This window comes from Martinezella sp. CNPSo 3964, assembly GCF_057784375.1.
Genome location: NZ_JBXSOW010000004.1, coordinates 457225 through 514701, shown reverse-complemented (window position 1 = coordinate 514701; position 57477 = coordinate 457225). Strand labels below are relative to the sequence as shown.

Below are 57477 nucleotides of genomic sequence, written 5' to 3'. Positions count from 1 at the left end.
TCCTTTCCAGTCAGAGCGGTGGCGATTACGCCATCAGCCTCTTCGACATCGATCCGGAGCGCCTGAAAACATCTGAAATCGTTGCACGCAGGCTCTGCGAGGCGCTTCATCTCGACAAGGTGCGCGTCGAGGCGACGCTTGACCGCCGGCAAGCGTTGAAAGGTTCGGATTTCGTCATCCTGATGATGCAGGTTGGCGGCTACAAGCCGGCCACCGTGACGGATTTTGAAATCCCGAAACGGCATGGCCTCCGGCAGACCATCGCTGATACGCTCGGGATCGGCGGCATCTTCCGCGGACTGCGCACCATTCCCGTTCTCGAAGAAATCTGCCGCGACATGGAAGATGTGTGTCCCAACGCGCTCTTGATGCAATACGTCAACCCGATGGCGATCAATTGCTGGGCGATCAAGGAGATTGCGCCCAACATCCGCACCGTCGGGCTTTGCCACAGCGTGCAGCACACAGCCGCCCATCTCGCCGATTGCCTCGGCGAAGACGTCGCCGATATCAACTATCTCTCGGCCGGCATCAACCATGTCGCCTTCTTCCTCAAATATGAAAAGCTGCGAACCGATGGCAGTCGCGAGGATCTCTATCCGCGCCTGCGTGCCCTGGCAGAGGAAGGACGCATTCCCTCTGACGATCGCGTCCGTTTCGACGTTCTGAAAAGACTTGGCCACGTCGTCACGGAATCGAGCGAGCATTTCTCGGAATATACATCCTGGTACATCAAGGAGGGCCGTAGTGATCTGATCGAGCGACTCAATATTCCCCTGGATGAATATATCCGCCGCTGCGAGGTCCAGATTGCCGAGTGGCACGAGTTGCGCCACGACCTTGAAGGCGGCAAGCCGATCGATGTCTGCCGGAGCAACGAATATGCGGCCGGCATCATTCATGCGGCAGTCACCGGCCAGCCAGCGCTGATCTACGGAAATGTCCCCAACAACGGGCTGATCCAGAATCTGCCGAACGAATGCATCGTCGAAGTTCCTTGCCATGTCGATCACAACGGCATTCAGCCGATCCGCATCGGGCGGATACCTTCGCAGCTCGCATCCGTCATGCGCTTAAGCGTTTCCGTGCAGGAGCTGACGGTCGAGGCGGCACTGACGAAGAAACGGGATCGCATCTATCAGGCAGCCCTGTTCGATCCGCATACCGCAGCGGAGCTGTCACCCGATCAGATATGGGCGCTTGTTGACGATATGATCGAGCAACACGGCAGTCTTTTGCCCGCCTACCATTAGCCCCACCACGTCTTGAGCGACGATAATTCACCAGCGCGGTCTCTTCGAGAGAGGAGGCCGCGCGTTTGCTTTTTTGGCTCGATGGCGATCGCGAAATAGATCAAAAAAGATCAGAATTATGATTGACATTGATCTTATTGGATGGAAGTCTGAGCGAAATAGAAATGATTACGAAAGAGGAACCTTCATTGAGTCAGGCTGGAGGAGTCAAAGTCGATCGTCTCGACGCTATTCGTAGCCATCTGTATGCGAATGGATTTTCGACCATTCAGGCGCTCGCGGATGCCATCGGTGCTTCCTTGGCAACGGTGCGCAGGGACCTGCAGGTCCTCGAGCGGGAAGGCGCCATCGACCGCGTGCATGGCGGCGCCCGGATCGCCGAGGGATCGTCAGTGGAGCTTGCTTTTCAGGAGCGGGCCAAGCGGCATCTGTCGGCCAAGCGCGCGATCGCAACGGCTGCCTACGATTTGCTGGCGCCGCGCACGGCCATTTTTCTCGATGCTGGTACGACGGTTCTGCAGCTGGCACGGCTCATCCGTCTGAACCCGATGCCGCTGCGCATCTTTACGAACGGGCTGACAGTTGCGCAGGAATTCCTCAATATCCCCAATCTAGAAGTGGTGTTGCTCGGGGGACAATTGCGCAGCGAAAATGCTTCGCTCGTGGGGCCGCAGGCCGAAGCGATGCTCGAGAGCATCTGGTTCGATCAGCTCTTCCTCGGCGCAAGCGCCATCAGCCCGGACGGCGCGATCTATAGCGTCGACAGCGCCGAAGCGAGCCTCAATAGATGCATGCTCAGCCGGTCGGCGCACCGCTTCGTGCTCGCCGATTCCTCAAAATTCGGCACGATGGCGACCTATAAGGTCGCCCCCTTGAGTGCTGCCAAGGTGATTACCGATGGGGGTCTTTCCGCGCATTGGCGCAGCGAACTCGTTAATCTCGGCGTCGAGACGACGATCGCGGATCTCGGAGCGCCGGAATGAGCGACGACCTGATCCTCGGCATCGATGGCGGCGGCAGCAAGGTGCTGGTCGCTCTGGCGGAGCGAGCCGGCAACGTGCTGCTTATGTCGCGTAGCGGCGGCGTCAACCCGATGGACAATCCGAACTGGCGGCGCGAACTGGATCTTGCTCTGCGCCCCTTCCTGGAGCGGGAGCAGCCGGCGGCCGTCGCTGCAGCGCTGCCGGCCTATGGCGAAGTGGCACGCCTGTCGGAACAGCAGCTCGAGGCGATCGAGGCCAGCTTCCCCAAGGCGAAGCGGCATATTCTCAACGATGTCGATGCGGCTCATCTCGGCGCCTTCGCCGGAAAGCCTGGTATTCTGATCCTATCCGGCACGGGTTCGATGGCTTGGGCACGCAACAGCGCTGGCGCATCTGCGCGCGTCGGCGGATGGGGCGACGTCATCGGCGACGAGGGCAGCAGCTATTGGATCGGGCGGGCAGCTCTCAGCCTCGTCAGCCAGAGCCTCGACGGGCGGGCAGGTCCGACCGCGTTGGCGAAGGCCATGTTCGAATTTCTGAACCTCGACAGCATCGACCCGGTCAATGCGCTGGGAGGATGGGTGAGCGAACTCGAAAACCCTCGCGCCGAGATCGCTGCCCTGTCGATTCTCGTCGATCGCATTGCGCGCTCTGGTGACGGAGCAGCGAAACAACTGATCGAACAGGCCGCATCGGAACTGGCAAAGCATGCCGAAGCCATAGCGCCGCATTGCGATCCGGCCGCCGACTGGACCTATGCCGGCGGAACATTTGCAAGCCGCGCCCTGCTTGCCGCGCTCGAGCGGCGCGTCGGCCGCCCGGCCGTAAGCCCGAAGCTTCCTCCCATCGGCGGCGCCCTTCTGGCGGCTGCCCGCCTTCTCGACTGGCCGGTGGATGACGGCTGGATCACGCAAATCGCCGCAACGGCAAAGACCGCAGCGGTGCATTCAGGTGAAGCAGACCTCAATAACAAGGAAAGAAGGGAACATGCGTAAATTTACTTTGCCATTCGTCACTCTTGCGGCGCTCGTTGCCGCCGTTCCGGCTCTCGCTCAGGATGCAAAACCGCTTGCCGGACAATCGATCACGGTGCTGATGCCTTCGCCGCAGGCACCGAACATTCCCGGCGACTTCGAAGCCGAGACCGGCATTCACGTCAATATGCAGACACTCTCGTGGGACGATATCCGCCCGAAGCTCGTCACCTCGCTGATAGCAGGCACAGCACCGGCCGATGTCACCGAGTTCGACTGGTCATGGACGGGCCAGTTCAGCGCCGCGGACTGGTATCTGCCGCTCAACGACGTGATCGACGCCGATACGATCAAGGATATCGGTGTCTCCAAGATCTTCACGGTCAACGGCAATCTGCTCGGCGTGCCCTATACCAACGACTTCCGCGTCATGCTGATCAACAAGAAGCATTTCGCCGATGCGGGCATCACGACAATGCCGAAGACACTCGATGAGCTTGTCGCTGCCGCCAAGCAGATCAAGGAAAAAAAGATCGCGACCTATCCGATCGGCCTGCCGCTTTCGGCGACCGAAGGCGCGTCGACCAGCTGGTATCTGCTGACGAAAGCCTTTGGCGGCGAACTGTTCGACAAGGATTTCAAGCCGCTCTTCGTCTCGAAGGATTCGGCCGGCTACAAGGCGCTGGCCTTCGAATTGATGCTGCTGAAGGAAGGTCTCGTCGATCCCGCCTCCACCGGCCTCAAGGACAGCCAGATCAATGAGAGCATGTTTGCCCAGGGCGTCACCAGCATCATGATCTCGGGCGAGCCGGGCAGGATCGGTCAGATGAACGATCCGAAGCAATCGAAGGTCGCCGGCCAGGTCGAGGCGATCCTGGTGCCGACGGCTAGCGGCGAAACCCGCAGCTTCGGCCTTCCCGAAGCACTCGCGATCCCCCGCGTTTCGCAAAACAGGGAAGCCGCCATCGCCTTCGTCAAATGGTTCACCAGCAAGGAGTTCCAGAAGAAGAATGCGGCTAACGGCGCGTTGCCGACCCGCACCTCTGCACTGTCCGAGCTCAATTCCGCCGGCCAGCTGCTCAGCGGTGATACGCTTGTGGCGCAGTCGAAGACCGTCGAGCCGCTGTTCCCGCAGGGTACGCCTCCCTGGTATCCGGAATTCTCGAGCGCGGTGAACACGGCGATCAACAGCGCCGCGAAGGGCCAGGTCACCGTCGATCAGGCCATGCAGAACATCGCCGAAGCGGCAAAGCAGGCATCGGCGCAATGACAATCGCAGTCTCTGCCGGTGGCAGGAGCAGGCGTGGTGCCGGCGTCAAGGCCGACACCATGCTGGGTATCCTGCTTGTCTCGCCGATCCTGATCACGATGGCGGCCCTTGTCTTCTACCCGATCGGAAGAACGGTGTGGGACAGCCTGCACAGGGTCAATCCGATGCAGGCGGGAACGCCCTTTGTCGGGCTGGAAAACTACACGCGCATGCTCTCCGACGGGCAATTGGGCACGACCTGGGTCAATACGTTTCTCTACGTTGTGCTCGCAGTCGTGGCCGAGACGGTGTTCGGCGTGCTTGCCGCCGCCCTCATCAATCAGGTCAAGGTCGGCCGGCAATGGCTGCTCGCGGCCGTCGTCCTGCCCTGGGCGCTGCCCGGTGTCGTCAATGCCGTGATCTGGCTCTGGATCTACCAACCCGGCGCGGGATTGCTGAATGGCATTCTCTCGGCCATCGGGTTGCCATTCGAAAACCACGTCTGGTTCAACGATCGCACCAGCGCCATCATCGCAGTCACGGTGGTTCACGTCTGGCGGATGATGCCCCTGACCGTCGTCATCGTGCTGGCCGCCATGCAGAGCATTCCCGCTCATCTCTATGAGGCCGCGCGCATCGATGGTGCAACGCGCGCACAGATGTTCGCCCTTGTTACGCTTCCGCTGGTGCGCAGCGCCATTGCCGTTGCTATGACCAACGCGACCGTCAACGCTTTCAACCTCTTCGACGAGGCCTGGGTCTTGGCGGGTTCCAGCCTCGAGACGCGGCCGGTTCTCGTCCAGATCTATCTCGAGACCTTCCAGAACCTGCGCTTCTCCTATGGCATGGCCCTGTCTCTCGTGATCACGTTGGTCTCGCTGCTGGTCTCGCTCGTCTATGTCCTGCGCGTCTATCGCAACACCCGGTTTGACTGATGAAACAGAGCCTTTCCCATCGTTTGTTGATCTGGGCCGGTGTTGCGGCTCTCCTGATCTGGTCGCTCGGGCCGATCTACTGGACGCTCGCAAGCTCCATCACGCCGACCGAGGACTTTTCGGCACGACCCATCCATTTCTTTCCGCAGCATTTCACGCTGGATCACTTCTCGCGTCTCTTCGGCATCGATATTGCCAGGATCGGCGGAGTCCAGGTCTGGTCGCAGTTTCGCGCCGCGCTGATCAACAGCATCGTGACTTCGGTGGCTGCAACGCTTCTTTGCGTGGCGATATCGGCACTCGGCGCCTATGCCTTCACGCGGATCCAGTTTCCCGGCCGTGGCTTTCTGTTTGCCACCGTCGTCGCGACACTTGCAATTCCCGGTTATGCGGTACTCATTCCGCTTTATCGGATCATGATCAGCCTACATCTGGTCGATACCTATGTGGGCGTGGCGTTGATTTACGTTTCGGCTTACCTGCCCCTGTCGCTGTGGCTGTTGCGGAGCGTCTTCGAGGCGTTGCCGATCGCGCTTGAAGAGGCGGCACAGCTCGATGGCGCCGGCAGGCTCTACATCTTCTTCAACATTGTCCTGCCGCTCGCCGGTCCCGGCCTGACGGCAGCGGCAATTTTGACCTTTCTTGGCGCATGGGGGCAGTATCTCGTCCCGCTCATCTTCTCGCCGCAGGCGACGAAGCCCTTGACGGTGCTGATCCCGGAATTCGTCACCAAGAACTTCATCGACTATGGGCTGATCACGGCAAGCGGATCGATTGCCATCATCATTCCCGCCCTGGTCGTCATCTTTCTCAATCGATACCTCGTCAGCGGTCTGCTGGCCGGATCGGTCAAGTAAATCGGAGCTAGCATGAATACGACGGAAAAGGTGATCTTCGAGCAATTCCCCTATTGGGAAAAGGCGATTGGACTGGTCTCCGCCCCGCATGATGCCGAACTGACGGTTTTTCTGGGCTGCGGCACATCCTACAATCTCGCTTTGTCGCTCGCGGCTCACGCCAATCTTGCCGGCTATCCGGCGATTGCCGCGCCGGGTGCGGAATGGCTGAACCGGCCGGCCGCCTTCTGGCCGCGCTGGCAGAATGTCCATCTGGTGGCCCTTTCCCGCAGCGGCGAAACGACGGAAACCGTTGCTGCCGCCAAGACTAGCCGCAAAGCCGGCGTTTTCGTCACCGCCATCACGGTCGAGCCCGAAAGCTCGCTTGCCAAGAATTGCGACCGGCTAATCGAAGCGGCGACCCATGGCGATGAGGGCATCGTCATGACGGTCTCGGCGAGCCTGATGCTGCTTCTGGGCATGCAGATGGTCGGCGTGAAGATCCCGCCATCGATCGCCCAATCCGCACGCCGTCTCGCCGATCAGCTCGATGCGGCTCTTCCGAAGATCATCGAAGGTCGGTCGCATTTCGTTTTCCTCGGCAGCGGACCGCTCTACGGCATTGCCCTGGAAGGTGCGTTGAAGCTGATGGAAATGAGCCAGATCATCACCCAGGGCTTCCATCCGCTGGAATACCGGCACGGACCGATCAGCCTCGTCGATGGAAATACGGCGGTCGTCACGCTCTATAGCGCCGATCAGAAGGCTGCGGAAGCGCTGCTGGTCGAGGAGCTGCGGCAAAAGGGTGCGACCGTTATCGGCTTTGGCGGCCCCGGCGATCTGGAGCTGACCGTCGATTGCGATGCGGCAATTGTCGGTCTCTGCGTGTTACCGGCTCTGCAGATTCTTGGCGAACGGGCAGCGCAGTCGAAGGGTGTCGATACGGTGTCGCCCCGCCATCTGACCAAGGTCGTGATGCTCGGATGAACGCCGCCGTCGAACACAATCGCAGCATTGCGCTGAAGAAGCTTCTCGGTGACCGTGTCAAGACTATGCCGCGCGGGATCACATCGGTCTGCTCCGCGCATCCGCTCGTTATCGAGGCGGCACTGAGGCGTGCGGCCTTAGATGAGGCGGTCACGCTGATCGAAGCGACCTGCAATCAGGTCAATCAGGATGGTGGCTATACCGGAATGACGCCACGCGACTTCCGCCGTTTCGTCGAAGACATAGCCGCAGCTGTCGGCTTTCCTGTCGACCGCATCATCCTCGGCGGCGACCATCTTGGGCCGAACCCGTGGAGGAAGCTGCCCGCAGAGGAAGCGATGGCGAAGGCCGAGGCGATGATTGCGGCCTATGTCGAAGCAGGTTTCGAAAAGATCCATCTCGATACATCGATGGGCTGCGCCGGCGAGCCCGTAGCCTTGGCCGACGAGCTGACGGCGGAACGCGCCGCGCGGCTTGCACGCGTGGCGGAACAGGCTGCTCTTCGCTCCGGCCGCCGGCCGCCCGTTTATATTATCGGAACCGAGGTCCCGCCGCCGGGCGGCGCCACCCATGCCCTCGACGAGCTCGAGGTGACGCGACCCGAGGCGGCGATAAACACACTGGCAGTGCATCGTGCCGCCTTCGCCAAGGCCGGTGTCGAAGGCGCTCTGGAGCGGGTGATCGCCATCGTCGTTCAGCCAGGCGTCGAGTTCGGCAATGCCAATGTCGTCCTTTACAGACCGGATCGTGCGGATGGCTTGATTGGCGCTCTGGACCGAATGCCTGGCTTGCTCTTCGAGGCTCATTCAACGGACTATCAGCCCGCGGACGCACTTGCCGCCCTTGTGGAGGGCGGTTTCGCGATCCTCAAAGTCGGTCCGGGCCTGACCTTTGCCCTGCGAGAGGCGCTTTACGGCCTCGATGCCATCGCGTCGGTTCTCGCCGGAAGGGTTTTGTCCGATGCGATCCATGCGACCATGGACGCCGTCATGCTCGAAAATCCCGGTCACTGGAATTCCCATTATGGCGGCTCGGACGAGGAACAGCGCCTGCAGCGGCACTTCAGCTACAGCGACCGCATCCGTTATTATTGGCCGGACGAGAAGGCAGCAGCGGCAGTCGAGACCCTGCTTGCGCGCTTCGAGGGCGATATTCCGGAAACGCTCATCAGCCAGTATCTCGGCCGGGTCTATCCGGCAGTGGTCGCGAGGAAGGTTCTGCCTCGTGCGCGCGATCTCTGCATTGCGGCGATCGATGCGGCCCTGGAACCATATTCTGCAGCCACGATCGCATAATGGGTCGCCCGGCGTTGCCCGCCCCGGGTGGCCGACAAGGCGGCGATCAGACACACGCTTTTCTAATTGGAGATCATAATGGCGTCAGTCAGCGTGACAAATGTCCGCAAGAGCTACGGTCACTTCGAAGTTCTGCATGGGGTGGATATCGATATCGAGGACGGCGAATTCGTCATTCTCGTCGGCCCGTCGGGCTGCGGAAAATCGACCCTTCTTCGCATGATCGCCGGGCTTGAGGAGATCAGCGGTGGTGACGTCGCGATCGGCGGTCGGGTGGTCAATGATGTCGAACCCAAGAGCCGCGACATCGCCATGGTGTTCCAATCCTATGCGCTCTATCCGCATATGACCGTCGAGGCGAATATGGGTTTTTCTCTGCGGCTGGCCAAGGCGCCGAAGGAGGAGACCCGGCAGCGCGTGCGCGACGCGGCACAGATCCTCGGCCTCGAAAACCTGCTCGACCGCTATCCGCGCAATCTCTCCGGCGGCCAGCGCCAACGCGTCGCCATGGGCCGTGCGATCGTGCGCCAGCCTCAGGTGTTTCTCTTCGATGAACCACTATCCAACCTGGATGCAAAGCTGCGCGTACAGATGCGCTCCGAAATCAAGCTGCTGCATCAGCGCCTGCGCACGACCACGATCTACGTCACCCACGACCAGATCGAGGCCATGACGATGGCGGACCGGATCGTCGTCATGCGTGACGGCTATGTCGAGCAGATCGGCTCGCCGCTCGAACTGTATGACCGGCCCGCCAACCTCTTTGTTGCCGGTTTTATCGGTTCCCCGGGGATGAATCTCATCCGCGGCAAGATCAGCAGTGGCGGTCCGCTGGAATTCGTTGCTGATGGCGGAGCTCGCCTTCCGTTGCCGGCAGGGCTCGACGTCGCGCGCGGAGCAGAGATTGTCTACGGCATACGGCCCGAAAACATTGCCATAGGCGAGGGCGGCATCGATGCCGAAGTCGTCGTGGTCGAGCCGACCGGAGCAGAAACTCTTATCGTTTCTCGTATCGGGGTCGACGATCTTGTCATAGCGCTGCGCGAACGGGTCAGCGCGCGGGCCGGCGGCCGTCTTTCGTTGATACCTGATCTTGGAAGGCTGCATCTTTTCGACGGAGCTACCGGCCAGAGGCTTCGGTAAGCTTATTCGCCATTGCTTGCCTGGACCGCCGGCCTCGGCATCGAATTCGGTTTGTGCCGCAGCCTCCGAGGGCATGCGACACGATCGGTAGCGAGGAGACTCTTTGGTCTCAGTTGGCAGCCAGCCAGGCCTTAATCCCCGTGAGGCTATGAAAGTCATCGACTGCGCGTACCCTTACCGCAGGCAACGCAAGAGCTGTCATCTCCGCCAGAGCTCGGCCCGGTCCCAGCTCGAGGATCGTTGTTACGCCACGTTCAGCCAGAGCTTCGATCATATCAGCCCAATCGATCCTTTCGGCCAGTTGCCGCGCAAGCCCCCGGCGAGCGCGTTCCGGATCGACAACAAGCGTCGCACTGGTGGCAGTCATGAGGCGCAGCGCCGGGCGGTTCATGACTACCGAGGCAAGGGCTTTGTCAAACGGTGCCACCGCGCCGGCGAGCCGCGGTGTGTGGGAGGCGACATGCACCGCCATCGGCGCAGAGCGCACTGCGCCTTCTTCCAGTGCGGCGGTGCAGAGTGCATCGATCGATTGCCTGGCGCCGCCGATGATGAACAGGAGATCGGGGTTCACGATGGCGATGGCGCAGCCGAAACGATCGGCAAGCTCCTGCACCGCTGCCATTGGCAAACCACGCACATAGCCAAGCCCATCATCCGGCCCACCGACGGTGTCCATTTCCCGCGCCCGCTGATCGACCAGCTTCAAAGTGTCCATGGGCGACCAGATTCCAGCCACCCCCCACGCCGCCATTTCACCGACACTGTAGCCAGCCACCATCGTTTCGCTTGGCGCGCCGGCCGGGAAAAGGGCGCGAGCAATCGCAAGCGCGCGTGTTACGCACAGGATCTGACCTTCGCGGTTTGCATGCAACGCAGCTTCGGGTGCAGTCTGGCAGAATTCCGTTGGGTGCGTCCCAAGCACAGCGGCCGCGGTTTCGAAAATGAGCTGTGCTTCGGGTTCTGCCGCCAGCAGCCGGAACATTTCCCGGCTCTGGTGGCCTTGGCCCGAACACAGCAGCGTGAGGGTCACGATTCCAACACCTCGGTAAACAGCGCCATGGCAAGGAGATCGGCGCAACCGCCCGGGCTGAGATTGCGCGCCACGAATGCCTCGTGAATGGCCTTGGCATCCCATCGCCAGTTCGCGCGTGCGACCCCGCCATCAGCCAGGAAGGTGCGGGCCCTCTCACGCGCGAAATTCAACCCTTCTGGGCCGGCGCGATAAAGCAGATTGCTGTCGTCGACCACCGCGATCAGCGCCATGCACGCATGGACCCTTGCGGCTTCTTCGTCCCCCATGGCGAGGCGCCGTCCTTCGGCAAGCGCCGGGCGGGCAATATCGTAGACGGATGGCATGCCGGCGGCGGCCTCGGCCCGAGCGCCGCCAACATGGTAGCGTCGCGCCACGATGCCGCCGTGACTGTCCTGCTCTGGCGCCCTGCCGATGATGTCGCGTCCCCAACGCCATGCGACAAGGGCGCCGAGCGGCGCATGCCAGTCGCACGTCGCTGCCAAGCCGGCCGCCGCCGCCAGCAGGCCGAGGCCGAAAATGGCACCGCGATGGGTATTCACCCCTCCCGTCGCATCCCGCATTGCGCTTTCCGCTTCCATGCCGATTTGGCGCAGGCGATCCATGCCGACGTCCATGGCGCCCGCCTCGGCAAGCGCGACGAAGAATGGTTCCAGCGTCCGAGCGCTGAGACGGAGAAGATCGGCATCCATGTCGGCATGTGCGCCGTTGTCGATATGGCTGACCAATCCGGGCTTGGGCCAGGTCTCTACCTCCAGGATCAGCGCTCGTGCGGCATGCCGTCCGATCAGCAAGGGATCGCTATGCTTGACGGCGACAGGACTTAATTCGGCCAGCAATGGAAACGTCATGCAAAGAGCGCCTCCCGCGCAATCAGGGCCGATCCGGCGTGGGATTTAACCAGAAGTTCCGGGTTTCCCGATAGCCATTCGCGCCACTGGACGGCTGTGCCGCGAGGCGTGACCAATTCGGCATCGATACGCATTGGCGCGCGTTCTGCAATATCGTTCAGCAAAGCCGTCGCTCGCATCGCATCCGCGCTCGAGCGGCACTCGACCAGAAGATCGAGATCGGACGTATCGGTCAGATAGGAAAGGCCGGTCAGGTATTGCCAGGCAAGACTCCCGAAGCAGCGGCAAGAGAGGTCTGCCTCCAAGAGCGTGCCAATGGTTGGGCGCCATCGTGTCGGTGCCGCAGGCAGGACATCCCTCAGCAACGGCGGAGGTGCTGTCCGAATTACGGCAGCGGGCGGGCAGGCAAGCGCAAGGCGTTTGCGTCCCATGCCCGGAGGAAGGGGCAGCCCCAAGGGTACGACACCCATTGGGTCGCTGCAGATCCGACGCCGAAAAATTGCTGGTCGTCCCAGTGCCGCCCATGTCAGCAGATCGGGCTCCGTTTCGCTTTCGACTTGGCCACGCAGCAGCCTCGGCCATGCTTCGGAGCACACATAGGCCAGATCGTGGCGGCGGAGGGCAGCGACATCAACCATGGAGCAAAGCCAGCCGCTCGACTTCGGCCGCAATCGTGGCAGCCTTCGGCCGGCCGCCTCGATCGGCACCCAATTGTGCGCGCAGATCACGCGAAACGGGCTTGGCAAGAAGTGCTGCGAGTTGAGCGTTCAAAGGGACAGCTGGGTCCCAAACTTCCGCTATGGCTCCGGTCACAAGAAGATTATCGAGGCCCGGTGCGAAGACGGGCGTTGTCTCGGCTTTTTCTTTCAGCGTAGCGAGCGGCAGCTTGGTCACTCGGGCCATGGATGGCAGGTCCATGACTTCGGGCCAGGCGGTGGGCAGGGCCACCAGCGATCCGCAGGCTAGCGCAGTGGCAATGAAGGCGCCCGCTGCGCTGCCCCCATAGAGAAGGCCGACCGTGCGATGACCGGCCTGCTCCGCCTGCCACAAGGCCTTCGCCAGGTGCGCCAATGCCTCGCTGAGACCGAGGAGCTCGTCACGCCGGCTCATCCTTTGGCTGCCGGAGTCGACCAGGAACAGCAGAGGCGAGCTGTCTGGCCGCCGGGCGACTGAAAGGATATGCCCGGCCAGCGCTACCGCTTCGTCGACGCCCGGATAGGTCTTGTCGGCAATGCCGATCAGATCGATCCGGTTTTGCTGGTCCAACCGCCCCCAGCCGGTAACAAGCCCATCCGCCTGTGTGATCTCGTGGCCAGCGGGAAAGAGTGAGGACAGGATATCAGCGAGCTGCATCGGCGCTCTCCCGATGGATATTGGCTGTGGTGAGGAAAGTCCCGATGTCCCGCTCCGGTATCTGCCCAGGCTCTTCAATATGCAGCCGCGCCCATATCTCGGTGGCGTCATGGGCATCGCCAAAATGGCGCAATCGCTGTTCGAGCCGTGTCTGTTCGGCTTGTAGCACCGTCTCATCCAAAATGGCTTGCCGTTGCAGCGCGGCAATCGCACCGGCCCGGAAGGCGGCGATATCGTCCTCGACGAAGATATCAGTCCCGCCAATCAGGTAGCGATGCTTGCCGCCCATGGTTCGCCAGACGAGCGCCCGGTCGCGCGAGTCGAATTCTTCCACGCCCTTGTTCGTCTCGATGACCTCCGGCCCGGAAACGGATAAACGACCCTGCTCGGAGATGACGAGCGCCGAACAGCAGCCGGCAATCAGGCTGCCGCCGCCATAGCAGCCCGCCCGCCCGCCAAGAAGGCCGATGACGCGAACACCATCGGATCGCGCCTCCAGCACGGCGCGGATGATTTCGGAGATCGCCAGCTCGCCGGCATTGGCCTCCTGCAGGCGCACGCCACCCGTATCGAAGAGAATAACGACATCCCGCCGCAACCTGGCGGCGGCATGCAGCAGGCCCGTCAGCTTGGCGCCATGCACTTCGCCAATCGCACCGCCCATGAAGCGCCCTTCCTGGGCGGCCACCAGCACGGCGCGGCCGTCAATGCGGCCGGCACCGACGATGATGCCGTCATCGAACTGCCGAGGCAGATCGAAGAGCGCAAGGTGAGGGCTCGTCTCCCGTCGTTCCGGGCCTAGGAATTCGGTGAAGCTGTTGGCATCGAGCAGATGCAGCAACCGGCCGCGGGCAGATTCTTCATACCAGCTTCGGTGCAGCTTGTGAGGATCGTTCATTCCGGCTTCTCCATCAGCCGCACGCCCTGGGCCAGACGCAGCGCCACCATGTCAGGCCGTGCGCCGCCATCATTGATCGTGATGCGCAGACCGCCGGCAGCGGAGCGCGCCGCGAAATCCTCGGTGACCGCTGCCCAGAGCTCGGCGAAACCATGGGCGGGCGTGGCGATCTCGATGACGCAACGGTCGGGCGCCTCCAGTCGTTCAAGCAATACTTCGAGGTTGCCCGAAGCAACGACGCCCACCAGAGCCACGGCGCGGGTTCCGCCTGTCTGCGTCGATTTCAATTCATAGAGCAGATTTTCCATGGCATCGGCCTTACCAATTGCGGAACCGGGAAGGCGGCCTGTACAGGCCGCCGGAGGCAAGCATCAGATCCTTGATGGAATGCGCAACCAGCAGACTGCGATCGGCATCCAACGGATCGATTCCAAGATCTTCGGGACGCTGGATGACTTTGCGTTCGCGCAAATGCTCCACCATCTTGCGGTCCCGGGCGCGGCCGACCTCGGTGTAGCCGGCCACCCCCCGGATCGCCTGCTCCCGCTCTTGCCCGTCACGGCACAGCAGCAGATTGGCGATCCCTTCTTCCGTCACGATATGGGTCACGTCGTCACCGTAAACCATCACAGGAGCCAGTTCGAGCTGCAGCTTGTCGGCCAGATCCAGGGCCGCCAGTCGCTCGACGAACATCGGCACCATGCCATCGCCAAAGGTTTCGCCGATCTGAACGACCAGTTTGCGCCCGCGACGCAGGGCAGGGGTGGCTGCGGCGGGGTCGGCTTCCTGGCCCGCACGCAGCCATGCCTCGCTTGGATGGCGCCGACCCCGCGCGTCCGATCCCATATTGGGGGCGCCGCCGAAGCCGGCGACCCTGCTGCCGGTCACGGTCGAACTGTTGCCGGAAAGGTCGATCTGCAAGGTCGAGCCGATGAACATGTCGCAGGCATAGAGTCCGGCGGTCTGGCAAAAGGCGCGGTTGGAACGCAGCGAGCCGTCAGGCCCGGTGAAGAAAATGTCGGGACGAGCCCGCATATAGTCTTCCATGCCCACTTCGGACCCGAAGCAATGGATCTGTTGCACCCATCCGGCCTCGATGGCGGGGATCAGAGTGGGGTGGGGGTTCAGCGCCCAGTGCGTGCAGACCTTGCCCTTCAATCCCAACCGTTCGCCGTAGGTCGGCAGCAGCAGCTCGATGGCCGCGGTATTGAAGCCGATGCCATGGTTCAGACGGCGCACGCCATAGGGCGCGTACAATCCCTTGATGGCCAGCATCGCCGTCAGAATTTGCGTTTCGGTTATGGCCGCGGGGTCGCGCGTGAACAGCGGTTCCACATAGAAGGGGCGCTTGGCATCCACCACGAAATGAACCTGGTCGGCGGGAATGTCGACGCGCGGCACGCGATCGACGATCTCGCCCACCTGGGCGACGACCAGTCCCTTGCCGAAGCTCGTCGCTTCCACGACCGTTGGCGTGTCCTCCGTATTCGGCCCGGTGTAGAGATTTCCCTCCTTGTCGGCGCTGACCGCGGCAATGAGCGCTACCTGTGGTGTCAGATCGATAAAGTAGCGGGCGAAGAGTTCCAAATAGGTATGAACGGCACCTAGTTCGATCTGGCCACCGAACATCATACGTGCGATGCGGGCCGATTGCGGGCCGGAATAGGAAAAATCGAGCAGTCGGGCGACGCCGCTTTCGAAAATATCGAGATGCTCGGGCAAGACCACGCCCGACTGTACCATATGCAGGTCGTGTATCCTGGCGACATCGACCTTTGACAGCGCCTTGGCCAACAGGTCGGCCTGCTTCTGGTTGTCGCCCTCAAGGCAAACGCGGTCCCCAGGCTTCAGGATCGCTTCCAGGAAAGCGACGAGCCGTTGCGGGTCGACAAGCTTGCCGGCAGAGAAGTGCTGGCCGGCTTCAAGGCGCGCCAGCCTGTCGCGACCTTTCGTATTCCAATCATGCATCTGATTGCCCTTTGTATGCGCAAGAGCGTGTTTCTGGAAATATAATGTACACACAATTGCGAAAACTGCAACAACGTGTATTTTAAAATTGTCATGCGGTTTATCTGTATGCATTGGAGGAGGAAAAATGGTGTACTTGTATTTTTATCGAGGCGCATGCGGGGAGGGTCGCTCATGATGATCTCCGGTGTTGCAATGCTTGCCCTTTGTACCCTCCTGGGGAGTGTCCTCGGTGACCTCCTGGGGGTGGCGCTTGGCGTGAAGGCGAATGTCGGCGGTGTCGGCATTGCCATGATCCTGCTGATCTCCACGCGGCTTTGGTTGAATAGACGAGGCTTGTTGACGCTGCCGCTCAAACTCGGCGTTGAGTTCTGGGGAGCTCTGTACATTCCGATCGTCGTCGCCATGGCGGCGCAGCAAAACGTGCTGGTGGCTGCGCGCAGCGGCCCGCTGGTGCTGATCGCGGGCATCGCGACGGTCTTCGTTTGCTTCGCAACCGTCGCGCTGATGAGCCGTATCGGCGAGCGAGGCGAAACGATGGATGAAATCGAAGCAAAGGCCAGGGGCGAGCTTGCCGTCTCCGGCAACCCGGTCTGAGGGAGGCTGCCATGGAGATCCTGAAACACGACTTGACCGCCAACAGCCTGCTTACCGCGTTTGCGATCGTCGGATTGGTCATGTGGCTGTCGAATGCCATTTCGAAATATGTCCTTTTCGGTCGCGTCCACGGCTCGGCCATCGCAATCGTTCTGGGGCTCGCCGCCGCCTTTGCTGCTGGTCTTTGGACCGGAGGCGAGAAAGGGGTGGTGGATATTCCCATCCTCAGTGGCATCGGCCTGCTGGGCGGAGCCATGCTGCGCGACTTCGCCATCGTCGCCACGGCCTTCGAAGTGGATGTTGCGCAAGCTCGCAAGGCTGGTGCGGTCGGTGCGCTGGCCCTTGGTCTCGGTACGCTGCTGCCGTTCATTGTCGGCTCGTTGCTCGCCGTCGCTTTCGGTTACACGGATGCCGTATCCATAACGACGATCGGGGCTGGTGCCGTTACCTACATCGTGGGGCCTGTGACGGGCGCCGCTCTGGGCGCAAGCTCGGCCGTGATCGCACTGTCGATTGCGACCGGTGTTTTCAAGGCGGTTCTCGTCATGGTCGGAACACCGATCGTGGCCAAGGCGATCGGTCTCGACAATCCCCGCAGCGCCATGGTGTTCGGCGGCCTGATGGGAACCGTCAGCGGTGTGTCGGGCGGTTTGGCAGCGACCGATCGCCGTCTCGTTCCCTATGGCGCACTGACGGCAACGTTTCATACGGGGCTGGGCTGCCTCGTCGCACCTTCGATCCTTTACCTTGCCGTACGGGCACTTGCAGGGGGGTGAAACAATATGGGAAAGCCGATGATCAGTGCAGGAGAAGGCTCTCAAATGCCGCATCCTGCACAGGATCGCCAAGGACGATTTGGGTGGGATCGGCGATACCTCGACGTGCGCCGGTCCCCGCTTTCGTCGACGATTTGGCCGCCAACCGCCAGAGCAAGCCGGATGTGAGTTGATGCTTCATATCGATTGCTATCTGTCGAATTGGATGGTGTAAAACTGAATGATTGCCTGCCAAATCGGAAGCAAGGTTTGAAATGACAGAATTCGACGAAGCTGGATCGATTGGCCAGCGCATTAAACTGGTGCTGATGGATGAGATCTCCTCCGGCGCCATAAGGCCTGGCTCAAGTTTGGACGAAGCAACGCTCAGCAGCCGCTTTGGTGCTTCCCGCACGCCGGTGAGGGACGCTCTGCGTCAGCTGGAGGCGATCGGCCTGGTCGAGATTCGGCCGCGACGCGGTGCAACGGTCCTGCCGCTGACCTTGCCGCGGCTGATGGAGATGTTCGAAGTGACCGCAGAGATGGAATGCATGTGCGTCCGTCTGGCAACCCATCGGATAACAGGCGTGGAGCGCGCGGTTCTAACCGAAATTCACGAGCGTTCCGAACTCGCGGCGAAGGCGGACGACTTCGAACAGTATGACAAGCTCAACTTGTCCTTCCATGAATCATTGTATCGCAGCGCGCATAACGAGTTTCTGTTTGATGAATTGATGCGGCTGCGCGCAAGGCTCCTGCCATTCCGCAGGACTCAGCTGCGTCAACCGAAGCGATTGACAGCTTCATTCCTTGAGCACGAGGCGATCCTGCGAGCCATGATGCGCGGCGATGCAACGGAAGCGGCCCTGGTCATGCGCGAGCACATGCTGAATGCGGCGCTGGCATTGGCACGCTATATGGAAATCGGCGAGGGAGCCGAATGAATGCACAACGGTTCCATCGTCGCGTAAGCTGTCCGAACCTGATCGCCCGTCCTGCATCTGGGGCAAGTACGGGGATTGATCCCGCGGCGCCTAGCCGATCTTAGCGGTCTGTATGGCATCCGAACCACTTCCTAATCTGCTGTGGCTCGTCGGCTTTCGAGGTATTTCGAGCGTAATGGTAAGGCCGCTGGCAGCAGGCAGCGACGCAATCACCCGACCGCCATGGCGCTCGATCGCCTGCCGGGTAATGGCAAGGCCAAGGCCGTATCCGTCTCCTGTCACGGCATCGTTGCCGCGCGAAAAGGGTTGAAAGATGCGCTCCAGCTCGTCTCGCCTGACGCCCGGCCCCTGATCGGCGACGCGGATATTGAGGAGATCGTCCCTTATCTCGCAAAGCACGGCTATATGTGAGTGGACATCCGTGTATTTGACGGCGTTGCGCACGACGTTTTCCAGCGCCCTGTAGATCAATTCCCCCTCGACGTCAGCCGGGAACGAGCCGCCGATGCTGGTGGTGATCGAAACATCCCGCGCCTGCGCCTCGAATGCGGCGTCGCCCAGGATTTCGTTCAGGAGTTCGATGACATCGAGGGACTGGGTTTTCAACGGCATGCTTGAGGTGGCGGTCAGCCTGGCAAGCGTCAGAATTTCACCCACCAGCACATCAAGGCGCTCGACCTCGCGGTCCATGCGGTCCAGCATGACATCGAGTTTTGCCGGGCTTTGCCGCAGAACGCCCACGGCGGCTTGCAGGCGGGACAATGGCGAGCGCAATTCGTGCGACACATCATGAAACAGCTGCTGCTGCGCATTCTGAAGCTCCTGCAATCGCGCGGCGCTGGCATCGAAGTCGTGGGCGAGCGCCGTGACTTCGTCCGTTCGTCCGGCCATCTTGTCGCCGATGCGGAAGTCGAAGCGGCCATTTGCAAGCGCGCTCAGGCCGTTTCGCAGGTGCACGACAGGGCGGATGAGATATCGGGCGAGCGCACCTGCCGCAATCGTGCTCGAAATCAGGATCGTGAGCCATGGCAATATGGGAGCCAGATTTTCAAAGGTGAAACTCATCGGTGTCGCCGCGAAAATTCGGTAGCAATTTCCATCCTTTAAGATGGAACGCTCATCGGCCGCGTCCGCCTGCGGACATGTGTTGGCGTTCGAGGTCGTCGACAGGGAAAGGCCAACCGGTTGTGTTTCTTCGCTCGTGGATACGAAGCGTCTGGCGGCGTCTTCGCCGTCCTCGATCAGGATGTTCGCGGTAAGCTTGACGAGGAGCGTCCGCCGGTCCTGTTCCAGCTCATGTGCGAAGGGGACCGCCTGAATGAGCTTGACCGTGATAATGACGACGCCGACGGTTGCTGCAAGCGTCAGCCAGATAATCGTGAAGAACTTCCAGAAGAGTTTTGGCATGGTCAATCCACGAGCAGTTGATAGCCCAGGCCTCGCACCGACTGGATCCAGGATTGCCCGTCCTTTCGCAGACCAAGTTTCTGACGAACGCTGCTGATATGAACATCGATGCGGCGATCGAAGGGCGTAAGCGGCTTTCCGAACGCCTGCTTGGAAATGTCCTGCTTTGACACCAGCTGGCCGGCGTTGCGAGCAAGGACTTCCAGCAGGCCGAACTCCGTGCCGGTCAACTCCAGCGGCTCGCCGCACCATTCGGCGCTTCTTTTGCCCGGATGGATCACGAGCTGACCCGCTTTCACCGCATCAATCGAAGCACCCGCCGGCTGGTGCGTCCGGCGCAAGATCGCGCGCAGCCTCGCCGCAAGTTCGCCCGGCGAACAGGGCTTTGGAACATAGTCGTCGGCACCAAGGTTCAGACCGGATATTCTGTCGATGTCATCGCCTCTTGCCGTCAACATCAGCACAGGGATTTCACTGAGCTTGCGGATCCTTTGCAGAACCTCGATCCCGTTCATCCGGGGCATCATGATATCAAGGACGATGATGTCGACCGTATTTGCGGCCGCCGCAGCAATGGCCGCGCGCCCGTCCGTGTCGGTTGCGACGTCATATCCTTCCTCGGTGAGATATTCCTGCAAAAGCATCGTTAGCTCGACATCATCGTCGATGAGAAGAACCTTGCTCATTCACCCTGTCCACCATTCGTATCGGCAATGCATACAATATAAAGCTGAAGCTCAGGCCAAGTTTTACATAACTTAACACTCACTTGACCGCACTTAACATTCGCCCGGCTACTGATTGATACCGATGAGCTGTGATCGATTGCTCGATTGGAACAGCTCGCGCTCCTGTCAGGAACCGCAAGGAATGCATTGTTGAAAAAGCCGTCCGTCAGATTCGCAGCCGCGTTCTTCGCGGCTACGCTTCTCCTTTCCTTTCCCGTCCGAAATGCCGCGGCGGAACAGACCGCAGCGCCCGCTCTCACCGTTTCTCTGGCTGCGCCTGAGCTGCGGAGCTGGCCCGAAACCATCCCGGCGAGCGGCTGGCTGAAATCATGGCAGGACGCAATCATAGCCTCGGAAACGAGTGGCCTGCGCATCACGGAGGTTCTGGTCGATGTCGGTTCTGTGGTGAAGAAGGGGCAGACGCTCGTGCGGTTATCGCAGGACAGTGTTCTGGCCGAGCTTCGCAAACAGGAAGCTGCCGTTGCGACGGCCAAGGCTAGCCTTGCCAAAGCGACGGCCAATGCAGATCGGGCGCGACAACTTCGCACCTCCGGCGCCTTGTCCGCCGAGAAAATCACCGAATATTTCGCCGACGAGCAGACAGCAACCGCAAGTCTAGCATCCGAGGAGGCGGCACTCGACAGCGAAAAGATCAAGCTTGGGCAAACGACGATTACGGCCGTGGACGACGGCTTGATAACCTCGCGCTCAGCCGATCTGGGTGCGGTCGTCTCCACCGGTACCGAGCTGTTCCGCATGGTTCGCCAACAGCGTATCGAATGGCAGGCGGAAGTGTCGGCGCGCTATCTTCCAAACATTTCGGAAGGCTTGAAGGCCATCATCGACGGCCCTGACGGCCGCCGGATCGAGGGCAGGGTACGGCTGGTGGGGCCGTCGGTAAGTACGGATACCAGCCGCGCAATCATCTATGTCGCATTACCCGCAGACACGCAGCCGCGGATCGGATTCTACGTCACAGGCAACATAGAGCTGCGCACGACGCCGGCCATGACTGTTCCCGAAACGGCGATCGTTTTCCGGGATGGTCTTAGCTACGTTTTCACAGCCGGCGACGACAGCCGGGTGCGACGGATACGGGTGGAAACAGGTCGACGCAACAACGGCGAGGTCGAGATCGTGTCCGGCCTGGACCGGTCCGCAAAGGTCGTGACGTCCGGCGGCGCATTTCTGTCGGACAATGATCTTGTAAAGATTGCGGAGACGAACTGATGAATTTTTCCGCATGGTCCATTCGCAATCCCGTGCCGGCGATCTTGCTGTTCGTGATGCTTGGATTCGGTGGGCTCTGGGCGTTCAAACAGTTGGCGATCCAGAACTTCCCGGACATGGATCTTCCGACCATAAATATCTCCGCTACGCTCGACGGTGCCGCCCCGACGCAGCTCGAGACGGAAGTCGCCCGCACCATCGAGGACAGTCTTGCCACGCTGAGCTATCTCGATCACATCACGACGACGATCACCGATGGCACCGTGTCGATCAAGGTCTCCTTCAAACTGGACAAGGACAGCGAGGCGGCTCTCAACGAGGTTCGCAATGCCGTCGATAGCGTCAAGGCGGACCTGCCGGCGCAAATGGAGACGCCGAGCGTCACAAAGAGTACCGTCCAAAGCTCCGCGCTGGTCACCTATGCGGTCCGCTCGACCAATCTTAACGAGACCGAGTTGTCCTGGTTCATCGATAACGATCTGACCAAGGCGTTGCTGTCCGTGTCGGGTGTCGGTCAGGTCAACCGTATTGGCGGCGTCGATCGCGAGGTTCATGTTGATCTCGATGCTTCGACCATGGCATCGCTCGGGGTCACCGCCGCAACGGTGTCCTCGCAGCTCAAAGCCGTGCAGGCCGACACGTCGGGCGGTCTTGGAGAAATCGGGGAGACGCGGCAGACATTGCGTACCCTTGGAAACCTGCCGTCCGTCGAAGCGCTGCGGGCGCTCAGGATCCCGTTGGCAAACGGGCAGGCCGTGCGGCTCGACGATGTCGCATCGGTCGGGGACAGTTTCGCGTCTCGAACGTCGATGGCCTATCTCGATGGCAAACCGGTGGTGGCGGTTGAGATCAAGCGCTCGAAAGGCTTTTCAGACAGCGGGGTCGCCGCAGCTGTCGATGTGGCGATAAAGAAATTCGCTGCGGCTCATTCCAATGTGCAAATCGATCAGGCCTATAGCACGATCGGACCGATCATGGAGAACTACCATGGTTCGATGCATATGCTCTACGAGGGCGCCATCCTCGCAATCGTCGTTGTCTGGATCTTCCTTCGAGACTGGCGCGCGACAATTCTGTCGGCGGTGGCGCTGCCATTGTCGGTGATCCCGACATTTCTCGCCATGTATTTTGCCGGTTTCAGCCTCAACATCATCACGCTGCTTGCCCTGTCATTGGTAGTTGGCATCCTCGTGGATGATGCGATCGTCGAAATCGAGAACATTGCCCGCCACCTGCAGATGGGCAAGCGGCCGATCGATGCCGCGATGGAGGCGGCCAATGAAATTGGCCTTGCTGTCATTGCTACCACCTTTACGCTTGTTGCGGTCTTCCTGCCGACGGCGTTCATGGGCGGTATTCCGGGGCTTCTGTTCCGGCAGTTCGGAATTACCACTGCGGTCGCAGTCCTTGCCTCTCTCGTCGTTGCTCGCCTGCTGACACCTATGATGGCAGCCTATTTCATGAAGGCCTATCCGTCCGAGGAGAAGGATGGCCGCATCATGCGTAGCTATATGAGGATCGCGAAGGCTGCCCTGAATTACAGGAAGACCACAGTTGCGATAACGGTTGTCATCGTCGCGCTTTCACTTTCCACCATTCCCTTCCTGAAGTCCGGTTTCCTGCCGGCTTCGGACGACGCTCGCACGCAGATCACGCTCACGATGCAGCCCGGCTCCACCATCCAGCAGACCGCCGCGATGACCCGCAAGGCCGCCGATATCGTTGGCGAGCTGCCTGACGTCACGCATGTCTTCTCCTCGGTTGGTTCTTCATCTTCCGGTGGCGGGATCGACAGCAGTTCCACGAGTGATGTCGCTTCCTCGACGATCACGGTTGTCCTGGCAGCGATCTCCGAGCGGGATCGAAAGCAGTCGGAGATCGAAAACGACATTCGGCAGGCACTTTCGGTCCTTCCGGGAGTGCGTGTGGAGGTCGGCAGTGGTGGCAATGGCACCACGCTCGATATCACTCTTGCCGGTGATGACGCTGGCGTACTCGACAGCGCAAGCACGGCGCTGGAGGAGCAGCTTCGCACGCTTCGGGGGATTGGAGCGGTCACATCCACGGCGGCCAGACAAGCACCTGAAATCCAGATCACGCCCGATTTTGCGCGAGCCGCTGCGCTCGGCATAACGTCGAACGCTATCGCCAGCGCCGTGCGCGTGGCGACGAACGGGGAATATTCCTCCGATCTGCCAAAGCTCACCTTGCCGCAGCGTCAGATCCCGATTGTCGTGCGTTTCTCGCCGGAAACGCGCACCAATCTCGACGACATCAAGAATATGCGGGTGGTGGGAACGAATGGCAGCGTCGATCTCGGATCGATTGCCGATATCCGCATCGGTGGCAGCCCTTCGGAGATCGACCGCATCGACCGCATGCGCAATGTCACCGTTTCCGTCGAACTCAACGGCCGCATTCTCGGCGACATCAACCGCGAGGCGCAGGCATTGCCGGCGCTCCGGCACTTGCCGCAGGGCGTCACTCTGGTGGAGCAGGGGGAATTGCAGCGCAGCTCCGAACTGTTCCAGAGCTTCGGGCTTGCCATGGCGATCGGCGTGTTCTGCATCTATGCCGTCCTCGTCCTGCTGTTCCACGATTTTTTGCAGCCGCTCACGCTTCTGATGGCCTTGCCGCTCTCACTCGGAGGTGCGCTGTTGCCGCTCGTCGTGACAGGAACGAGCTTCTCGATGGCTGCTGTTATCGGGCTGCTCATGCTGATGGGCGTTGTGACGAAGAATTCCATCCTGCTTATCGAATATGCGATCATGTCGCGACAGCAAGGCATGTCCAGGTTCGACGCACTTATCGACGCATGTCACAAGCGTGCTCGGCCGATCGTCATGACCACCATTGCCATGGCGTCGGGCATGCTTCCCGTTGCCCTCAGCCTGACCGGGGGCGATTCAAGCTTCCGGCAGCCGATGGCCATCGTCGTGATCGGTGGCGTCACGATGTCGACCCTGCTTAGCCTCATCGTCATCCCTGTCATCTTTACCTTCGTCGATGACTTGGAAACCATGCTGAAACGGCTCCTGCGCCGGCTCGGCCTATCCCATGAAACTGCCGCAGAAACTCCCGCGCCCGCGGACCAGGGAGCCGTCGCATTCAGGTCCAACCATGCCCGGCGAGGGCATGGGCAGCGCTGACGGTTCTCTTTGGCAGCGACCTCGATAACCCGATCGGAGATAGGGGAGATTCATGAGTTTAACGATAGTCCCCGATATCCTGGTCGTTGATGCCGACTGCAAGATTCGCCACCTTCTGAGCGAACATCTCGGCGATCAGGGTTTTGGCGTCAGGACGGCAAGCAATCTGCATGGCTGCAGGGAGATTCTTGCTCGATGCCCTCCCGATCTCATCGTCTTGGAGGTCATGTTACCCGACGGATCGGGTCTCGACCTGTGCCGCGATCTGCAGAACCATCATCGTCGGGTTCCCGTCATTTTGTTGACCACGCTAAAGGAAGAAATCGATCGCATCCTCGGCCTCGAGATCGGCGCCGACGATTATCTCGGAAAGCCGTTCAATCCTCGCGAGTTGACGGCGCGGATCCGTGCTGTCTTGCGTCGTATGAACTTCAGGACGCCATCGGAATCTCAGGCGAAATGCTTTCGGTTTGCGGACATCATACTTGATCCACAGCGCAGCCGGGTAACGAGGAACAATGGCGAGTTGATCGCGCTGACCGGGGCCGAATTTGATCTTCTCAAGACATTTCTGGAGCGTGCCGGCCGATTGCTGTCTCGCGATCAACTCCTTGACCTGACGCAGAGGCGGGACCGCGATCCCGCCGATCGTTCGATCGATGTTCTCATCAGCCGGCTGCGACGCAAGCTTGGCGAAACAGCTGACGAGCCGATCTTCAGGACGATCCGCAATGGCGGTTATCAGCTCGCGGTCGCAGTGACCTCGGTCGAGACGGATTTTGAAACTGAAGCCGTGATGTGACGTGCCCATCATGGCGGCCGCCGTCATTGCCTTTCGAGCTGCTTCAGCTCTTTTCCCGAAGGGCATCGATGACGACGGAGAATGCGCGAAGATTCTGTCGGCGGCTGGGATAATAGAGGTAGTAGCCGGCAAATTTCGGACACCAGTCGTCCAGGACAAGCTGAAGCCGCCCCGCTTCCAGATGGTGCTCGACATAGCTTTCCGGAACGTAGGCAATACCGTGCCCGTCGAGGGCAGCCGATATCATCTCGCGGTCGGTGTTCAATGTAAGCTGACCTTCGACCCTGACCCGGATCTCCTCTCCGTCCTTCTCGAACTCCCAGGCGTAAAGACCGCCGATGCGGTCGAGGCGTCGGCGAATGCAGTTGTGACGCATCAACTCCTGTGGAGTCAGCGGTACGGATCGGATTCTAAAATATTCTGGCGAGCCGACCGCCACCAGCCTCCAGTCGGGGCCGATGCGTACTGCGATCATGTCCTTTTCGAGGCTTTCGCCAAGTCTGACGCCGGCATCGAACCCGTCCTCGACGATGTTACGGAAGCTGCCATCGACGCTGAGTTCAAACTTGATGTCAGGATAATCGGAAAGGATGGACGACAATTTCGGCCACACAACGCTTTCCATGGCGTGGTTGGAAAGAGTGATCTTGACGGTTCCGGCCGGTCGTTCCCGATAGACGGTCAAGGCTTCGATGTCCGCTTCGATTTCGGCAATGCGGGGCGACAGGGATTGTTGCAGGCGCTCGCCCGCTTCGGTCAGCCCGACGCTTCTCGTCGTGCGTGTCAGCAGGCGCATACCCAGACGTTCTTCAAGTTTCTTCACCGCATGGCTAAGCGTCGATTGGGATGTGCCCAGCTTAGCGGCCGCCTTCGTGAAGCTCCGCTCCTCGGCGACGGCCAGGAATACCAGCAGTTCGTTGAAATTTTCCCGTGCCATAGCCTTGTCCTACCCCAAATTCGCAGGACGTATTAATATCAATTTTCGATAGGTTCATGCAAATTACCCTATCTAATCCGATTTATGGAGCAATGCTATCTGATCTCCCAATCACGAAACAGTAGGCGCCACGAAACAGACAGGCGCAATGCGCCCGACGGGAGACGATGCCATGCTCGGAACAGTCCTTTACGCCCCCGGTGACATTCGTTGTGAAGAAGTTCCGGAACCGAAGATCCTCAAGCCGACCGATGCCATCATCAAGCTCTCGGCATCCTGTGTCTGCGGCTCCGATCTCTGGCCGTACCGCGGCATTCAGGCGGTGGCGGGGCCGCAGCATATGGGGCACGAATACTGCGGCGTCGTCGTGGAGGTCGGCAGTGAGGTGAAGACGATCCGGCCAGGCCAGTTCGTCGTCGGCTCGTTCTGCCTTTCGGACAACACCTGCCCGCACTGCCAGTTCGGCTTTCAGTCTTCGTGCGAACATCGCGAGTTCATGTCTGCGGCGCAGGCACCCTATGCACGGATTGCGCTTGCCGACGGAACCCTGGTTGCGACGGACACCATGCCATCGGATGATTTGATCCCGAGCCTTCTTGCGGCCTCGGATGTCCTGGGCACGGGCTGGTATGCGGCGGACGCGGCACGCGTTACTCCGGGATGCACGGCGGTCGTAGTCGGCGACGGCGCTGTCGGTCTCATGGGTGTGCTGTCCGCCAAGCAGATGGGTGCTGGGCGCATCATCGCCATGAGCCGCCACAAGCAACGCCAGGAGCTTGCCCTCGAATATGGCGCAACCGACATCGTCACCGAGCGCGGCGATGCGGGCGTGGCGAAGATCAAGGAGCTGACGGGAGGGATCGGAGCCGATTCTGTTCTTGAATGTGTCGGCACCCAGGAATCCATGCTGCAGGCGATCAATAGCGCCCGACCCGGCGGCTCGATCGGCTATGTCGGCGTTCCGCATGGCGTCGAACTCGACGGGCAGATGCTGTTCTTCCAGCAGAAGAACCTGCTCGGCGGCCCGGCTCCCGTGCGTCGCTTCCTCCCTCATCTCATCGATCTCATCATGACCCGTCAAATCAATCCCGGAAAGGTCTTCGATCTCGAAGTTCCGCTTGCCGATGTCGCAGATGGATACAAGGCCATGGACGAGCGCAGCGCCATCAAGACGCTGCTCAGGATGTGAGGAACAGGCCGTGACGAAGAGACAATTCATCGCTGCGGAGAGCGCCTCCGTCACCATCGAGAATATCCGCTGAACAGCTCGTTTTGAGCAATTTTGGACAATTGATATGGAAACCACCTATGACCGCGCCGTCGAGCGTGCGGCCAGCCCATGGGCTGCTGTCGTCTGCATGACGCTGATGACCTTCACCCTCGTCGCGTCTGAGTTTCTGCCCGTCAGCCTGCTGACCCCGATCGCCGACGAGCTCGGCATTACCGCGGGCCAGGCGGGCCAGGCGATTTCCGTATCCGGATTTTTCGCCGTGGTCACCAGCCTGTTCAGCAACACGCTGCTGTGGCGGCTGGATCGCCGGACGGTGGTCCTGTTCTACACGATCGTGATGGTGCTCTCGGGCCTGGCGATCACATTCGCGCCCAACTATCTCGTCTTCATGCTCGGTCGCGCGATGATCGGCATCGCGATCGGCGGCTTCTGGTCTCTATCCACCTCCATCGTCGCTCGCATCGCTGACGAACAGGATGTTCCGAAGGCGCTCGCCATGCTCCAGGGCGGAACTGCTCTGGCCACCGTCATCGCTCAGCCGCTGGGAAGCTTCCTCGGCGGATTGATAGGCTGGCGCGGTGCCTTCTTCATCGTCGTTCCGGTCGGCATCCTCGCTTTCGTCTGGCAGATTTTCGCCTTGCCGCGGATGCCCGGCGGTTCGAAGAATGCCGGGAGCGGCCCGCTCGGGCTGCTGCGAAACCGCACTTTTGCAATCAGCATGGCGGCCATGTCCTTCTTCTTCATGGGTCAGTTTGCACTGTCGACCTATCTTCGACCGGTCCTTGGAGACGTGACAGGGCTTGGTGTGAACGAACTCTCGGTCGTTCTTCTCGGCATCGGCCTGTTCGGCCTGCTGGGCACCTCCTTGATCGGTTTCCTGCTGCGAACGCATCTGGATGCCGTCCTCGCTTGGTTCCCTGCGGCGCTTGCCGCAATCGCTCTGCTGCTGATCCCGCTGGCACCCTCAGGGATCGCGATCGCCGCACTCCTCTGCCTGTTCGGGTTCTTTGTTACGCCCATTCCCGTGGCCTGGAACACCTGGATGACCCGCACCATCCCCGATAAGTTAGAGGCAGGCGGCGGACTGCTGGTGGCGCTGATCCAGGCGGCAATCACCGCCGGCGCTTTCACGGGCGGGATGCTGTTCGACGGCGTTGGCTGGTGGAGTCCGTTGGCCTACAGCGGTGTTCTGTTTCTGGCGGCTGCCGTCATTCCGTTCGTCGCAAGACGGATGGGCTGAATTGGGGTAGATGTCCAGGTCGGAGCCGGCGCCAAGCATTGGTGACCGGCCCTGCGATGCGCGGCTGGATCACAAGCTCGGCCAACAGGCCAGTCTTCCGTTTTTCAGGCCGCGCTCAATATCAGCTATGTCTGCAGGATATGCCTGCGGGTCAGCTCCTTAAGCATCTCGACGTCGCGCTTCCCTATTGCGTCGATCATCTGCTGGTGCTCGCGGCCGGACTGCTCGATGCGGGCTCGGGTCCGCCATTGCGACACCGGCGCCGACGAGGTGCGTTGGCGGATTTCGGTAATAAGCTCGACAAGCTCCTGATTTCCCGCAAGTACCAGCAGGTACCGATGAAAAGCCAGGTTGGCTTCATAGAGCTCAAGCATGGTGCCATTGAGTACCAGATCGTCGAAACGCGAAGCTAGCATACGCAAGCTGGCAATATCCGCATCGCCGGCATTGGCGACAATGCGGTCGCTGATCGCCACTTCGAGGATCACGCGGATGTCGCTCACCTCTTGCGCGCGGCGCCCGTCCTGCTCGTGTACGTGATAACCGCGATTGGGAATATGCTCGACAAGCCGCTTCTGCACGAGGCGGTCGAGCGCCCGCCGCACCTGCGGCCGGGTACAGTTGTAGCGCCGCTCGAGATCGATCTGTTTCAGCCATGTTCCCGGCGGCAGCCTGCCCGCAAGGATGTCCTGGAGAATGAGCTCGGTCACGTCGGGCGTCTCTCCCTCGTGTGATGGCGCCGCCGCTTCAGCTTCCAGCGAGTTCATGCAGCTCTCCCAGACCTTCCCAAGTTGGCGATGACTATCATAGGTCCGTATTTTTCAACAACGACGCTCGTTATCGCTGCCGAAAAAATATTCATGCTCATCTCTTGCGCATCCGTTCTTATTGGCACATAAATTGGTACCAATTTAGTATCCATTATATGAGGCGGTTGGCAAGTCCATGCAAAATTCCGATGCGGTCTGGGACATCGTCGAAAAGAAAAGCGCCGAGTTCTTTGCACTCAGCGATCGGATCTGGGACATTCCGGAAACGAACTACCTGGAATACCGATCTGCCGAAGAGCATGCCGAGATGCTTGAGCGCCAAGGGTTTCGCGTCGAGCGCGGCGTCGCCGGCCTGCCGACGGCCGTCATGGGCGAGGCGGGCGAAGACGGTCCTGTCATCGCGATCCTCGGCGAGTTCGACGCGTTGCCCGGATTGAGCCAGGAGGCAGGTGTTGCGGAAGAGCGGCCGCTGATAGACGGCGGTAATGGCCATGGCTGTGGCCATAACATGCTAGGCGCCGGCTCGATGCTCGCCGCGGCCGCGGTCAAGGATTTCCTCGCGGAAAATGGCCTCAAGGGCAGGGTGCGCTATTACGGTTGCCCGGCCGAGGAGGGTGGCTCCTCCAAGGGCTTCATGGTCCGTGCCGGCGTTTTCGACGATGTCGATATTGCGATTTCCTGGCATCCAGCGGCCTTTGCCGGCGTCAACAATCCTATCTCGCTTGCCTGCAACGAAATCAACTTTCACTTTTCCGGCCGTGCCTCGCATGCCTCGGCCACGCCCCATCTCGGCCGCAGCGCACTCGATGCGGTCGAGCTCATGAATGTCGGCGTCAACTATATGCGCGAACACATGCCGTCGACGGCGCGCATCCACTATGCGGTCACCGATACCGGCGGCGCGGCCCCGAATGTCGTGCAGGCGCGCGCCACCGTGCGCTATCTCGTTCGGGCACGCACCCTGCCGGAGCTTCTCTCGCTGGTCGCCCGTGTCAAGAAGGTTGCCGAGGGTGCGGCCCTGATGACGGAGACGAAGGTTCGCAGCGAGATCATCAGCGGCGACGCCAATCTCGTCGGCAATACACCGCTCGAGGAATGCATGTTCTCGCAGCTGGATCGGCTCGGACCGCCGGTGTTTGACGACGCAGATCGCGAGATGGCGCGGAAGTTCCAGCAGACGTTCAGTGCGGAGGATATTGCCGCTTCCTACGGCCGTTTTGCGTTGAAGCCGAAGAAGGGCCAGGCGCTTTGCGAGGAAATCTTTCCCTTGAATGCCGGCGACGGCACGCTGGTCGGTTCGACCGATGTCGGCACGGTCAGCTGGGTCGTCCCGACCGTGCAGATGCGCGGCGCCACCTATGCGATCGGCACGCCTGGCCACTCCTGGCAACTCGTCGCGCAGGGCAAGTTGCCCGTCGCTCACAAGGGCACCGAACATGCCGCCAAGGTGATGGCGAGCACGGCCGCCGAACTCATCCGCAATCCCGCGCTCATCGCCGCTGCCAAGGAAGATCACAGGGCACGCCTTGAAGGCACGCCCTTCGTCAATCCGATCCCGGACGATGTCCAGCCGCCGCTGCCGGAGAAGGTCAATGGCTGAGGCCGATCTGAGACCCGACCGCGCGCGTTTGATGGCGCATATCGGCGAATTCGCGCGCCGCGTAAAGCTGTCAGGAACGGCCGAGGAGCTGGAAAGCTTCCGCTATCTCCAGGCTGAGATGGATGGCTTTGGCTATCGCACGCAGCTTCTGTCGCACGACGCCTTCATCAGTCTGCCAGGTGCCGCCAGGGTCGGGATCGATGGCGAGAACCTTCGTTGCATCACGCATTCCATGTCGGTCTCGACATCAGTTGCGGGGGTAACCGGCAACCTCATCCATGTCGGCGAGGGAACCGAAGCTGACTTTGCAGGCACGGATGTTGCCGGCCAGATCGTCCTGGTCGATGGTATCGCGACGGAGGAAGTGGCCGCTCTTGCGAGCGCTTTCGGCGCTCTTGGCGAACTTCATATCAGCCCGAACGAGCATCTTTACGAGATGTGCGTCTCGCCGGTCTGGGGCAGTCCCTCGCAGCATACGCGCCACAGGCTGCCGACGACAGTCATCTGCTCGATCGTGAGGGATGATGGCGACCGGCTGCGTGAAAGGCTTGCACGCGGAGAAACCGTGGCCGCAACACTTTGCGCGGAAGTCGATACGGGCTGGCGCAAGACGCCGCTGCTCGTTGCCGACCTTCAGCCGAAGGGCGACGATGCGCCCTTCGTGCTGTTCTCCGGCCATCACGATACCTGGCATTTCGGGGTCATGGACAATGGCGGCGCCAACGCCACCATGCTGGAGGCGGCACGCCTCCTTGCTCTTCGCAGCAACGAGTGGCGTCGAGGCTTGCGCATATGCTTCTGGTCCGGTCATTCGCATGGCCGCTATTCCGGCTCTGCCTGGTATGCGGACGAGTATTTCGATGAGCTCGATCGTCGCTGCGCCGTCCATGTCAATGTCGATTCCACCGGCGGCGAGGGCGCGACCGTCCTCACCAATTCCGGCGTGATCGACGAGCTCAGGCCTTTGGCTGCAGATGTGATCGCACGCGTGACCGGGCAGAAGCATGCCGGCAGGCGTCATGGCCGGGCTGCCGATCAGTCTTTCTGGGGTGTCGGCATCCCCTCCATGTTCGGCAGCCTCAGCCATCAGCCGCCTGGCCCCGTCAAGATGCTGACGGCGCTCGGATGGTGGTGGCATACGCCGCACGACACCGTCGAGCACATCGATGCGGATAATCTCTGCCGCGACACGGAGATTGTTCTCGAGGTCCTCTGGCGGCTGCTGACCTCACCCGTCCTGCCGCTGGACTATACCGAATATGCCGCCTGCCTCGGCGACCAGATCGGACAATTGCAGGCAACGCTTGCCGACCGCCTCGATATCTCCGGCCTGTCCAAGGCGGTCGAAGACTTGCGCATCAACGCAAATTCGCTTCTGCGGGTAAAAGGCCCTTCACCCGAAAGAGCCGCGCGCATCAATGGTTTGCTGATGCGCGCGGGGCGGCATCTCGTGCCGCTGAACTACACGAGCGGCGAACGCTTCCATCCCGATTCCGCGCTCCCCCACGCCGCCTGGCCATCCCTGGAAGGGCTGCGCGCTTTGGCGAGACTGGGCGAGGGCGCGCCGGATACGGCCTTTTATGTTGTCCACGCGCGTCAGGTGAGAAACCGTATCGCGCATGCGTTGCGCGAAGCCAATGCGGCCTTGCGGGCGGCTCTGGAGGATTGACCCTCAGCGAATACCGAACATGACAAAAGGCCGCTTAAGCGGTCGTAAGGGGAACGAACATGAAAAACAGAAAAGTGCTTGCCGCCGTATTCGGCGCGATTGCCTTCCTTGCTCCGCTGACCGCCGGCGCCAAGGACTGGACCCACGTGAAGGTCGGCATTGAAGGTGCCTTCCCGCCATGGAACCTGATGGATTCGAGCGGCAAGCTCGCGGGCTTCGACGTTGATCTCATCAATGATCTCTGCAAGCGCGGCAAGGTCGATTGCGAGCTGATCGCCGGCGAATGGAATGCGATGATCCCGAGCCTGAATGCCGGAAAATTCGATCTGGTGATGACGCTCGGCATCAACGAGAAGCGCAAGCAGGTGGTCGATTTCACCGTGCCCTATGCGAGCGGCGTCGCAAGCTTCCTGCTCGTGAAGGACGGGCCGGTTTCCCCGCTGCCGATGACGGGTGAACGTCTGAACTTGAACGACAAGGCGAAGGCGGATCCTGTGATGGCGGAGATCGGCAAGGCTCTGAAGGGCAAGACGGTCGGCGTCGTCCAGTCGACCAGCCAGGAGCAATTGATCAATTCCTATTTCGGATCCGATGTGACGGTGCGGGCCTATAAGAACTCCGGAGAGCGTGATCTCGACCTGAAGGCTGGCCGCATCGATGCCGGCTTCGACAGCGGCGTCTATGAAACCTCCGTGCTTGGCAAACCCGGCAACGACGATCTGATGATGTCGGGTCCCATGGTGAAGGGCGCGATGCTGGCAACGGAAGTCGCGCTCGGCATGCGCAAGGGAGAGACTGATCTGAAGGCGAAATTCGACGATGCCATCAAGCAGGCTGCGAAGGACGGTACGATCAAGCAGCTCTCCGAAAAATGGAGCAAGATCGACCTCACGCCGACCTTCGACGCGAATTGAGCGCCCTGCAACCATCGTTCCCGGCCGAGGCTAAGACCATGACATCCGTTGCCAACACCCATTCTTTCAGGTCAAGCGCATGAATCAGCCAACCCTGTTCGAGCTGGCCGGCTTCGGTCCGGATGGCTGGGGCCACGCTCTGCTCGCCGGCGCCTGGATGACAATTCTCGTCGCGATCGCAGGCTATACGGTCGGCGCCTGCATCGGAACGCTCGGTGCTTGGGGCAAGATCGCCGGCAACCGCTTTGCACGGGCGACGGCGGATGCCTACACGACGGTTCTTCGCGGCATCCCCGATCTGCTGGTCATCTATCTTTTCTACTTCGGCGGCAGCGCGGTCGTGACCGCGATCGGCAAGATGTTCGGAGCGGAAGGCTTCCTCGGCTTTCCGGGCTTCCTTGCCGGCTCCCTTGCCGTCGGCGTCACCTCCGGTGCGCAGTTCACCGAAGTGCTGCGTGGCGGGTTCAAGGCCGTGCATCCCGGCGAGATCGAAGCGGCCATTGCCTGCGGAATGCCGCGCTGGCTGCGGCTGCGTCGGATTATCGCGCCGCTGACCCTGCGGCATGCGCTGCCAGGGCTCGGCAATGTCTGGCAGGTCGTCCTGAAGGAGTCGGCGCTGGTCTCGATCACCGGCGTTGCCGAACTGCTGCGTCAGGCGCAGGTCGGCGCGGGCTCCACGGGACTGCCGTTCGATTTCTACCTGATCGCAGGGGTGATCTATCTGATGATTTCGACCCTTTCCAGCCTGATCATCCAGCAGGCCGAGCGGCATCTGTCGCGCGGCGTGAGGAGACGCTGATGGATTGGCAATTCCTTCAAGAGACGTTTGTGAGCCTTGTCACGGCAATCCCGTTGACGATCGAGCTTGCGGTAACGTCGATCTGCCTCGGCGCCATCCTCGCCCTGCTTCTGGCGCTCGCACGTCTGTCCGGCTTCGTCGTCCTCGACTGGTTCGCCAGGCTCTACGTCTTCGTGTTTCGCGGTACGCCGTTGCTTGTTCAGATCTTCCTGATCTACTACGGCCTCGGCCAGTTTCCCGCCATCCGTCACAGTATTTTCTGGCCGTTCCTGCGCGATCCCTACTGGTGCGCGGTTTTGGCGTTGACCTTGAATACCGCAGCCTATGCCAGCGAAATCATCCGCGGTGGACTGCTGTCTGTCCCGCACGGGCAGGTGGAGGCTGCGCGCGCTTGCGGCATGCACCGTCTCATGATGTTCCGGCGCATCATTTTGCCGCTCGCCATCCGCCAGGCCCTGCCGGGCTACGGCAACGAGATGATCTCGATGGTGAAGGCGACATCGCTCGCCTCGATCATCACGCTGATGGAAGTCACCGGTGTTGCGGCGAAAATCATTTCGGAAACCTACCGCGCCATTGAGGTCTTCGTCGTCTCAGGCGCCATCTATCTCGCGATCAATTTCGTGCTGACACGTCTTATCCAGCTTGCCGAATACCGGCTGAGCCCGCATCTGCGCCCGCCCGTGCCGGTGACGCGCGATACTGCCGCCGTGGCGGCGCCCGTAGGAGATCCGCAATGACGGCCACGCCAATCGCACTCAGCGTGCGCGGCATGCACAAGAGCTTTGGGCCGGTCGAAGTGCTCAAGGGTATCTCGCTCGATGCGCTGGAGGGAGACGTCGTCTCGATTCTCGGCTCGTCAGGTTCTGGAAAATCGACGTTCCTGCGATGCATCAATTTGCTGGAGACACCCGATTCCGGTGAAGTGACCGTGGCGGGCGAAACGATCCGCATGCAGCGCACCGCCCGCGGCACCCATCGCCCGTCTGACGGAAAGCAGGTCGACCGCATCCGCTCCCAGCTCGGCATGGTTTTCCAGAGCTTCAATCTCTGGTCCCACAAGACCGTGCTGGAGAACGTAATCGAAGCGCCCGTCTACGTGCAGGGCCGTTCGCGTGCGGAATGCATCGACGAAGCAGAGGCACTGCTCGCCAAGGTCGGCATCGGCGACAAGCGCAATTTTTATCCGGCTCACCTGTCGGGAGGCCAGCAACAGCGCGCAGCCATCGCGCGTGCGCTCGCCATGCATCCTAAGGTGATGCTGTTCGACGAGCCGACGTCGGCGCTTGATCCCGAACTCGTGGGCGAGGTCCTGAGGGTCATGCGCGCGCTCGCCGAGGAAGGGCGTACCATGCTTGTCGTTACCCATGAGATGGGCTTTGCGCGAGATGTCTCCAGCCGCGTCGTCTTCCTGCATAAGGGCGTCGTCGAGGAAGACGGCAAGCCGCAGGATGTATTTGCCGGTTCACGTTCCGAACGCTTCCGCCAGTTCATCAGCCAATAATTTCAAGCTCAATCACAATGGGGAACTCGATCATGAAATACCTGACTGGACTTCTGACTGCGATCATGATGGTCGCCACGCTCGCGACGGCAAGCGTCGTGCGCGCGGAGGATAAGAAGTGGACGCATGTCACCATCGCGACCGAGGGCGCCTTTCGTCCATGGAATTTCACCAAGGCGGACGGCAGCCTGGACGGATATGAGATCGAACTGATCAAATATCTCTGCGATCATATGAAGGTCGAATGCACGACTGTCATCCAGCCTTTCGACGGCATGATTCCCGCGTTGAATGCGGGTAAATTCGACGCCATCATTTCGGGCATGTCGGCAACCGCCAAGCGCGAGGAAGTCATTGCCTTCAGCGATTCCTACGGCACGACCGGCCAGACTTTCGCAACGCTGAAGGATTCCCCGCTTGTCGACCTTCCCATGAAGGGCCAGGTGTTTTCTCTCGCAACGGACGAAGCCGGCGCGGCCAAGGCGCTGAAGGAGCTCGAACCGATGCTCAAGGGCAAGACGATCGGCGTGCAGACGGCATCGATCGCGGCGACCTTCCTCGACAAGTATCTGAAGGGCGTTGCCGATATTCGCGAGTACAAGACAACCGAGCAGCACGATCTCGACCTGAAGGCCGGCCGCGTCGATTTGATCATGGCATCCATGGCCTATCTGTCGACGGCAGCGGCAAAGCCCGGCAATGAAGATATGACCGTGACCGGACCGCGCTTCCAGGGCGGCCTTCTCGGCCGTGGCAGTTCCGTCGGCCTGCGCAAGGACGACACCCAGCTGAAGGCGATGTTCAACGATGCGATCGCGGCGGCAAAAGCCGATGGTACGATCGCAAAGCTGTCGCAGAAGTGGTTCGGCTTCGACGTGACCCCGAAGTAACTCTGGGACGAAACCACGCCGAGGTTTCGTTGCACGGCCTTTGATTTTGCCGAATAACGGCAGCGAAATGCTCTTTTGAGCCTGCCAGCCCGATGACGCGCCGGTCATCGGGCTGCATACGCCTACAAGAGCGCGCCGATTGATATGCGGTGGACCCACTGCGGATATTCTCTCCTCTTTTATCCCCTATCTTTTATCTGGGCTGGGATCGGCCGTGGCATGTCATGCAACATGCTGCACATTTGGCGTGTAGCTTTAGGGCCGTCATGGCATGCAAGGCGCCCGCGATCATTTTCATTGCAACCATAAGCTTTTAAAGTATATTCGGATTAAATAATTAAATCGTTGCGACCTGGTTTCAGGAGGTAGTCATGAGTCAGCCTTCGAAATGGTGGTGGGGCCTGATCCCGCTTGCGATTCTCTGGATCCTCGCGACCGTCATCACCGGAAAATCCATCAACAGCGATCTCAACAAGAGGGCGCCCGCGTCCCTCGGATCGGCTGTTGTCAGTCCGGTATTCAGCGTGGCGGGCCGGGACGTCGCTCTCGCCGGAGTGGTGTTTTCCCCGGACGCTGCAAACCAGGTCGCCGCTTCGGTAGGGCAGGTCTGGGGCGTGCGTCGGGTTCTGGTCGACGCCAAGGAGCCCGAGGTCGCCAAGCCCTTCAACTGGGCCATATCCCATGAAGGTCCGAGCGTTGTCCTGTCTGGCAGCGTTCCAAATCCTGATACGCGTGAAAAGATTGTCGCCACCGCGAAAGCGACCTTCGCCGGAGCCGATGTCAAGGATGAAATGCACTATGCCAGCGGCGCTGCGGCCGGCTATGCCGGCGCCGTGCAGTTCGGCATCGATCAATTGGGCAAGCTGTCAAAAGGCAGCGCCTCGTTGTCCGATATGGGTCTGACGATTTCCGGCAGCGCCGACACAAGCGATGCCTACAACGCTATCACCACGGCGCTCAAAACGCTGCCGGAGGGCCTTACGCTTGCCAAATCAGACATTACGGCACCCAAGCCAGAGCCCGCAGCGCCGGTGACACCCACCACGGAAACTCCAGCCGCGCCAGCCGTCGCAACGGCGTCATCCTCGATGGACACCTCGGCCGCAGCTACCGCAACATCTACAGTGGCCACGACGGCTGCTGCCTATGGTTTCGATGCCGCAAAGGACACCGACAAGCTTACCCTTTCGGGCAACTATCCGGACGATGATACGCATGGCAAGATCCTGGATACGGCCAAGAGCCTCTTTCCGGGTGACGTCGTCAATGATCAGATGACCGCTGCTCCCGGCGCTCCGAACGGCTTTGCAAACGCTGCGCTTGCAGGGTTGAGCGCCTTGTCGCGTCTCGCAAAAGGGACTTTTTCGCTTGCCGGCACGAATGCGACGCTCTCGGGCGAGGCGCTTTACGATGGCGCCGTGAACAGTGTCCAAAGCGGATTTGCAGCCGCACTTCCCGACGGCTTCAAAGCGGCTTCCGCAACGATCACAGTCAGTACGCCGGCCCCGGCCGTCGACGCCGTCAATTGCCAATCGATGCTCAACGGGATCGTGACCAAATCGAAGATCGGCTTCGAGACGGGCAAGGCCCGGATTTCTCCCGCATCCTCCGGCCTGCTGGACACGATCGTCGCTACGATCAATCGTTGCCCGGGTTCAAACATCGAGGTGTCGGGGCATACGGATTCGAGCGGGGATGAGAAGGCGAACATCGTCCTCTCCGAACAGCGCGCCAAGGCCGTCCGTACCTATCTGACCGATGCAGGCGTGCCGTCGAGCCGGCTGACCGCGGTCGGTTTCGGTTCCTCCCACCCGCTCGCTTCCAATGATACCGAGGAAGGCAAGGCACTCAATCGTCGTATCGAATTCTCTGTGAAATAGGAGAAGCGGCAATGACCTATCTGTTGTCAACGTACTGGTTGTGGATGCTGCTCGCATTGGTGCTCGGCGGCATCGTCGGTTTCACCTCATTCCTGCGGTCGGCCAGCGGCTGGTGGCCGCAGTCCTGGCCCGGTTGGTTCAAGCTGTTGTGCGTCTTGTTCGTGATCGGCCTCGTCGTGGCTGTGCTGCAGTGGCTTCCGGGCCTGGCGGGTCATTATCTGGAGACCGCATTGCTCTTCGTTGGCAGCTATATCGTCGGCTGCTTTCTCGGTAGTTGGCTCGCAAGCTTGCGCGCGACACAGCCGCTCGACGCGGACAACAAAGTGGCCGCGACTTCGACCGGCGGGACTGCGACACCCGCGTCCACGCCAACGCCGGTGTCGCCAAAACCGGTTCCGCCTGCACCGGCCTCTGCGGCTTCGCCGCCTGTATCGGCCGCTGTGGCGCCTGGCCCTGTTTCCGGCGAGCACGAGCATCCCGGCAAGCGCCCGCCGGCTGCGGCAAGGGCTAGCATCGTGCCCGATGATTTGAAGCGCATTTCCGGCATCGGCCATGTCAATGAGGAGAAGCTGAACGAGCTCGGCATCTGGACCTTCAGCCAGATTGCGGCCTGGACGCATGAAAACGCCGAATGGGTCGGCAGCTACATGGCTTTCCCTGGACGCATCGAGCGGGAGGACTGGATCGGTCAGGCAGGGCAACTGGCAAAAGGATTGGAAACCGAATTCTCACGTCGGGTCGAGCATGGCGAAGTGCCCAAGTCGTCGGACAACTCGACTTCCTCATCGGCTGCCATTTCATCGGCACCAACCGCGTCGCCGCCACTCGCATCCGTATCGCAGGCTGCGACAGAAGCCACCACCGGCACATCGCAGATGGCAGCTTCTTCCATTGGCGATGACGGTCATCCCGGCAAGCGTCCGCCGAGCGTCGCAAGACCTAGCGTCGCTCCGGATAATCTGAAACGCATTTCCGGCATCGGTCATGTCAACGAGGAAAAGCTCAACGAGCTCGGCATCTGGACCTTCCGTCAGGTCGCGGCCTGGACACATGAAAATGCCGAATGGGTCGGCAGCTACATGGCCTTTCCCGGGCGCATCGAGCGCGAGGACTGGATCGGTCAGGCCGGCAAGCTCGCGCAGGGCATCGAGACAGAATTCTCGCGCCGGGTCGATCACGGCGACGTGCCTACCTCCTCGTAAGTGTTTTCCTTCCGGACGACGCTCAGGCGTTAATCACGGATCTTCTGAATGACTTCGAGGCGATGCAATTCTTTCTGCGACATAGTGATCGTAAAGGACGAAGAATCTCCTCCAAGTGCATCATGCCAGTTCTGCAGAGTAGGGGATCACAGATCTCCCTGCAAATGCAAGGCGAAGACCTCCGCCGGCGTTTTGTAGCCGAGGCACTTCCTCGGCTGATCGTTGAGAATTTGGGCCAACTGGTTGAGCGTCGCCTCTGGCAGACGAGTGAGGTCTGTATTGGCCGGGAGGAGGTGACGAATTGTCTGGCAGGTCAAGAAGTCGCCCAGGACATCGACACTATTCCCGGTCCATCTGAGTTATATGCTGCGTAATGCCATTCCAGCGTAGGTGAGGCCAACGTTAGCTGGTAGTTTCCTCCAGACTCATCAACGAAATTGAGAAAAAGAGAACCCGATAAAGGGCCTGCTGGGCCTTGGCCATAAATCTTGTTGGCGGTTGATTGCTATGGCTTTGCAAATAATCGAAAGGGGCGAGGGTTCGTTGTTTGAATTGAGATCATTCGCAAGTCGCACTTCATCCTTGAACCCACCTGTCGATGTCTCTGTAGTCAGATAATCCAAGTGGAAATTAGCAACAAAGATGGACCGATAAGGCCAAGGGTTTCGAAGTCCTACTGCGCCGCTGGGTCATGGAGCGCACCTTCGCATGGCTTGGCAGGTGCCGACGCCTCGCAAGATATTATGTTTATTAAATTATTTTTGAGTCAGACAAGGATCATGTTCCGTATCGGAAAATCATCTACCAATAATTCGCAAACGCGGACTTTACGGTGCGGCAATTTCAAGGTTCTACTTAAAAACCCAAAGGAGGTTGATCAGGAAATTGAAAATGAAGGCGGTGCCTATGCCTAAGAATTTTGCCCAAAAGGGTGGGATCTCGAAGTTTCTCACAAGCAACAGCGTCATACAGACATTGATCGACAGACCCAACAGCGCACCTATCAAAAACAATGAAGCGCGCTTGTGGCTGACAGCCTGCTTGAAGACATAACGGCTGGTGAGGCCGTAATTGACGGTGGCGGCGATTAACCAGCTCGAGGCCGCTGAAAAGCCGAGCGGTACGCTTATAGACAAGAGACCGCGAAACACCCCGAGATCGACAACGGAAGCCAAGCCTCCCGTAAACACATAGCGGATCGCCTTCGACAATATCATTCGAACACTTTCTCCCTCAGCAATGGTGCAAACAGCCGATCAGAGTAGTTCGAAAAAGTGCGCCAACCGTCGCGCGGTTTGTTGGAGCGAATGAACGGAAGGACGCCAGCGCGCCGGGCGGCAAGACCGTCCCGATCGGGCCTGTCGCCGATCAGAACCGTTTGTTCTGGACTTACACCGGCGCGCTGCATCAGGATCTGCAGCCCACGCGGGTTCGGCTTCAAGACACCAACACCGACATCGTCTGCGGATAATATATAATCGCCGGACAATTTCATCCTTTGCAGTTTCTCCTCGGCAGGATAGTCGGAATAGATTCCGATCGCCTTGTTACTTCGCCGCAGTCCTGCAAACAACTCGACCAGTCCGTTGTACCGGCAGGACTCGATATAGGAGAGTGGACGACGTTGGATCCATTCGGCAACGATTGCCTCTACTCGCTCCGCTGAAACACCGGTTCGCGCGACGGTTTGCGCCATCAGGCCCTCCTGAAAACCGTCAATTTCCTGCTCGCCCATTGTTTCACGCACCGATCGGTATGCCCGCAGGACCCGCAGATTGGTCAACCCGCACGTTGCTACTGCATCGGCAATCATCTCACCTGCCATGCGAAGACGCAGCTTGCGTTGATTATAGAGCGTGCCGTCAACATCGAAGACGACGAAGTGGATCCTGTCCCAGTCAAAATGCTCTGCGATCATCTGATGGTAATGTAGTGCTGCTCGGTCAGGGTCACTAGCAACGGAATATCCACACTCGTCGTGAAGATGAATGCTGCCACCAATGCCACGACGATGGCGAGGAGACCTGGTTCGCGGAACAGTTTTTCCGGCTTCTGCGCCGTAGACCCCGGCTTCGTCGCCATCACGAAATAAGTCGTGAACAGCGCAACAACAAAGGGGAGCACGAGAATGTACTCGATCCGATATTTGACCAGAAATACTGACAGGAAGGCAATCGAGAACAGGGAATAGGCGATGCAGGACGCAGTCAACGATACCTGCGTATACTGAGCGAAACTCACGCGATATCGCGACAGCAACTCCTTGCCGTGCAAAGCGACGATCTCATCATATTCCGAAAGACGTTTTGCCGCCATCAGGAAGGCGCCGCCGAACCAGTAGGCCAGGATAATAGATCCTGGTGGTAAGGTGGTAGGGTCGATCATCGACCAGCCGATCACCAAGCGGATCGGATTGTTGATCGATTCCGAGATAACGTCGAGGTAGGCCTTGTCCTTGCTCCTGATCGGGTCGAGATTGTAGACGATCCCCTGCATCGCAAACAGACAGGCGACGAAGAACAGAAGCTTGCTCGACAGGATGGCGCAGCCGAGTCCGACAAAGAGCAGCAGGGTCCATTCGAGCTGCACCAGCCTGCCGTTCATGACGTTTTGTACAGCAGAGCGTTTTGATTTCGTTGGATGATGTCGGTCGAACTCACGATCGAACCACTCGTTAATGCAATAGTTCGCGGATGCGATACAAATGGCGGTCAAGAACCCGAGTAAGATCGAGGAAAGCATGTCATCATTTCTGACTCCGCGGAGAAGAAACGCGAGGACAATGCCAGGAACGATGAAGATGTGCTTCGTACTATGGTCCAGCCGGGCAATGGCGATGTAATCGCGAAAGCCTGCCCGCCCCGACGCAGGCAACATGCTTTTACCCAAGCTTGTGTTCACGTCGAATGCCTCCCTTATCCTTAGGACGATCTATTTCCGACCATCGCCCAATAAATACACATCATAGGTTTCAAAATAATTCGCAGGTCCGAATTCCGCGAGTAGCGTGGTCTTCGACAGAAAGTCATTGATCTGCTGTTGCGAGGCATGAAAGGTCCAGTTGTAGCCCTCGCCATAGTTCTGGCCGGGAATCATGTTCTTCAATTTGTGCTGCATTAAAATCACCACCGGAGACCCGGTTTTGTCTCGCAGATCCTCGCTGACTTTCAAGGTTTCTCCGAGATCCGTGTCGAGCTGACCCTGTTTCGTAAAGTGGACATAGTTCCCGAATTTGTGTTCCCGGATCATGTAGATCGGATTGGAGATGTAGAATGGCAGCGCCTCAGCCAAATATTCCGGTTCAGCAACAATGATTGCCTTCGCCAGCTCCGGCCGAGATCGAATCAAACGGCTAAGATCGGCACTCCGGCTCTCGACTCTCCCCTCAGTGATTGCCAATCCTGCCATCTTGAGTCCGAAGGCTAGCTGCAGGCACGCCATAATCACGAACATTCCACAGCCGAACCGGAAAACAACGTTCCAACGCAGCTTTCGTCTGCCTGAAAAACAGTCGGTTATTCGATCCCAGCTTATCCAGTAGAGGGTGAGGCAGAAGCAAAACCAGACCAGAGCATGCCGTTCGCTACCCGCCGATGCCAGACTGGAGAAAAGCGAGAAAACGAGAAGCGAGACAACGGCCGCAGCGAAGGCCGCCGGTCTGGCTAAAAGGCCAAGAGTTGCGCCAAACAGCACGAATGATCCGAGCAGGCTCGGGACCGTTGGGAGCAGGGTGCCTGGCGTCGTGCTTGCTGGATTAAATATCGCACTTAGAGCAAGCATTGCCGGCGATTGCATGGAGAGGTCGATGACCGCGGCATCGTTGAAAGTTGGAAGAATCGTGACGCCGCAGGCAGCCAATCCTGCCGCCGCGATGAGCGCATTGCCAAAGAAGTTCGTGAGTGCCGGGGTCCAGCGCATTCCGCTTTCCTCAAGCAGATCGAAGAACCAAAAGAGCAGGAATCCCCCCGTCATGATCGCTGCGATGACGTTGGTGTTGGCGAGAAGGAAGAGGAGGCAGCCAATCAGATACCCGCGCTGCCGCCAGGCTGGATAGCTTGCGGCGACAATGAACATCAGGAGCGCTGATATGCCGTAGTTCCTGGCCATGACTGAATATTCATAAAGGAAGCCGTTGCTTCCCATAAACAGGACGACCAGGATAAGGGGAAACGGCGACCGGAAGAGGAGTAGGCCTACCGCAACGGTGGCGATTAGGAAAGCAAGACCGGGCAACACCTGCACGCTTCCGAACACCGCATAAGCGAGGCGTAGTAGCAGATACCAGATCGCCGGATGACCTTCGCCATGGATCGTACCCAGCATCGCCCGTGCGTTCTCGCCGGAAAGAGCCAGTGACAGAGCTCGGACTTCATCCCGAAACATCACGTGGTGGTGAACCTGGACGCTGATCGCGACAAGCCAGATCACGAGAACGACAAATTCGACAGGCCGGCGAAGCTCGGATCTCGACCGGGAGAAAAGCTTGAGCGGACCAGCCGATCTGGGTGCGGTTGGAGTATGCATCATTCTCGAGCTGCCACATAAACGAGCAAATGCCCTGCAAAAAATATCCCACTGCCAGCTATTGCCGCGCAGTTGTTCTTTAGGACATCCTCACGAGAATTCCCAAGCCACACTTATATTCTTAGCAACTGAAAACTAAGATAAGCTTTAGACATCCACTCTGAATGTTGTGAGAATACTATCGACTCCAGGTGGAATAACGGTTCGCTAACGTCACTTCGCTGGTGGAGTGCAAGAGCTGCCATACCGTCATGATCAAAAACCTGAGCCGCCAAGGGCTCGGCGGTGGACAGGCAAAAGCAGCCGCGCTCGCCGCTATGTGGCCGTTGCACGAACTGATCCGTGAATGCCCGCCACGCGATCCGCTATAGCGGCATGGGACACGCTGGCTGAGCCCCGAATCACATATCATGCATCCCGTTACCGAAGATGTCGCAATTGCTGTCATATCGTTCGAAAACCTGGAACAGTTGGACAGACAAAACGAGCTGGTTCGCGCTGTCGCGAGCCTTCATGCCGTCGCCGATCGTACGCTGCAGGAGGACAATGAGCTCAGTTTGAAGTCGGTCGGGTAAATAGCAAGACAACTTTTATAAGCGATAAAGTTTAAACAATATCAGCCGTTTCCCCAGACTACTCTGGACTCAACCACAACCTGGCAACGGTTTCGGTCAAGTAGCTCCGAATGACGTTGCCCCCAAGTTTTATCCAATTTTGAGTTTGCTCCAGCGGTTTTGGGTTGCTGTATTCGTGGCGGTAGCGGCGGGTTGCGGTGCGGAGCCATTTCGGCTGCGCAGCACCGCATCACGTCGCGGGTTGATTGTCTGAGCGAACTCGGCAGGTGTCATCCAGCCGAGTCCAGAGTGTGGTCGATGATCGTTGTAATCGCCGCGCCAGTTTGAAAGCGATGATCGAGCATGGGTCAGTGACGAGAAGAGAGTTTCGTTCAAGAACTCGTCTCGCAGCCGTCCATTGAAGCTTTCGATGAAGGCATTCTGAATCGGTTTGCCCGGTGCGATGTAGTGCCATTCCACCTTGGTCCGATCCGTCCATTGCAGGATCGCGTTGCTGGTGAACTCGCTGCCATTGTCGCTGACGATCATCTTCGGCTTGCCTCGTCCCTCGATGATCAGGTCCAGCTCACGGGCAACCCGCAGGCCGGAAAGGGACGTATCGGCGACGAGGCCCAGGCATTCCCTGGTGCAATCGTCGACGACCGTAAGCACCCGGAACCTGCGACCATCGGTGAGCTGATCCGACACGAAGTCCAGTGACCAGCGATCATTGGCGGCAAGCGGGATCAGCATCGGTGCTCGTATGCCTATCGCTCGTTTCCGACCGCCGCGCTTGCGCACCGTCAGCTTTTCCTCCCGATAGAGCCGGAAGAGCCTCTTGTGGTTCACAAGGTGTCCCTCGCGTCTGAGCAGGACATGAATGCGTCGGTAGCCGAAGCGACGGCGTTCATGCGCCAACGCCCTCATTCGCTCGCGAAGGCCATGATCGTCGTCGCGCCTCGTTTCGTAACGGATCGTCATCCGGTAAAAGCCGATGGCTTTACACGCCCGCCGTTCGCTCATCGCATGTTGGCTCATCAGATGCGCGACAGCTCTCCGCTTTGCTGCGGGCCTCACCACTTCTTTCCCAAAAGGTCTTTCAAAGCGGCATTGTCGAGCATCGCATCCGCCAGAAGCCGCTTCAGCTTCGTGTTCTCGTCCTCCAGCGTCTTCAACCGCTTGGCTTCGGACACGTCCATGCCGCCGAACTTGGCCTTCCACTTATAGATGCTGGCATCGCTGACGCCGTGTTTGCGGCAAAGCTCCGAGACCGGCGTGCCCGCCTCGTGCTCCTTCAGAATGCCGATAATCTGTTCGTCCGTAAAACGGTTGCGCTTCATTCCCTGGTCCTCTCGATAGGCCAGAGCTTACTTCAAAATGGATTATTTCAACGGGGCAAGGTCACGAATAATCTTATCTGGTGCCGACATCGCACGCCTCAGCGAGAAGCCCCCAGAACAGAAATTCTCACCTTTCGAGCTGCAATCAAGTGTAAAGATAGTTATCACCCCTCATACAAAGGTCCGACCTATAGAAGTAACAGTTCATTCGGAATGCCGCCTGCGCTCATACGGAGCGGCAAAACGGCAGGTCATGCCCGGCGTCGAACATCGATCGCACAAGGGCCTGAGCAATCGCGCGGAGAATTCACACGTGCCGCTTCGAAAACGCGAGCGGATGATGCAGGGCTTCCGATCCGTCGCAGGCTTGCAGCGTTTCATCTCGGTCTTTTCAGCAGTCAGAAATCTTTTCGTGTCGCCGCACCAGAAACACTCAGCCCTCGCCACCCACATTCATCGCATCCGCGCCATGGCGCAGTGGAAAGTCATCACCCGCGCAACTGCGTAAACTCGCCCACAAGCGTCTCGTCGGGGATTACGCGAACAACGTGACATCGCCGCACGGCATGTTCCCGTCCCGCAGAGCTTGCGGACCTCTGCGGACGAGCATGAAGTGGGGCAACGTTTCAGTGTGCGACGCCTGGCGTCGCGTGTGCCCTCACGACAGCGTCCGCCTCCTTTCCGTATAGCTCCTCGAAATGATCGAAGGTCTTGGAAAAATAGCCAATGCCCTGCGTCGCCGAGCGCAGCGCCCGCGCCAGATCGTCAAGTGCGCCGCCCGGAACGAGTGCCCGGAAGATGTCCCATCCCTTGGCGGTTTCATCCCGCTCGAAGCCGAGAACCTGGCCGTTGAGAGCGGAGACGATCTGGACGAGGCTGCCTGAATAGACCGACGGAGTGTGAATCTCGCTGCGGAAGACCGGCTGCATCAAGACGGTCGATCCTTCGGAAAGCGCCTGACGCACCCCCATTTTGGACGCAGTCCGGAATGCGTGTTCCGAACTGTCGACGGTATGGTGTTGACCATCTGACAACGTTACGCCGATATCGATGACCTCGAAACCTAGCGGGCCTTTCTCCATCGCTTCGCGCGCGCCCGCTTCGACGGCGGGGATGTAATTGCGGGGAACGGTGCCCCCCTTGACGGTTTCGTCAAAGGTGAAGCCCCGCCCGCGCTCGTTGGGGTGAATGCTCAGCTTCACATCCGCGAATTGCCCGGCACCGCCGGTCTGTTTGCGATGGCGGTAATGAACTTCCGATGGCTTCGTGATCGTCTCTCGGTAGATCGGACTGGGCGTTCGGTCGGTCACGGCGATGTGAAAGACATCGGACAGCGTTCGGCAGAGATCACGCAGATGTACCGGCCCTTGGGCGCGGACGAGTTGAGCGCCCGTGCCTTCCTCCTGCAAGACCTTGAGGCCACGATCCGTTTCGGAAAGTTTTGCCAGCGTTTCGGAAAGCTTGTTTTCATCGCGCTCGCTGCCCGGAATTAAGATCCTTTCAAGCATCGGCGTGGGTGGTTCCGTCCACTCAGGCGGGGCGACCACCGCGCCGGCGGTCAACAGCGAAGGGACGCGCAGATGGTCGGACTTGACCGTCGCGAAGACATCCCCCGACGCCGGCAGAACCGCCGAATTGGACCGCCCGTTTGCGAGACTTTGGACGGCGCCGAGGCTGGAGCCGCCAAGCAATGCGCCCTGCCGCAGTCCCTCACCAAGTGCGCGCACGAGTACCGTCTTGCCGACATTCTGGCGATGATAGGCATGGAAACTCACGGCCACCAGCTTGCCTTCATCGGCAGTTTCCGCATGAGCCAGACGCTGCCGAAGAACCGCGACCGGCGGTGCCTCGTGGCGCAGAGCCTTCATCAGCCTCATCATGCCGTTGCCGTGACTTGCAGCACCGATCAGGACCGGGATAATCTTGTTTTCCCTGAGAACCCGTGATGAAATGGCATAGAGCGCGTCGCTGGGTGGCTCGCGGTCCTCGATCAATTCCTCGAGGAGCCAGTCATCGAATTCGGACAGGTGTTCAAGAAGCTCGGTGCGCGCTTCGCGCTCGCGTTCAGCGGTGCTTTCGGGGATTGCGATCAGCGCAGAAGTCTGGCCTTCCCGGTAACGCCACGCCCGTTCCGATATCAGATCGCAACTGCCTACGATGCTGTCCCCATCGCGGATCGGGATCTGGCGAAGCAAGAGGGTGTGGTTGGCATAGTCTTGAAGCGCGGCGATCACGTCCCTCAGGCGCCCTCTCGGTTCGTCCATCCGGTTGACGAAGAGGATGCAAGGCGTCCCCGAGGCTTCGACTACCCGCAGATAGGGCGCGGCGAGCACAGCCTCCTCAGGTGCCGATGAAACGCACAGGATGCAGGCGTCGCTGGCAAGAAGCGCGTGTTGTGCATGCGCCAACGCTTCATTGGGTCCTGGTGCGTCCAGCGCGCACCACGTCTCGTTTCCGAAGGTGAATTCTGTGAGGTTCAATCCATAAGGGGAGCTGGATTTTCTCGGCGCCCCCTCCAGGGAGCCGAGCTTTTCCACGACCGTCGACTTGCCGGTCTGCGAGGGTCCAAGCACGGTAAAGCAGCGCATCGGCCTTCCTCCAACTGCCATAATCACAATTTTCAGCCAACATAGGATGCCCTGAACCGCCGCAAGACGCCAGAGTGTTGATTTCTGTGGCGATTTAACCCAGTTTCGCGTTTGGTTGTGACCCTGCCGGAAATTTGAACCATCAATCTTTTCAAGGCATTGCATCTGTCCAGGCGGGTCAGCGCAAAGTGATAATCAGGGTCAAAATCTCGCCGAGCTCAACATCCGCTTGAAAAGATGTTGCGCGAAGCGTTTGCAGCCTCCTTTACGGCAGAAGCTTGAACAGGGTCGTGAGGCCGCGAAAATTCATAATTTGTTCCGCCAGGCCGTTGTGGTCACGGTAGATTCTTGGTGGCTGGGAGGTGCGCTTGGCTTTTATCCCGCCTGTTTAAGTTCCTTGTCCTTCGTGCAGCAAAATTCGATCAACTGCTTTGAGGACATTGGTCGTGCCAGAGCGTAACCTTGCAGCAAATGGCAACCGAGTTCTTTCAGGATTTTCGCATGTTCCATCGTCTCCACGCCTTCGGCGACGATGTCGATATTTTGCGATCGGCCGATTTCGATAATCGAGGAGACCAGGCGGCGCTGAGATGAAGACGTGACGATCGGTTTGATAATTTCCCGATCGATTTTAAGCCTTCGTGGCTCAAATCTAAGCAAACTGACGATACTGGCATGTCCGGTGCCGAAATCATCGATCTCGATTTCAATGCCGAGCTCTTTGACGGCCGGAATTATCTCATTGAGAACTGGTTGAAGATCGTCGAAGGAGATTGTTTCGAGCAGCTCAAAACACAGGCGACCCTTGGCTACAGGAAGCTCAGCCAGTTCGGTAAGCAGATTTGCCTGCGCCAGTCGACGCGCTGAAATATTGACCGAGACACGCGGGATACGCATTCCCAGGCTGTCCCATCTCGTAAGCTCGAACAGAGCCTTTTGCAGGATCAGCCTGTCCAAGTCGCCGGAGCGTCCCAGATTTTCCGCGACAGCGAGAAATTTATCCGGGGCGAGCAGACCTTTTTGCGTGTGATCCCAACGGGCAAGTGTCTCGACGCCCGCAATATCCAATGTGTCCGCATGAAACTGCGGCTGGAAGAATGCCACCAGTTCATCGCGATCGAGCGCGTTATTGAATTCGTCCGCCAACTCTTTCGTATGGATTGCGACACTGCGAAGCTCCTCGGTGAAAATGGCAGCCCGGCCGCGACCCGCCTTCTTCGCTTCGTATAGAGCCAAATCGGCATTGAGACGCAGCTGACTGAGGTCCCGCTGTGTATGTTCAGTCTCCCAGGCGACACCGACGCTTGCTCCGACCACACACTCTGACCCATCGACGAATACCGGCTGCTTGAGTGTATCGACAATCTGTTGGGCCAATTCGGTTGCCCTGGGCGCGGGATCGGCGCTCCAGCTAGCGAAGATGAACTCATCTCCGCCGATCCGAGCCGCTACGTCGTTTGGGCCGGCCAAACTGACAAGGCGCGAAGCCGCCGCCTGTAAGACCGTATCACCTCCGGCATGTCCTTTCGTGTCGTTGATCTCCTTAAATCGATCCAGGTCGATATGAATCAGTATCAGACAATTTTTCGGATCGGGCCTCGGCGGCTGCGAGATCATCCGGTCAATAAATCGGCGATTGGGAAGCCCCGTTAGTGCGTCATGCAACGACAGCTGCTCGAGCCTTTGCCGTGCTCGAACGAGCTTTTTCTTGTGAAGGCGAAGTTTTTCGATGGTCCTTTGACGCGATTTGGTCAGAAAGCCTACCCAGACAATCGGCGCAACGACACACAAGGACAATAGGCAAGCATAGAGCTCAAAAGTGGCTATACCCCTGTTTTGGCCCCATCCGTCCTTGGGCAATGCGGCAAGTGTCCATCGGCCATAAGTCATATCAACGGATGTCACGACCGGCTTCTTCGAGAAAGTTTCCAGGTCGCCAAGAAAAACTTGTTTGGCCAGCCTCGGTTCCGGTACGTCGCTGATGGCAATCTCAAGATCGGTTGATCCAAGGCCGCTATCCTGGTAGAGCCTCGGTATGTCTATAATTCCGGAAACAAGACCCCAGAAGATCTGGCTTGTTCTATCAGTGATATAAACCGGGCATCTGACTACGAAAGCCGTTCCGCCCTGGACGAGGTCGACAGGCCCTGTCAGGACGATATTGTGGGTATTGCGCGCCAGCATTGCGCTATCCCGTTGCTTTTCGTTCGTTCGGTAGTCGAGCCCGATTGCCTTTTCGTTTCCTTTTTCTGGATAAACCCACTTGACCACCATGCCGGGGGCTGCGGCAAAGCTTCGCAACTGTGAATCTGGCTGCAAAATCTCGGCGGCGAGTTTGGAAAAAGCGTTTTGGTCCATCGTCGGATTGACGGCGATACCGGCCGCCAAGCCCTGCAGCAGCTTCACATTGCTATTGAGGTTTGTCTGAAGTCGAGATGATATGGCGGCAAGCTCACCGGCAACGACTGAGCGTTCGTCGGCTAGTGATCGTTCCAGCCGCCAGTTGGTCGCGACATAGACGACGATTATTGCGATGGTCGCTGCAAATATTGCCGGAGCAAACGCACCCGTATAGTTTACTGCAGAACTCGCGAAGCCGCGCAATATCTTTGGTTTTCTTCGAAACTTCATCAAATTGCCGGTGTAGGAGACAGAGCTGTATCCTTACACTGTTTCTCTAAAGCAACGGTAAAGTCTCCAGTAGTTGTCCTTCCTGTTAAGCTTCAGCGTCTCGCCGGTACTCTGGCTGTTGAACTTGTGGGGTTCCACGTCGACCAGACGGTTGGTATTCAGCTCCTTGATGGTCTTGGAAATCCGCACAGGCCGGTGGGTCACGAAGATCAAGGAGGAGAACACCGGCAGGTTTTGTTGAAGTTCGGCATCATGCTTTTGCCGGTAGGACGCCATCAGCGGCTAAGGTCGATTTTTGAGCGATTATCGAAGGATGTCGTCTGATCGGCGGATGAAGTTGTGAATCGGCGTCGCGCAATGACCCCGCCAATCTTTGAAATATCAACATCTTGTGACGCCGATTTGCCCCTAATCACTGTGCCGATTCACACACAGCTGTGGCCAAGGATACTCATCGCTCGAAACGAATGGTAGCCAGACTGCTACAGCAGTTCCAACCAAGGCAACGATGACGAAAGCCGCAGCTGTCGGTCTCTCTTGTATGACCATCTACTGATGCCCGGGAATGGTATCCGACTTGGGTTTAGCCCGGTTAATCGTTGAAGTATGTCGCAGGCATGGTGATTTCAGTAAAAATCACCCACTCTCCACAATGTTTCGCCCAATTAAGGTTCCGATTGCTTCAAAAAATTGCCCTGCCGGGTGGGCCAAGCAGGGCAGCAACAGACCTCTGTTGAATGCGCGAGTCGGAGTTAACTGGAGTTCAGTAACTTGCGCAGCTTCAATCTATCATTGTGTGAAGGCTTTGCGAATGCTACCGGTCTCTGCTGGCCACGGGCATGGGCGAACTAAGAACTGCGTGCTTTTGCCCCCACTACTCGCAGACGGTTTCGCGCACTACGATCCGATGATGATGGCGGTAGCCGTAGCGCCTCTCTGTCCAGCACCGACGATGATACCTATAGCGCGGGCCGTCGTAGTATCCATCATATGCGTAGTCCGGCCGATCGCGATAATAGCGTGGCGGTGGCGCATCATAGTCGTAGCGAGGCCCAACGCCGTATTCAAAGTAGACTTGGGAGAATGCCGGCGACGCGGCTAAGGTCGTTGCGAGCGCCAGCGCTGCGATTACGATTCTTTTCATGTCTTTCCATTCCGATTTACATACAGTTGCGAGGCATTGATCCGCGCCTTAGATGTAGTATGCCATTAGTGTTGCTCGTGAACACGGACCAAAGTCCCGACCAAGTACGGACTTAGGCCCGACGTCTCGCGAAAGCTCTGTCTGCTGGCGCACATAGAAATGGTCGACTCTTCGCTTCCAACGCGTGAGATATCACCGCCAACCGAATAAGTAGGCGGTGGCGACTGAGGGTTCATACCTGCTCCCGCCTGCAAGATCGAGGGAGCGCTGTTATGCCGTTTCGAAAATGTGCACCAAATCCAGATGATCCCGATTTCCGCGAAGCGTTATTGCTTTGGGCTCGCGAGTTTGTCGGATCCGAGGCGGCCGCAAAACGTGTGGCTCAGCGGACGATTGATGCGTTGTGCGACAATCCAAGCCTCCTCGACGGACGCGACATAAACGAAGCAATTTTCATGCTATTGCGGCGGAACGTGTTCAATGAAATCGAATTGGCGCTTGGCCAAGACTCTCAAGGCGATAGCGCCTTGTCTGAGAGACAGCCGACGTGCTCAGGCGAATGGGCTGTGCTTATCGGCAAATAGCCCTGCCTCGGGGGTCTGAGGCAGGGCTGTGAGGCTAAGCAATTAACCTCGAATGCGAACATCCGGTTGAGGGCAGATCCGTTCGCACGGTCACCGTCTAGGCGGCGTTCCTGGAATGAGCATGAAAGCTACGCATGACAATCGGCGGTAACCGCTGGGATTGCTGCGACAGAAGCCGCTGTAGCAAGCAGGAGTGCCGTTTATGGTCCCGCGGCTGAAGCTATCTCCGCCCCTTGAACCGGTCGAATGCCGTCAGACGCTGGATCGGCATCGTTCCAGCGGTAGATCTCGGTCCGCAGGAACCGGAGCTCTTCTTCCATGGCCTCTTCGGTGACCTCGACCCACCATGATTTCGGCCGACCGTCGCTGCCATCAGACCAGCGATAGCCTCGCTCTTTCAGCCGGTCCTTCAGGTCGAAAGGTGAGTTTTCTGCGAAGATACGCACGCGTGAGCGCTGGCTTGCCCGATAAAGCTCGGCAAGGGGGGCTATGCGATGTCGGGCTGAGAGAGCGCCAATACCTCCAGCAGAGCGAAACAATCATCGACGGCGCGGTGACCGACATGAAAATAACCGCTCTGGTTGACGAGGTAGCCAAGCTTGGTGCCTTCATATCCCCTGGCGCTCCAATCGATCTCGGAATTGGCGCAAGCCCAGGCCTTGCGGGCAAAGATCGAGGAGAAGGCTTCGCAGAAGGGCCGATCGAAACGGGCATTGTGGGCAATGATGAGATCAACGGGCTCGATGAGCGCACCCACTGCCGGCATGTCAATCATCTGGTCGAGGACCATAGCGTCGGTGACGCCGGTCAGGCGTGTGACCTCAGCCGGTATCGGAATGCTCGGTTGCTGCAGCCCGCCACAGACACCCGTGACATCACCGATCTCGCCCTCTTCATTGAAGGCAAAGCCGATCAGCCCGATTTCGATAATTTCGTCCTTTTTTGCATCGAGACCGGTCGTTTCGGTGTCGAGGATGACACCGCGGAGAGGATAGCCACCTCTTGCAGCCGGGGGGATCCTGCGCTGTTCGAGTTTTCTCAGGATCTGGTAGCGCCCCGTTGCTTCCAGAATCCGTACCATCTCGGCCTCGCCGGGCGCTGATCCGGCCTGCCGAATGCGCGGGGTTGGCGACGCTCTGCGAACGGGCTGCGCATTCTGCGAAAACATGTCCAGTTGAGACGTCATGGCTCATGCGTCGAAAACGATCGCCCAAATCTAAAGCGTTCGTTGCCGCATGAGAAGCGTGTGGCGTTGCCGGTGAGGCCATACCCACCACTATTCGAGGTCATGACGGCCGTCAGTGGGTTCGCCGCGATGGCTCGTGGATTGCGATGTCACCGATCACGGTGTCCATATAATCATCTGCGAGTTCAAGTAGGGCTTCTGCTATGCACTCGGGCTCCCATCCGTCGTCGAGAAGCACATCCACCGCCGTGGCGATATCTTGCCGGAGCTGCTCACGACACTGCAGCTCCTCCCTCATGACGTCGACTATCGTTGAATACATATGGCGGAGGCCCACACGAACAACTGGCGCAGAATAATTTTTCGAGAAGCGCGCCGCACGATCATTCGGCCAATATGAGTCAACCTGCAAAAATCAACGATGCGGTCGCAAATCATTGAACTGTCATTGCCATATATGATGGACTAGGGCGTGCCCATCGGGAAGTGTGGGGCCTTTCGACCACGCATCTCAAAGCTATGGAGCATATCTTTGTGACGAATTTTATTGAGAAATGGTCTGCCAAGAAGGCGGATAAGCCCAAAGCTGGCGCGCGGAACGTCGTTGAAACTTTTCGCTTACGGGTCGCAGAACAGAAGAACTATCTGGAAACATATGAGCGCGATCCTGCGGGCTTCAATAAATGGCGCTCAACCTGGTTCCAGCCTGTTCCGGGCGGCTTTGGTGTGAGCATCGGCCGCGATGCGGTAAGTGCAGGCGCAGGGCTGAGCTACGTCGTCGTCGAGACTGTAGGGCAAGTCGCCGAGTTTCTCGATGATCTCGCCCGGCATGCCGAAGGGGATCTCGGTTTCCAGAAAACGCTCGAGGAAAACCGCGCCCGTCGTGCGGCGGTGTTGAATGCAGCCAAGGCGCCGCGGGCAAAGCCTGGCCCGAGAACAGGCAAGGCCAAAGCGGACGAATAAGCCAGGCGCTGAAAACATCGCCAAACTCAATCTTAGCCTGCTTCACGCGGGCTTTGTCGTTCCGATGTTTTGGACTAATCAAGCAAGCTATCATCCTATTGATAAGGCGTGCAGCAATCGAGGCGGCAGAGGCTCAGTGGGCAATCTGTCGATGGGGGCAGCCGTGCCAAGGCGGACGTATTAAGGAAATCACTCGCATCAGACTAAGGTCCGTGTTCAACGCAAGTCTATTCGGATAGTGGATGCTGGCCCCCGGTCGCCAACACTACCGCCACCCGTCGGCGGTCTGCCCTGTCATCGGACTAACCTCCAGTGACAGGGCGAATGTTCGAACGACTGATTGAAGCCTCTCCCGTTTAATTGCCAAGATTGTAGCCCTGTAGGCGTGGGCTCATAGGCTTTCGATCGACACTTGAACACTGCAATTAGACAATGATTGGGTGTTTGCGGAAAAACCACCTGCTGTCAGTTTCACAGAATCGATGGCATTGAAAAGCAAGCGGATTTTTCTGTCGCAATGGTTCGAACCTCATCAAGAGCAATAGATCGTCGAGCTCTAGATGTAAGCTAGTCAGTCGCAATCAATGGCAGCAGAAGACGTTTGATAACCGCCATTGCTGTGGCATTCGCGAGACCGTCAGCCGAGGCTGATCTGAACCCTTCAAACTGGACCAGTTTTGGTTAGAGTTTTCCGGTGCACTTTCCTGGCTGGGAAAGGAACGGAAGACGATGAAGGCATCGTAGTTTTCGGACGCACAAAAGGTGTTCATTTTGAAGCAGGTCATCGTCGCAGTGACGACGCGCGCGCAATTACCATTGAGATAAAAGAGCTCTCGGTGGTGGTGATGATCGATGAGAGGGCAGGTGTGCGGCCGCGGATCGTCTCTGCCTTGTTCAAGGATTTGTTATTCGGGAGCCCCAATGGCAAACTCGAGCGGCTTTTGCTTGACCGTTGAAGAGGATCGAACACCAGGCTTTTCGATCCTTCTAATCACGCTATTCAGTGTCCGCTGCCATCATCTTTGAAGCCTGATGAATGAAGGGCTCACTTGCTGAGCCCTCAACAATAGTCGTCTTAGATCGCGCTTATCAGCCCAATTGAAGCTACTTCAGGGAGAAGTCGACAGTCTCCAACACCTTGCCGTCGACGGCCAGAACAGCTTTATATTTGCCAACGGGGAAGCCCGCATTTGGTTTTCCAAGTGACGCGTTGACGTGGTTTTCCAGCGAGCCGATATCAAAGCTGGCTTCGTCTATCTTATGGTTTGCTGGTGCCACGCCGTTCGTATCAACAGCGATCCACGAAACGGTGATTTTTGAACCTGAGTCGATGTCATCCGCAACGTCTGCGGACAGATAAATAGCGGCACTATTCGCCGGAAGCGTCGTCTGTGTCTCATCGGCGTCCTTGCTGTTCGAGATGATGATGTTCTCGAAGCCTGAGGCCCAAGCCGCCGAAGTCGAGGTAATAGCTGCCGTAAAAACAACCGCCCGTAAGATATTCCTGATATTCTGCATTTTGAATTCTCCCGATTAGCGGGATCTTCTTAGGCTGACTCCATGAATCCAAAATTAGGAGTAATCAGCCGCAAAGGACATTTTGGGCATTACTATCCAGTGAACCAAAAATAGTCATAGCACGCGTGGACCTTATTTTTGGCCATTGCGGGCAAAGTGTTTGTCGGAGAAATACGCGTCACGCGATCCATGGATCGACGGTTTCGATTCCAAATCCCTCAAAATCCTTGGTATTGCGGGTCGCGATTGTAAGGTCATGGACAATCGCGGTGGCGACAATCAAACCGTCATAGACGAAAAGCCCCGGCCACTGCGCTTTGCAAGGCCCATAAGATCGCCCCACGCCAGCGCGATCGGTTAATTCACTTTGATCACCCGATTTTCGAAGCGTCCCGGAAGGTCTGTCGCTAGTCATTCAGTCAATGCATCGCGCTTTCGCCCG

At 59.0% G+C, this 57477-nt stretch carries 49 protein-coding genes and 5 pseudogenes (2 of these 54 cut by a window edge); 30 read left to right on the top strand and 24 right to left on the bottom strand.

Translation table 11 applies throughout. The annotated features are described in order from the left end of the window. The 9 genes from melA to AC13Q5_RS16290 all read left to right on the top strand — a co-directional run. On the top strand, positions 1–1253 hold the 3' portion of the coding sequence (gene melA / locus AC13Q5_RS16330; protein WP_488502398.1) for an alpha-galactosidase. It extends 64 nt beyond the left edge of the window; the window shows 1253 of its 1317 coding nt (coding positions 65–1317); its start codon lies beyond the left edge, outside the window; the stop codon is at positions 1251–1253. A gap of 188 nt (positions 1254–1441) precedes the next feature. Further along, on the top strand, positions 1442–2236 hold the full coding sequence (locus tag AC13Q5_RS16325) for a DeoR/GlpR family DNA-binding transcription regulator (RefSeq protein ID WP_488502397.1): 795 nt from the start codon (positions 1442–1444) through the stop codon (positions 2234–2236). Continuing rightward, positions 2233–3231: an N-acetylglucosamine kinase gene (locus tag AC13Q5_RS16320; RefSeq protein ID WP_488502396.1), complete on the top strand. Its 999-nt coding sequence runs from the start codon at positions 2233–2235 to the stop codon at positions 3229–3231. The genes AC13Q5_RS16325 and AC13Q5_RS16320 overlap by 4 nt, the downstream gene beginning before the upstream one ends. Beyond that, positions 3224–4480: an ABC transporter substrate-binding protein gene (locus AC13Q5_RS16315; RefSeq protein WP_488502395.1), complete on the top strand. Its 1257-nt coding sequence runs from the start codon at positions 3224–3226 to the stop codon at positions 4478–4480. Before AC13Q5_RS16320 ends, AC13Q5_RS16315 begins: the two co-directional genes overlap by 8 nt. Beyond that, complete coding sequence (locus tag AC13Q5_RS16310) at positions 4477–5394, top strand: carbohydrate ABC transporter permease (RefSeq protein WP_488502394.1); 918 nt, start codon at positions 4477–4479, stop codon at positions 5392–5394. The genes AC13Q5_RS16315 and AC13Q5_RS16310 overlap by 4 nt, the downstream gene beginning before the upstream one ends. Further along, on the top strand, positions 5394–6251 hold the full coding sequence (locus AC13Q5_RS16305) for a carbohydrate ABC transporter permease (RefSeq protein WP_488502393.1): 858 nt from the start codon (positions 5394–5396) through the stop codon (positions 6249–6251). The genes AC13Q5_RS16310 and AC13Q5_RS16305 overlap by 1 nt, the downstream gene beginning before the upstream one ends. A 12-nt stretch (positions 6252–6263) precedes the next feature. Next, positions 6264–7217 (top strand): SIS domain-containing protein, encoded by a 954-nt coding sequence (locus AC13Q5_RS16300; protein ID WP_488502392.1) that lies wholly within the window; start codon positions 6264–6266, stop codon positions 7215–7217. Beyond that, a complete protein-coding gene (locus AC13Q5_RS16295) occupies positions 7214–8512 on the top strand; it encodes a D-tagatose-bisphosphate aldolase, class II, non-catalytic subunit (protein ID WP_488502391.1) in 1299 nt (432 codons plus the stop codon). The genes AC13Q5_RS16300 and AC13Q5_RS16295 overlap by 4 nt, the downstream gene beginning before the upstream one ends. A gap of 78 nt (positions 8513–8590) precedes the next feature. Continuing rightward, positions 8591–9655, top strand: coding sequence for an ABC transporter ATP-binding protein (locus AC13Q5_RS16290; protein WP_488502390.1), 1065 nt, complete (start codon positions 8591–8593; stop codon positions 9653–9655). 109 nt (positions 9656–9764) lie between these two features. On the opposite strand, the gene AC13Q5_RS16285 is transcribed toward AC13Q5_RS16290, so the two are convergent. The 7 genes from AC13Q5_RS16285 to mdcA are packed head-to-tail and all read right to left on the bottom strand — an operon-like array spanning position 9765 to position 15755. Beyond that, a complete protein-coding gene (locus tag AC13Q5_RS16285) occupies positions 9765–10685 on the bottom strand; it encodes an ACP S-malonyltransferase (RefSeq protein ID WP_488502389.1) in 921 nt (306 codons plus the stop codon). Further along, positions 10682–11536: a triphosphoribosyl-dephospho-CoA synthase MdcB gene (gene mdcB, locus AC13Q5_RS16280; RefSeq protein ID WP_488502388.1), complete on the bottom strand. Its 855-nt coding sequence runs from the start codon at positions 11534–11536 to the stop codon at positions 10682–10684. Before mdcB ends, AC13Q5_RS16285 begins: the two co-directional genes overlap by 4 nt. Further along, entirely contained in the window at positions 11533–12174 is a 642-nt protein-coding gene (mdcG, locus tag AC13Q5_RS16275) for a malonate decarboxylase holo-[acyl-carrier-protein] synthase (protein WP_488502387.1), read from the bottom strand. Before mdcG ends, mdcB begins: the two co-directional genes overlap by 4 nt. Then, on the bottom strand, positions 12167–12889 hold the full coding sequence (locus AC13Q5_RS16270; RefSeq protein WP_488502386.1) for a biotin-independent malonate decarboxylase subunit gamma: 723 nt from the start codon (positions 12887–12889) through the stop codon (positions 12167–12169). The genes mdcG and AC13Q5_RS16270 overlap by 8 nt, the downstream gene beginning before the upstream one ends. Further along, on the bottom strand, positions 12876–13787 hold the full coding sequence (locus tag AC13Q5_RS16265; RefSeq protein ID WP_488502385.1) for a biotin-independent malonate decarboxylase subunit beta: 912 nt from the start codon (positions 13785–13787) through the stop codon (positions 12876–12878). Before AC13Q5_RS16265 ends, AC13Q5_RS16270 begins: the two co-directional genes overlap by 14 nt. Beyond that, on the bottom strand, positions 13784–14095 hold the full coding sequence (gene mdcC, locus AC13Q5_RS16260) for a malonate decarboxylase acyl carrier protein (RefSeq protein WP_113240406.1): 312 nt from the start codon (positions 14093–14095) through the stop codon (positions 13784–13786). The genes AC13Q5_RS16265 and mdcC overlap by 4 nt, the downstream gene beginning before the upstream one ends. Positions 14096–14105: 10 nt before the next feature. After that, entirely contained in the window at positions 14106–15755 is a 1650-nt protein-coding gene (mdcA, locus tag AC13Q5_RS16255; RefSeq protein ID WP_488502384.1) for a malonate decarboxylase subunit alpha, read from the bottom strand. 174 nt (positions 15756–15929) lie between these two features. Between mdcA and madL the strand changes: the two genes are divergently transcribed. The 3 genes from madL (at position 15930) to AC13Q5_RS16240 (ending at position 18051) form a co-directional block, all read left to right on the top strand. Beyond that, positions 15930–16352 (top strand): malonate transporter subunit MadL, encoded by a 423-nt coding sequence (gene madL / locus AC13Q5_RS16250; RefSeq protein ID WP_488502383.1) that lies wholly within the window; start codon positions 15930–15932, stop codon positions 16350–16352. 11 nt (positions 16353–16363) lie between these two features. Next, complete coding sequence (gene madM / locus AC13Q5_RS16245; RefSeq protein ID WP_488502382.1) at positions 16364–17128, top strand: malonate transporter subunit MadM; 765 nt, start codon at positions 16364–16366, stop codon at positions 17126–17128. A gap of 254 nt (positions 17129–17382) precedes the next feature. Next, positions 17383–18051, top strand: a complete 669-nt coding sequence (locus AC13Q5_RS16240; protein ID WP_488502381.1) for a GntR family transcriptional regulator — start codon at positions 17383–17385, stop codon at positions 18049–18051. Between the two features lie 90 nt (positions 18052–18141). Here AC13Q5_RS16240 and AC13Q5_RS16235 read toward each other — a convergent pair whose 3' ends face one another. Together AC13Q5_RS16235 and AC13Q5_RS16230 are read right to left on the bottom strand one after the other, a co-directional pair. Next, positions 18142–19458, bottom strand: coding sequence for a HAMP domain-containing sensor histidine kinase (locus tag AC13Q5_RS16235; RefSeq protein ID WP_488502380.1), 1317 nt, complete (start codon positions 19456–19458; stop codon positions 18142–18144). A 2-nt stretch (positions 19459–19460) separates the two neighbouring features. Beyond that, the gene (locus AC13Q5_RS16230; protein ID WP_075854807.1) at positions 19461–20144 is read right to left on the bottom strand and encodes a response regulator; all 684 of its coding nucleotides are present in this window, start codon (positions 20142–20144) and stop codon (positions 19461–19463) included. Positions 20145–20309: 165 nt separating this feature from the next. On the opposite strand from AC13Q5_RS16230, the gene AC13Q5_RS16225 reads away from it, so the two are divergent. From AC13Q5_RS16225 to AC13Q5_RS16215, 3 genes are read left to right on the top strand one after another with little or no spacing between them, the layout of a single operon-like run. Further along, the gene (locus AC13Q5_RS16225; RefSeq protein WP_488502449.1) at positions 20310–21416 is read left to right on the top strand and encodes an efflux RND transporter periplasmic adaptor subunit; all 1107 of its coding nucleotides are present in this window, start codon (positions 20310–20312) and stop codon (positions 21414–21416) included. Further along, positions 21416–24565, top strand: a complete 3150-nt coding sequence (locus AC13Q5_RS16220) for an efflux RND transporter permease subunit (RefSeq protein ID WP_488502379.1) — start codon at positions 21416–21418, stop codon at positions 24563–24565. The genes AC13Q5_RS16225 and AC13Q5_RS16220 overlap by 1 nt, the downstream gene beginning before the upstream one ends. 52 nt (positions 24566–24617) lie before the next feature. Continuing rightward, positions 24618–25367 (top strand): response regulator, encoded by a 750-nt coding sequence (locus AC13Q5_RS16215; protein ID WP_075854804.1) that lies wholly within the window; start codon positions 24618–24620, stop codon positions 25365–25367. A 43-nt stretch (positions 25368–25410) separates the two neighbouring features. Here AC13Q5_RS16215 and AC13Q5_RS16210 read toward each other — a convergent pair whose 3' ends face one another. Next, complete coding sequence (locus AC13Q5_RS16210) at positions 25411–26304, bottom strand: LysR family transcriptional regulator (RefSeq protein WP_075854803.1); 894 nt, start codon at positions 26302–26304, stop codon at positions 25411–25413. Between the two features lie 172 nt (positions 26305–26476). On the opposite strand from AC13Q5_RS16210, the gene AC13Q5_RS16205 reads away from it, so the two are divergent. Together AC13Q5_RS16205 and AC13Q5_RS16200 are read left to right on the top strand one after the other, a co-directional pair. Beyond that, positions 26477–27493 carry a zinc-dependent alcohol dehydrogenase family protein gene (locus AC13Q5_RS16205; RefSeq protein ID WP_488502378.1) on the top strand — a complete coding sequence of 339 codons (1017 nt, stop codon included), beginning with the start codon at positions 26477–26479 and terminating at the stop codon, positions 27491–27493. 106 nt (positions 27494–27599) lie between these two features. Continuing rightward, entirely contained in the window at positions 27600–28775 is a 1176-nt protein-coding gene (locus AC13Q5_RS16200; RefSeq protein WP_488502377.1) for an MFS transporter, read from the top strand. A 125-nt stretch (positions 28776–28900) separates the two neighbouring features. Here the strand turns inward: AC13Q5_RS16200 and AC13Q5_RS16195 are convergent, their stop codons facing one another. After that, positions 28901–29542 carry a GntR family transcriptional regulator gene (locus AC13Q5_RS16195; protein WP_457889507.1) on the bottom strand — a complete coding sequence of 214 codons (642 nt, stop codon included), beginning with the start codon at positions 29540–29542 and terminating at the stop codon, positions 28901–28903. A 178-nt stretch (positions 29543–29720) separates the two neighbouring features. On the opposite strand from AC13Q5_RS16195, the gene AC13Q5_RS16190 reads away from it, so the two are divergent. The 9 genes from AC13Q5_RS16190 (at position 29721) to AC13Q5_RS16150 (ending at position 40003) form a co-directional block, all read left to right on the top strand. Beyond that, a complete protein-coding gene (locus tag AC13Q5_RS16190; protein ID WP_075854798.1) occupies positions 29721–31145 on the top strand; it encodes a M20 family metallopeptidase in 1425 nt (474 codons plus the stop codon). Continuing rightward, positions 31138–32814 carry a M28 family peptidase gene (locus tag AC13Q5_RS16185; RefSeq protein WP_488502376.1) on the top strand — a complete coding sequence of 559 codons (1677 nt, stop codon included), beginning with the start codon at positions 31138–31140 and terminating at the stop codon, positions 32812–32814. The genes AC13Q5_RS16190 and AC13Q5_RS16185 overlap by 8 nt, the downstream gene beginning before the upstream one ends. 59 nt (positions 32815–32873) lie before the next feature. After that, entirely contained in the window at positions 32874–33728 is an 855-nt protein-coding gene (locus AC13Q5_RS16180; RefSeq protein WP_488502375.1) for a transporter substrate-binding domain-containing protein, read from the top strand. Between the two features lie 79 nt (positions 33729–33807). Continuing rightward, positions 33808–34527 (top strand): ABC transporter permease, encoded by a 720-nt coding sequence (locus AC13Q5_RS16175; RefSeq protein WP_488502374.1) that lies wholly within the window; start codon positions 33808–33810, stop codon positions 34525–34527. Next, positions 34527–35267, top strand: a complete 741-nt coding sequence (locus AC13Q5_RS16170) for an ABC transporter permease (RefSeq protein WP_488502373.1) — start codon at positions 34527–34529, stop codon at positions 35265–35267. Before AC13Q5_RS16175 ends, AC13Q5_RS16170 begins: the two co-directional genes overlap by 1 nt. Continuing rightward, a complete protein-coding gene (locus AC13Q5_RS16165; protein ID WP_488502372.1) occupies positions 35264–36031 on the top strand; it encodes an ABC transporter ATP-binding protein in 768 nt (255 codons plus the stop codon). The genes AC13Q5_RS16170 and AC13Q5_RS16165 overlap by 4 nt, the downstream gene beginning before the upstream one ends. A gap of 32 nt (positions 36032–36063) precedes the next feature. Beyond that, positions 36064–36921, top strand: coding sequence for a transporter substrate-binding domain-containing protein (locus AC13Q5_RS16160; RefSeq protein WP_075854792.1), 858 nt, complete (start codon positions 36064–36066; stop codon positions 36919–36921). A 371-nt stretch (positions 36922–37292) separates the two neighbouring features. Continuing rightward, on the top strand, positions 37293–38801 hold the full coding sequence (locus AC13Q5_RS16155; RefSeq protein WP_488502371.1) for an OmpA family protein: 1509 nt from the start codon (positions 37293–37295) through the stop codon (positions 38799–38801). Positions 38802–38812: 11 nt separating this feature from the next. Beyond that, the gene (locus tag AC13Q5_RS16150) at positions 38813–40003 is read left to right on the top strand and encodes a hypothetical protein (protein ID WP_488502370.1); all 1191 of its coding nucleotides are present in this window, start codon (positions 38813–38815) and stop codon (positions 40001–40003) included. A gap of 146 nt (positions 40004–40149) precedes the next feature. Here the strand turns inward: AC13Q5_RS16150 and AC13Q5_RS16145 are convergent. Beyond that, a pseudogene (locus tag AC13Q5_RS16145) lies at positions 40150–40305 on the bottom strand (IS30 family transposase); the annotation flags it as partial. Positions 40306–40649: 344 nt separating this feature from the next. On the opposite strand from AC13Q5_RS16145, the pseudogene AC13Q5_RS16140 reads away from it, so the two are divergent. Continuing rightward, positions 40650–40742: pseudogene (locus AC13Q5_RS16140) on the top strand (IS5/IS1182 family transposase); the annotation flags it as partial. Between the two features lie 112 nt (positions 40743–40854). Here the strand turns inward: AC13Q5_RS16140 and AC13Q5_RS16135 are convergent. The 5 genes from AC13Q5_RS16135 to AC13Q5_RS16115 all read right to left on the bottom strand — a co-directional run bounded on the left by AC13Q5_RS16135 (position 40855) and on the right by AC13Q5_RS16115 (position 46421). Beyond that, a complete protein-coding gene (locus AC13Q5_RS16135; RefSeq protein ID WP_488502369.1) occupies positions 40855–41220 on the bottom strand; it encodes a GtrA family protein in 366 nt (121 codons plus the stop codon). After that, positions 41217–41921 carry an HAD family hydrolase gene (locus tag AC13Q5_RS16130; RefSeq protein WP_488502368.1) on the bottom strand — a complete coding sequence of 235 codons (705 nt, stop codon included), beginning with the start codon at positions 41919–41921 and terminating at the stop codon, positions 41217–41219. Before AC13Q5_RS16130 ends, AC13Q5_RS16135 begins: the two co-directional genes overlap by 4 nt. Then, a complete protein-coding gene (locus tag AC13Q5_RS16125; protein ID WP_488502448.1) occupies positions 41918–42880 on the bottom strand; it encodes a UbiA prenyltransferase family protein in 963 nt (320 codons plus the stop codon). Before AC13Q5_RS16125 ends, AC13Q5_RS16130 begins: the two co-directional genes overlap by 4 nt. 54 nt (positions 42881–42934) lie before the next feature. Further along, positions 42935–44530, bottom strand: coding sequence for a hypothetical protein (locus AC13Q5_RS16120; RefSeq protein WP_488502367.1), 1596 nt, complete (start codon positions 44528–44530; stop codon positions 42935–42937). A 701-nt stretch (positions 44531–45231) separates the two neighbouring features. Further along, positions 45232–46421, bottom strand: a protein-coding gene (locus AC13Q5_RS16115) for an IS3 family transposase (RefSeq protein ID WP_488502366.1) whose coding sequence is annotated in 2 segments (ribosomal slippage) — positions 45232–46172 and positions 46172–46421 — 1191 coding nt in all. Because the reading frame shifts where the segments join, the coding sequence is not laid out codon by codon here. 217 nt (positions 46422–46638) lie between these two features. Between AC13Q5_RS16115 and AC13Q5_RS16110 the strand changes: the two are divergent. Then, positions 46639–46929: pseudogene (locus AC13Q5_RS16110) on the top strand (DDE-type integrase/transposase/recombinase); the annotation flags it as partial. Between the two features lie 118 nt (positions 46930–47047). Here the strand turns inward: AC13Q5_RS16110 and AC13Q5_RS16105 are convergent. From AC13Q5_RS16105 to AC13Q5_RS16090, 4 genes are all read right to left on the bottom strand, one after another. Further along, a complete protein-coding gene (locus AC13Q5_RS16105; protein ID WP_488502365.1) occupies positions 47048–49009 on the bottom strand; it encodes an elongation factor G in 1962 nt (653 codons plus the stop codon). A gap of 375 nt (positions 49010–49384) precedes the next feature. Further along, a complete protein-coding gene (locus AC13Q5_RS16100; RefSeq protein WP_488502364.1) occupies positions 49385–51640 on the bottom strand; it encodes a bifunctional diguanylate cyclase/phosphodiesterase in 2256 nt (751 codons plus the stop codon). A gap of 33 nt (positions 51641–51673) precedes the next feature. Beyond that, positions 51674–51865 carry a hypothetical protein gene (locus AC13Q5_RS16095; RefSeq protein ID WP_488502363.1) on the bottom strand — a complete coding sequence of 64 codons (192 nt, stop codon included), beginning with the start codon at positions 51863–51865 and terminating at the stop codon, positions 51674–51676. A gap of 649 nt (positions 51866–52514) precedes the next feature. Then, positions 52515–52784, bottom strand: coding sequence for a hypothetical protein (locus AC13Q5_RS16090; protein WP_488502362.1), 270 nt, complete (start codon positions 52782–52784; stop codon positions 52515–52517). A 272-nt stretch (positions 52785–53056) separates the two neighbouring features. Here AC13Q5_RS16090 and AC13Q5_RS16085 point away from each other — a divergent pair, with 272 nt between their 5' ends. Further along, the gene (locus AC13Q5_RS16085) at positions 53057–53368 is read left to right on the top strand and encodes a hypothetical protein (protein ID WP_488502361.1); all 312 of its coding nucleotides are present in this window, start codon (positions 53057–53059) and stop codon (positions 53366–53368) included. A gap of 220 nt (positions 53369–53588) precedes the next feature. Here the strand turns inward: AC13Q5_RS16085 and AC13Q5_RS16080 are convergent. Then, a pseudogene (locus tag AC13Q5_RS16080) lies at positions 53589–54554 on the bottom strand (3'-5' exonuclease). Between the two features lie 534 nt (positions 54555–55088). On the opposite strand from AC13Q5_RS16080, the gene AC13Q5_RS16075 reads away from it, so the two are divergent. Further along, positions 55089–55517 carry a hypothetical protein gene (locus tag AC13Q5_RS16075; RefSeq protein WP_488502360.1) on the top strand — a complete coding sequence of 143 codons (429 nt, stop codon included), beginning with the start codon at positions 55089–55091 and terminating at the stop codon, positions 55515–55517. Between the two features lie 1104 nt (positions 55518–56621). On the opposite strand, the gene AC13Q5_RS16070 is transcribed toward AC13Q5_RS16075, so the two are convergent. Both AC13Q5_RS16070 and AC13Q5_RS16065 read right to left on the bottom strand, forming a co-directional pair. After that, on the bottom strand, positions 56622–57035 hold the full coding sequence (locus tag AC13Q5_RS16070; protein ID WP_488502359.1) for a hypothetical protein: 414 nt from the start codon (positions 57033–57035) through the stop codon (positions 56622–56624). Positions 57036–57213: 178 nt separating this feature from the next. Beyond that, positions 57214–57477: pseudogene (locus tag AC13Q5_RS16065) on the bottom strand (PIN domain-containing protein) (it continues 158 nt past the right edge of the window).

Excerpts from the sequence above, each read along its gene's own strand:
- AC13Q5_RS16135 (WP_488502369.1), bottom strand. The coding sequence starts at position 41,220 with ATGATATTGTCGAAGGCGATCCGCTATGTGTTTACGGGAGGCTTGGCT.
- AC13Q5_RS16185 (WP_488502376.1), top strand. The coding sequence starts at position 31,138 with ATGGCTGAGGCCGATCTGAGACCCGACCGCGCGCGTTTGATGGCGCAT.
- AC13Q5_RS16180 (WP_488502375.1), top strand. The coding sequence starts at position 32,874 with ATGAAAAACAGAAAAGTGCTTGCCGCCGTATTCGGCGCGATTGCCTTC.
- AC13Q5_RS16315 (WP_488502395.1), top strand. The coding sequence starts at position 3,224 with ATGCGTAAATTTACTTTGCCATTCGTCACTCTTGCGGCGCTCGTTGCC.
- AC13Q5_RS16295 (WP_488502391.1), top strand. The coding sequence starts at position 7,214 with ATGAACGCCGCCGTCGAACACAATCGCAGCATTGCGCTGAAGAAGCTT.
- AC13Q5_RS16085 (WP_488502361.1), top strand. The coding sequence starts at position 53,057 with ATGCCGTTTCGAAAATGTGCACCAAATCCAGATGATCCCGATTTCCGC.
- mdcC (WP_113240406.1), bottom strand. The coding sequence starts at position 14,095 with ATGGAAAATCTGCTCTATGAATTGAAATCGACGCAGACAGGCGGAACC.
- mdcG (WP_488502387.1), bottom strand. The coding sequence starts at position 12,174 with ATGGTTGATGTCGCTGCCCTCCGCCGCCACGATCTGGCCTATGTGTGC.
- AC13Q5_RS16150 (WP_488502370.1), top strand. The coding sequence starts at position 38,813 with ATGACCTATCTGTTGTCAACGTACTGGTTGTGGATGCTGCTCGCATTG.
- AC13Q5_RS16230 (WP_075854807.1), bottom strand. The coding sequence starts at position 20,144 with ATGAGCAAGGTTCTTCTCATCGACGATGATGTCGAGCTAACGATGCTT.
- madL (WP_488502383.1), top strand. The coding sequence starts at position 15,930 with ATGATGATCTCCGGTGTTGCAATGCTTGCCCTTTGTACCCTCCTGGGG.
- AC13Q5_RS16105 (WP_488502365.1), bottom strand. The coding sequence starts at position 49,009 with ATGCGCTGCTTTACCGTGCTTGGACCCTCGCAGACCGGCAAGTCGACG.
- AC13Q5_RS16320 (WP_488502396.1), top strand. The coding sequence starts at position 2,233 with ATGAGCGACGACCTGATCCTCGGCATCGATGGCGGCGGCAGCAAGGTG.
- AC13Q5_RS16130 (WP_488502368.1), bottom strand. The coding sequence starts at position 41,921 with ATGATCGCAGAGCATTTTGACTGGGACAGGATCCACTTCGTCGTCTTC.
- AC13Q5_RS16300 (WP_488502392.1), top strand. The coding sequence starts at position 6,264 with ATGAATACGACGGAAAAGGTGATCTTCGAGCAATTCCCCTATTGGGAA.
- AC13Q5_RS16220 (WP_488502379.1), top strand. The coding sequence starts at position 21,416 with ATGAATTTTTCCGCATGGTCCATTCGCAATCCCGTGCCGGCGATCTTG.
- AC13Q5_RS16265 (WP_488502385.1), bottom strand. The coding sequence starts at position 13,787 with ATGAACGATCCTCACAAGCTGCACCGAAGCTGGTATGAAGAATCTGCC.
- AC13Q5_RS16270 (WP_488502386.1), bottom strand. The coding sequence starts at position 12,889 with ATGCAGCTCGCTGATATCCTGTCCTCACTCTTTCCCGCTGGCCACGAG.
- AC13Q5_RS16090 (WP_488502362.1), bottom strand. The coding sequence starts at position 52,784 with ATGAAAAGAATCGTAATCGCAGCGCTGGCGCTCGCAACGACCTTAGCC.
- AC13Q5_RS16125 (WP_488502448.1), bottom strand. The coding sequence starts at position 42,880 with ATGTTGCCTGCGTCGGGGCGGGCAGGCTTTCGCGATTACATCGCCATT.
- AC13Q5_RS16100 (WP_488502364.1), bottom strand. The coding sequence starts at position 51,640 with ATGAAGTTTCGAAGAAAACCAAAGATATTGCGCGGCTTCGCGAGTTCT.
- AC13Q5_RS16165 (WP_488502372.1), top strand. The coding sequence starts at position 35,264 with ATGACGGCCACGCCAATCGCACTCAGCGTGCGCGGCATGCACAAGAGC.
- AC13Q5_RS16205 (WP_488502378.1), top strand. The coding sequence starts at position 26,477 with ATGCTCGGAACAGTCCTTTACGCCCCCGGTGACATTCGTTGTGAAGAA.
- AC13Q5_RS16200 (WP_488502377.1), top strand. The coding sequence starts at position 27,600 with ATGGAAACCACCTATGACCGCGCCGTCGAGCGTGCGGCCAGCCCATGG.
- AC13Q5_RS16215 (WP_075854804.1), top strand. The coding sequence starts at position 24,618 with ATGAGTTTAACGATAGTCCCCGATATCCTGGTCGTTGATGCCGACTGC.
- AC13Q5_RS16210 (WP_075854803.1), bottom strand. The coding sequence starts at position 26,304 with ATGGCACGGGAAAATTTCAACGAACTGCTGGTATTCCTGGCCGTCGCC.
- AC13Q5_RS16155 (WP_488502371.1), top strand. The coding sequence starts at position 37,293 with ATGAGTCAGCCTTCGAAATGGTGGTGGGGCCTGATCCCGCTTGCGATT.
- AC13Q5_RS16240 (WP_488502381.1), top strand. The coding sequence starts at position 17,383 with ATGACAGAATTCGACGAAGCTGGATCGATTGGCCAGCGCATTAAACTG.
- AC13Q5_RS16160 (WP_075854792.1), top strand. The coding sequence starts at position 36,064 with ATGAAATACCTGACTGGACTTCTGACTGCGATCATGATGGTCGCCACG.
- AC13Q5_RS16235 (WP_488502380.1), bottom strand. The coding sequence starts at position 19,458 with ATGCCAAAACTCTTCTGGAAGTTCTTCACGATTATCTGGCTGACGCTT.
- AC13Q5_RS16190 (WP_075854798.1), top strand. The coding sequence starts at position 29,721 with ATGCAAAATTCCGATGCGGTCTGGGACATCGTCGAAAAGAAAAGCGCC.
- AC13Q5_RS16310 (WP_488502394.1), top strand. The coding sequence starts at position 4,477 with ATGACAATCGCAGTCTCTGCCGGTGGCAGGAGCAGGCGTGGTGCCGGC.
- AC13Q5_RS16120 (WP_488502367.1), bottom strand. The coding sequence starts at position 44,530 with ATGATGCATACTCCAACCGCACCCAGATCGGCTGGTCCGCTCAAGCTT.
- mdcA (WP_488502384.1), bottom strand. The coding sequence starts at position 15,755 with ATGCATGATTGGAATACGAAAGGTCGCGACAGGCTGGCGCGCCTTGAA.
- madM (WP_488502382.1), top strand. The coding sequence starts at position 16,364 with ATGGAGATCCTGAAACACGACTTGACCGCCAACAGCCTGCTTACCGCG.
- AC13Q5_RS16290 (WP_488502390.1), top strand. The coding sequence starts at position 8,591 with ATGGCGTCAGTCAGCGTGACAAATGTCCGCAAGAGCTACGGTCACTTC.
- AC13Q5_RS16175 (WP_488502374.1), top strand. The coding sequence starts at position 33,808 with ATGAATCAGCCAACCCTGTTCGAGCTGGCCGGCTTCGGTCCGGATGGC.
- AC13Q5_RS16070 (WP_488502359.1), bottom strand. The coding sequence starts at position 57,035 with ATGCAGAATATCAGGAATATCTTACGGGCGGTTGTTTTTACGGCAGCT.
- AC13Q5_RS16195 (WP_457889507.1), bottom strand. The coding sequence starts at position 29,542 with ATGAACTCGCTGGAAGCTGAAGCGGCGGCGCCATCACACGAGGGAGAG.
- mdcB (WP_488502388.1), bottom strand. The coding sequence starts at position 11,536 with ATGACGTTTCCATTGCTGGCCGAATTAAGTCCTGTCGCCGTCAAGCAT.
- AC13Q5_RS16305 (WP_488502393.1), top strand. The coding sequence starts at position 5,394 with ATGAAACAGAGCCTTTCCCATCGTTTGTTGATCTGGGCCGGTGTTGCG.
- AC13Q5_RS16170 (WP_488502373.1), top strand. The coding sequence starts at position 34,527 with ATGGATTGGCAATTCCTTCAAGAGACGTTTGTGAGCCTTGTCACGGCA.